Here is a 54,460-nt window from a genome sequence, read left to right on the forward strand (position 1 = left end):
GCTCGACGAGCTGGACCTCGTCGTCGTCCGCGAGAACATCGAGGGCGAGTACTCCGAGGTCGGTGGCAGGCTCTATCGCGGCCGGCCCGAGGAGATGGCCGTCCAGGAGTCCGTGTTCACCCGCGCCGGCGTCACCCGCATCGCCCGCTACGCCGCCGAGCTGTCCCGGCGCCGCTCCGGCCGGCTGGTCTCGGCCACGAAGTCCAACGGCATCATCCACACCATGCCGTTCTGGGACGAGGTCGTGGACGCCACGGTCTCCGAGTACCCCGGCGTGACGGTCGAGAAGGTCCTCATCGACGCACTGGCCGCCCGGATGGTCCTCAAACCGCGCAGCCTCGACGTGATCGTCGCCTCCAACCTCTTCGGCGACATCCTCTCCGACCTCGCCGCCGGGGCCGCCGGCTCGATCGGTGTCGCCCCCAGCGCGAACCTGAACCCGGAGAAGAGCCACCCGTCCATGTTCGAGCCGGTGCACGGCTCCGCCCCCGACATCGCGGGTCAGGGCATCGCCAATCCGGTGGGCACGATGTGGGCGGCAGCCATGATGCTCGACCACCTCGGGGAGGACGGGGCCGCCCGGCACCTGGAGTCGGCCTTCGAACAGGCCCTGGCCGACGGCACCCGCACCGGCGACCTCGGCGGAACGGCGACCACCGAGGAGTTCACACAGGCCGTGCTGGCCCGGTGCGCCGCCGCTTCGTGACGGGGGCGGCGACACGCCTCGGGGGCCCGTGGGCGCCACGGACCCCCGAGGTCGGGGCAGGGACCGGCTAGATCACCAGGCCCAGCGCGAAGGGGCCGATGAGCACGGTGAAGATGGTGATCAGGATGACGCCCACGATGTTGAGCACGATGCCGCCGCGGACCATCTCGGTGATTTTGACCTGGCCGGTGGCGAAGACGATGGCGTTGGGCGGGGTGCCCACCGGCAGCATGAACGCGCACGTGGCGGCCAGGGCCGCCGGGATGAGCAGGGTCATGGGGTCCACCCCGATGCCCACGGCGACCCCGCCCAGGATCGGGATGAACGTGGCGGCCGTGGCGGTGTTGGAGGTGATCTCGGTCAGCAGCAGCACGATCGCGACCACCGCGGCGAGCAGCAGCACGATCGGCAGCGCCCCGAGCCCGGAGACCTGCGCGCCGAACCAGGCGTCCAGTCCGGTGCCGGCCACCGCGGCGGCCAGCGACAGGCCGCCGCCGAAGAGCAGCAGCACGCCCCAGGGCAGGCCCTCCTCGGCGTCGTTCCACTCCAGGGTCATGTTCCCCTGCTTGTCCCCGGGCAGCAGGAAGAGCAGCACGCCGGCGCCGATGGCCACGACCGTGTCGTCGAAGAGCTCCAGCCACGGCAGCTGGGTGCCGAGGTCGCCGATCCCGGTCAGCAGCCCGGGCACGATCCAGAAGAACGCCGCGATGACGAACACCGTGAGGACGATCTTCTCGCCCTGGCTCATCGGGCCCAGGGCCGCGATCTCCTCGTTGATCAGCTCCTTGCCCCCGGGCACCTCGGCCAGGTTGAACCGGAAGATCACGCGGGTCAGGAGCAGCCACGCGAGCCCGATGAAGACGATCACGATGGGCACCCCGAGCATCATCCACTGGGCGAAGCCCACGGTGCGGCCCAGCTCCTCGCTGATGTAGCCGGCCACGATGGCGTTGGGCGGGGAGCCCAGCAGCGTGCCCAGACCGCCGATGGTCGCCGACCAGGCGATCGCCAGGACCAGGGCCACCCCGAACAGGCGGACGTCGCGGTCGTCGATGACGTCGCTGATGGCCTTGCCGCCGCGGATGTCCTCGCCCAGGGCCTCGGCCTCGGCGCGGGTGCCGCCCTTGCGGCTGTTCTCCACCACCAGGGTCAGCACGGACAGCCCGATGGGCAGCATCATCAGCGTGGTCGCGGTGTTGGACACCCACATGGACAGGAACGCGGTGGAGATCATCAGCCCGAGGATGATCTGGCGGGGATGGGTGCCGACCCGCCGCAGGGTCAGCAGGGCGATGCGGCGGTGCAGGTTCCACTTCTGCATGGCGATCGCGATCAGGAAGCCGCCGAGGAACAGGAACACGATCGGGTTCGCGTAGGGGGAGGTGACCTCGGAGACCTCCAGGGCGGTGAGCACCGGGAACAGCACGATCGGCAGCAGCGAGGTGATGGACAGCGGCACCGCCTCGGTCATCCACCAGACCGCCATCAGGGTCGCGACGGCACCCACCACGCGGGCGTCGGCCGAGATGTCCGCACCGCCCAGCAGGAACCAGACGAGCAGGGCCAGGAGCACGCCCAGACCCCGGTACAGCCAGGTCCGGCCGGGGGCGCGGGCGGGCTCGCGGTCCTCCGGCTCGTAGTCGAACTCGCCCTGCTCGGGGACGATCTTTCCGGAGCGCTCACTCATGTGACCCACCTCACCGTTGTCGGGACGTGCCCGAAAGGTAGCAGTCACGTTCCGGGGCGGCAAGGCGCCCCGCGCGGAGTCACTCGGGGCGCGGCGTGTCCCCGCCCCTGCGCGGGAAACGGTTGCGCAGGTACTCCTGCGCCACCGCGGAGAGGTTCTCGACCGGCAGCCCGGCCGGGCAGACCTCCACGCAGTCGCCGAGCATCGAGCACGGCCCGAACTGCTCCTCGGACGCGTCGATCACCTTGGCGGAACGCTCCCGGCGCTCGGCGTCGTCCTTGGCCAGCGGCGGCAGCTCCCGCAGCATCGTGCCCACGAACAGCTGGCCGGAGCCGTTGGGGCAGGACGCGACGCACGCCCCGCAGCTGATGCAGCCGCCGTTGGCCAGGGCCTTCATCGCCACCGGGAACTTGCCGGCCTTCGCCACCAGGCGCAGCGCCTTCTTGTCCACGGAGAGGTCCTGCTTCACCGGGAAGGAGGACGCCCGCAGCGGCTCGATCCGCACGCGGTCCCCGTCCCGGTAGGCCCCGAGGTGCTGCATGCAGCTCGCGGCGTTGCGCTCGGGGCCGTGCGCCACGCCGTCGACCGTCACGCCGCACTTGCCGCAGACCCCCTCGCGACAGCCGTCGTCGAAGACCACCGGGTCCTCGCCGGCGGCCTCCAGCTGCGCGTTGATCCGGTCGAGCAGCTCGAGCACGGTCATGTCCGGGCTCGCGTCCGGGACGTCGTAGGCCGTGAAGCCCCCGGGCTCCTCCGGGGAGGGCTGGCGCCACACGTCCACGGTCAGGCAGAAGGTGCTCACTCGCTCGGGTCCTTGTCGTCTCGAAGAAGGTGGTCCCGCGAGAGGTCGTCTCGCAGCAGGGGGGAGGGCGGCCACGGGGTTCAGCGGACCGCGCGGGTCAGCACGGCCACCGGGATCGTGGTGTTGCCGGCGGCCACGGCGGCGCCGAAGGCGTTCGCGGCGATCCGCAGCCGACGCTGGAACCGCCGGTCACCGCTCACGCCGACGTCGTTGGCGATCTCGGGGATCCCGTGCACCAGATGCGCGGCCAGTGCCGCCATGGACAGGGCGTAGGCGGCGGCCACCGGCGGGCGGGAGAGGCTGGCCACGAGGTTGGCGTGGGCGCTGCCGTGCTCGAAGCCATGGGCCGCGGCGGGCCGGGCGCCCAGGGTCAGGTCGAGGACGTGGAAGACCGTGAACAGCCCGAGCACGCCGCCCGTGCTGCGCATCGAGCGCTTCGCCACCGCCCACGGGGAACGACGGCGACCCCGCGGGCGCCGGCCGGTGCGCGGCAGCAGCGTGCCGTTCGCCGCCCAGGACCGCGCGGCCAGCACTGCGGCGCCGCCCGCGTGGACGACGAGGCCGGCGGTCAGGACGCCGCGGGCCGCCCAGAGCACCGTGCCGCGCGGCAGCACGGGGGCGCCGGCGGTGCGGAGGAACTCGGCGTAGGCGTTGAACTTCTCCTCGCCCTGGTAGATCTTCAGGTTCCCCAGCATGTGCACCAGCACGTAGCCCGAGAACAGGGCGCCGGAGGCGGCCATCGCGAGCTTGAGGTCGGCGTTCGAGAGGGCGGGCAGCAGCCCGTCCGGCGCGGAACGGGCGGTGCCTGCGGTGCGGGGGGAGTCTTTCACGGCATTCATCCTAGGGGCGGTGCGGGCCGAGACGTCACAAGTCTCAACGTCCTTGCGGAGGGGGTCACGGGCTGTCACACGGCGCTGAGGGGTCCTCTCCCGGCTCCGCGCCGGCCCCGGGGGACGCTTGTCCACCGGTGTGAGCGGCTCGTGCCGACAGGCAACGACCTCTCGGGTGGGGCAGCGCCGGCAACGACCCCTCGCGGCGGGGGCCTACCGCCGTGCGGCCAGGACGCCGGCGATGCGCTCGAGCGCCTCCTCGTTCTGCAACGAGGACCGGTCGCCCAGCGGGGCGCCCTCCCACAGCTGCGCGAGCAGGCGCCGGGTGATCTTCCCGGACCGGGTCTTCGGCAGGTCCGGGACCGCGACGACCGCCTTCGGCTTGGCGATCGGGCCGATCTCGTGCGCCACGTGCTCGCGCAGCGCCGCGGTCAGCTCGTCCGCCGGGACCCGCGCGGCCTCGGGCGCCAGCACCACGTAGGCGAGCACCGCGTGCCCGGTCAGCTCGTCGCGCACCGGGGCGGCTCCTGCCTCGACCACCCACGGGTGGGTGACGAGCGCCGACTCGATCTCGATGGTGGACAGCCGGTGCCCGGAGACGTTGATGACGTCGTCGATCCGCCCGAGGATGTAGATGTCCCCCTCCTCGTCGTAGCGGGCGCCGTCCCCGGCCAGGAACCAGCCCTGCTCCGCGTAGGCCTCCCAGTAGGAGGACAGGTAGCGCTGCGGATCGCCCCACACGGTGCGGGCCATCGAGGGGCCCGTCCGGTCCACCACCACGAAGCCCTGCACCCCGGGCGGGACCGTCTCCCCGGCCTCGTCGACCACGCGGGTCGAGATCCCCGGGACCGCACGGGTCGCGCAGCCGGGCTTGAGCACGGTGCGCGGCGCCCCGGCGTCGAACGTCCCCGGGGGCGCGAACTGCGGGTCGTGCGGGCGGGGGGACATCACGGTGGCGCCGGTCTCGGACTGCCACCACGTGTCCACGAACGGCACCTCGTCGCGGCCCAGCTGCGCGCGCAGCCAGCGCCAGGCCTCGGGGTTGATCGACTCGCCCACGGAGCCGAGCAGCCGGATCGAGTTGAGGTTGTAGAGCGGCGGGACGCCCTTCGGGAACGCCCCCATGAGGGAGCGGACCAGCGTGGGCGCCGTGTAGTACGTGGTGACTCCGTAGCGCTCGACGACCTCGAAGTGCCGGCCCCAGTGGGGGGTGTTCGGGGTGCCCTCGTAGATCACCTCGGACACGCCGTTGACCAGGGGCCCGTAGATCTCGTAGGTGTGCGCGGTGACCCACGCGAGGTCGGCGGTGCACCAGTGCACGGTCGAGTCCACCTTGGCGGGGTCGTTGACGGTGGCCAGCTCGTCCGGGCGCAGCCGCCCCTCGTCGTCGGGCACGTCCGGGAGCAGGTCGAAGAGCAGGGCGTGCGTGTAGGCGGCCTGGACGAGGTAGCCGCCCATGGTGTGCACCAGGCCCTTGGGCCGCCCGGTGGTCCCCGACGTGTAGATGATGAACAGCGGCGCCTCGGCGTCGAAGGCCTCCGGCACGTGCACGTCGGACTGCTCGGCGACCAGCTCGTGCCACCACACGTCCCGTCCGCGCGTCCACGGGACGGCGTCCTCCTCCTTGGAGTGCGTGCCCCGGGTGCCGCGCGGCAGGTCCGCGCGGCCCGGCCGGGACGTGCGGCGCACGACGACGACGTGCTCGATCGCGTTGTCGCCGCCGCAGGCCTCGTCGGCGACGGCCTTCACGGGCACCACGGCCCCGCGCCGGTGCTGCCCGTCCGTGGTCACCAGGACCTTGGCGCCGGTGTCCTCGACGCGGAAGCGCAGCGCCTCGGCGGAGAACCCGCCGAAGACCAGGGAGTGCACCGCGCCGATCCGGGCGCAGGCCAGGGTGATGATGACGGTTTCCGGGATGACGGGGAGGTAGAGCACCACGCGGTCGCCCTGCTCCACGCCCAGCGCGAGCAGGGCGTTGGCGGCGCGGGAGACCTCCCGCTGCAGGTCGGCGTAGGTGTAGACCAGCCGGTCCCCGGGCTCACCCTCGAAGTGCAGGGCCACGTGGGCGCCGCGGCCGGCCTCGACGTGGCGGTCCACGCAGTTGTGGGCCACGTTGAGCTTCCCGCCCTCGAACCACGCGATCTCCGGGACCGACCAGGTGGGCCGGCCCTGCTCGTCCGTCCCGATCCGCTCGGGACGCACGAACCGGTGCGCGGTGCTCCACGGTTCGGCCCAGTCCAGCCGGGACGCCTGGTCCTCCCAGAACGCGATCCGGGCCTCGTCGGAGACGAGCGCGGGATTGGGGGTGGGGGAGGAGGGGTTGCTCCAGCTCTGGCTCACGGTGCTGCGGTCCTTTCCCGTCTGCACAGGCCCTGTCTGCCCAGGCGCTGTCTGTACGGGCCCGGTCTGCTCGGTTCCGGCCTGCGCGGGGACTGACCGGACAGCTCCCGTGGGCGCAGGCCCCGTCCGGGCAGTCCGTGCTCGCCCGGACGGGTCCACTGTGCCAGGCGCACGTGTCAGGCCCATTTCTTGACGGCCCACTTCTCGAACACGCCCAGCAGCGCGTCCGAGGCCTTGCCGAGGACCGCCAGCAGGACGATCGCCAGCAGCAGGCGGTCGGTGCGGCCGTTGTTCTGCGAGTCGGTGAGCAGCCAGCCCAGGCCCATGGACGCCCCCAGCAGCTCGGCGGCCACCAGGAACAGCCATGCCTGGGCCAGGGCCAGGCGCAGCCCCGAGATGACCGACGGCATGACGGCCGGCAGCTGCACCGTGGTGAGCAGGCGCATCCCGTGGAGGCCGAAGGCCCGCGCCGCCTCGATGAGGTTGCGGTCCACGTGCTGCAGGGCGGCGGAGACGGTGGTGTAGACGGGGAAGAACGCGCCGATGGCCACCAGCGTGACCTTGGAGTCCTCGCCGAGTCCGATCCACAGCAGCAGCAGCGGCACCCATGCCAGGGACGGCACGGCGCGGAACGCCCCGATCGTGGGCCCCACCAGCGTGGAACCCCAGCGGGAGAGGCCGATGAAAGACCCGGCCACGAGTCCCAGCCCGGCGCCGGCCAGGAAGCCGATCAGCACGCGCTGGGTCGAGATGCCCACGTGCGTCCAGAGGTCCCCGCCGGACAGCAGGCCGATCCCGGCCTCGAGCACCGCGAGCGGGGCCGGCAGCTGCACGGCACTGAAGACCCCGGCGGTGGACAGCACGTGCCACAGCACCAGCAGCGCCGCGGGCAGCAGCAGGCCCAACCCGGTGCGCAGCAGCGGCCGCCGCCGGGGGGCCGCCGCGGCGGGGGCGGGTGCGCCGTCGACGCGCTCCGCCTCCTCGGCGGGGGGAAGCGGCTGCGTCACTGCCGGCCCCCGACCAGCTCGGCCGCGCGGGAGGCGTCGGCGTTCTCGGCGTAGGAGCTCTCCACGATGCTCCCGAGCGCCTCGTCGATCTGCTCCTGGCCGGCCACGTCGTCGGACTCGACGAAGATCGGGCCGACCTTCTCGAGGACCGCCAGCTGCTCGTCGCCGGGCACGTGATCGATGTCCAGGTTGGTGCGCTCGAGCACCTTCTCGGCCACGGACAGCTCGATCCCGGCGGCCTCGGCCAGCAGCTGCGCGGTCTCCTCGGTGTTCTCCTGCGCCCACTCCCGGGCGTAGGCGTAGACGTCCACCACGGTCTGAGCGGCCTCGGGCTGCTCCTCGAGGAAGTTCTCGTGGGCGTTGAGGAAGCCGTAGGTGTTGAAGTCGACGTTGCGGTAGAACAGCTCCGCGCCGTTCCCCTCCGCGGCGGCCATGATCGGGTCGAGCCCGGACCAGGCGTCCACCTGGCCGTTCTCCAGGGCGGCGCGGCCGTCGGCGTGCTGCAGGTTCTGGATCGTCACGTCCCCGGCGTCCACCCCGGCCTCGTCGAGGGCCTGGAGCAGGAAGAAGTACGGGTCGGTGCCCTTGGTCGCGGCCACGGTCCGGCCCGCGAGGTCCGCGACCTCCTCGACCCCGCTCCCGGCGGTGGTGACCAGGGCGGACCACTCCGGCTGCGAGTAGAGGTCGATCACCTGGATCGGGGTGCCGTTGCTGCGGGCCAGCAGCGCCGCGGAGCCCGCGGTCGAGCCGATGTCCACCGCCTCCGCCCGCAGGGCCTCGTTGGCCTTGTTCGACCCGGCGGACTGCACCCACTCCACCTCGATGCCCTCCTCGGCGAAGGCGGTCTCGAGCCATCCCTTCTCCTTGATCACCACGGAGAGCGGGTTGTAGGTGGCCCAGTCCACCCGGACGGTGCCGCCCCCGGTGGCCTCCGCCGGCGCCTCGCCGGAGCCCTCACCGGCCATGCACCCGGTCAGGGAGAGGGCCAGGACGGCGGCGAGCGCGGGGATCGTGCGGACGGAACGCTGGGACAGGGGCATGGCGGAGCCTTTCGCAGGTGCGGGCGGTGCGGGCGGTGCGAGCGGTGCGGGCGGCGCGGACTGGCGCCGCGACCGGATCTGGCGAGCGGGGCGGGAGGGTCCGCGTCAGCGGGTCGCTGGGTGGTGGGCGTCGACGCCGAGGTGGCTGAGGAGCTGCACGCGCAGCTCGGCCAGGACGTCGGAGGCCCGGTCCCGGGGGCGTTCCCCCGGCACCGCGAGGACCGTGCTGATCGAGGCGGGAGCGGTGGGCCCGGTCCGGCCCAGGACCACGATCCGGTCCGCGAGCTGCAGCGCCTCGTCGACGTCGTGGGTGACGAGCAGGACGGTGGTGGGCTGGGCCGCGTGGATCGTGAGCAGGAGGTCCTGCATCTGCAGCCGGGTCAGGGCGTCGAGTGCGCCGAAGGGCTCGTCGAGCAGCAGGACCCCGGGGTTGCGGGCCAGGGCGCGGGCCAGGGACGCGCGCTGGGCCATGCCGCCGGAGATCGCGCGGGGGCGGTGGCGGGCGTGCGCGGTGAGCCCGACCAGGCGCAGCAGGTCGTCGATCACGGCGTCCCCCTCGTCCCGGGGCAGCCCGCGGGGCAGGCCCAGACGGACGTTCTCGCGCACGGAGCGCCACGGCAGCAGACGCGGCTCCTGGAAGGCGACCGCGCAGCGCGGGTCGATCCCGGACACCGGGGTGCCGTCGATGAGCACCCGGCCCGTCGAGGCGGTGTCGAGGCCCGCGGCGGCCCGCAGGAGCGTGGACTTGCCGCACCCCGAGGGCCCCAGGATCGCCAGGACCTCGCCGGGCCGGGCCGTGACGTCGACGTCCTGCAGGACGTGGTGCGTCTCGTGGTCGGCCGGGAAGGCCTTGCCGACGTGCTCGAACGCCACCGAGAAGGCGCGCTTCGGGGTGCCCGGCGCGGCGGACGGCGCAGAGCCCAGCAGAGAAGTGCTCATGGTCAACTCCATCGGTCCTGGCATTAGCACCTCGCACGGAGGATCAGACGGATCCGTGCCGGTTGCTGCGACGTCGACGAGCCAGGTCTCTCAGCCGCTCCGGATGGTTACGCCATCCATTGAACGGCCTCGGCGTGTTCCCTGGCAAATCCGCCGCATCCGGGGTCGCTGCGGCGCAGCGCTGGCACGGGAGCCCTCCGTGCCCCACCATGGACCCATGACGAGCCGCAACGCCCCGGCCCGGGCGGACCTGGTGCGCGACGCCTGCACGGCGTTCGGCGCGGTCCTCGACGGGCTCGGCGACGACGACTCCTGGGCCGCCACGGGATGCACGGGGTGGACGGTCCGGGACCTCACCCACCACTGCGCGATGGACGCGCTGCGGGGGCTGGTCGCCCTGCACACGCCCACGACCGCCCGCCCGGACCGGGACGCCGCGACCTACTGGACCGGCCGGGGCGGCGACCCCGCGGGGGCCGCCGAGGACCGGCGCCGCACCCGCGTGGCCGCGTCCATGGCCCGGGACTGGGACCCGGTGCGCGAGCTCTACCGCGAGTCCGCCCGGGCGCTCGTGCACGCGGCGGAGCACTGCGGCGGCGGAGTGGTCCGCACCCAGGGGCACGTGCTGCGGGTCGAGGACCTGCTGAGCACCCTCGCCGTGGAGGCCACGGTGCACCACCTGGACCTGATCCAGGACCTGGACGGCTCCCCGGGTCCCGCCGTGGACGGGCTCGCCGAGGTGCGCCGGGTGCTCACCGACCTGTGGGAGCGCGAGCCGCTCGAGCACTGGAGCGACGAGCACTTCGCCCGCGTGGGCACCGGCCGGGCGGAGCTGACCGCCCCGGAGCGTGCGGTGCTGGGCGCGCACGCGGACCTCCTGCCGCTGTTCTCCTGAGATTCCCGCCCGCGAGCCGGCACGTGTCGGCGACCGCTCGACCTTGAGCGCGTCCGGTGGCGGACACGTGCAATCTCGCGCGGAGGGGGGAGTTCCGTGCCAGGCTGGTGCCATGGCCCGCAACGACCCCGCCGTCCTCGACCGTCTCATGTCCCGGCCCGGCCGGTGGGCCGTGGTGGGACTGACCGGCAACACCGCCCGCCCGGCGCACTCGGTCGCCCGGCGGATCCGGGACGACCTCGGCATGACCATCGTCCCGGTGAACCCGAAGGGCGAGCCGGTGCACGGCGAGCCCGGCTACCGCACGCTCGCCGAGGTGCCGGGACCGATCGACGTGGTGGACTGCTTCGTGAACTCCCGCCGCGTCGGCGCGGTGGTGGACCAGGCCATCGCCGCGGGCGCCGCGGCGGTGTGGCTGCAGCTGGGCGTCGTCGACGAGGCCGCGGCCGCCCGGGCGGAGCAGGCCGGCCTGGACGTGGTCATGGACACCTGTCCCCTGATCGAGCTCCGGTCCATGCTCCGGCGGGGCTGGACCCTGGACCCGAGCCGGACCCCGCCGCTCGCCCCGCCGGCCTGAGCCGCTCGCCCCTCCGTCCGCTCGGAGGGCACGGTCCCGACGCGGCCGCAGGGGGTTGCACCGGGCCCGGGGCCACCCGCTAAGCTGTCCCCCGACGACGATGACGAGTCCCGACGCGAAGCTCTGGCTGGTCGGGCGGCAACCCTCTCCCGTAGCGGGGTGCCCCAGATGAACATCGGGCCGCGGTGCACGTGCTCCGTGGCAAGTACGGCGCCCACCAGTGCGTCGGACCCGCGAGCAGGTCTCCACGACGCACGGGCGCGGGTCGGCATCGACCCGGGAGGTCCACCCTTGAGCAAGCGCATCGCCCTGAACGCCTTCGACATGACCTGCGTGGGCCACCAGGCCCCCGGCCTGTGGAAGCACCCCCGTTCCCGGGCCGACGAGTACAACACGATCGAGTACTGGACGGACGTCGCCCAGGTCCTGGAGAAGGGGCTCTTCGACGCGCTGTTCCTCGCGGACGTCGTGGGGTACTACGACGTCTACCAGAACTCCGCGGCCCCGGTGATCCGGGACGCCACCCAGATCCCCGTCAACGACCCCTTCATGCAGATCTCCGCGATGGCGGCCGTGACGAAGCACCTCGGCTTCGGCGTGACCAGCGCGATCACCTACGAGCAGCCGTACCCGCTCGCGCGGAAGTTCGCGACCCTCGACCACCTGACGAAGGGCCGGATGGGCTTCAACGTGGTGACCTCCTACTTGAAGTCCGCCGCCGAGAACCACGGGCTGACGGAGCAGATCTCCCACGACGAGCGCTACGAGATCGCCGAGGAGTTCATGGAGGTCTGCTACAAGCTCTGGGAGGGCTCCTGGGAGGACGGCGCGGTCAAGCGCGACCGGGCCGGCGGAATCTTCGCCGATCCGGCGCTCGTCCACCCCATCCAGCACCACGGCAAGTACTTCGACGTCCCCGGCATCGGGCTGACCGAGCCGTCCCCGCAGCGCACGCCCCTGATCTTCCAGGCCGGGGCCTCCTCCCGCGGGCGCGCGTTCGCCGGCCGCCACGCGGAGGCGGTGTTCGTGGGCGGCATCCGCCCGGACCTGACCCGCGTGGTCACCGACAAGCTGCGCGACGAGGCGCAGGCCCAGGGCCGGGACCGGGACGACCTCAAGATCTTCGCCATGCTGCACGTGATCGTCGACGAGACCGACGCGAAGGCCGAGCAGAAGCGCCGCGACTACGAGCGGTACGCGGACGCCGACGGCGCGCTGGGCCTCGTGGGCGGCTGGTCCGGCGTGGACCTCGGCCGGTACGACGAGAACGACGTCCTGGAGTACATCAAGACCGACTCGATCCAGTCCTTCCTGACCCCGTTCACCACGGCCGACCCCCACAAGAAGTGGACGGTCAAGGAGGTCGCGAAGCACATCTCGATGGGCGGCATGGGCGTGCCGATCGTCGGCTCCCCGCAGACCGTGGCCGACGAGCTCGAGCGGTGGATCGACGACGGCGGGCTGGACGGCATCAACCTCGCCTACCACGTGTCCCCGGGCTCCTTCGAGGACTTCGTGGAGTGGGTCGTGCCGGAGCTGCAGAAGCGCGGCCGCTACCGGACCGGGTACGAGGGCACCACGCTGCGCGAGAACCTCTACGGCGCGGGCCGGACCAAGGTGCTCGGCACCCACCCCGCCGCCGCGTACCGGGGCGCCTACGCGGGCAAGCCGTCCGCCGCGGACACGCCCGCCCGCGAGCTGGCCCTCTGACCCCCGCCCCCTGACGGGGCCCCGCCGGTGCCGGAGCCCCCGGGCAGGGGGCGGACGAGGGGCCCCGCACCGGGGCCCCTCGTCCGCTCCCGGGTCAGGACGCCGGTGCGGCGCTCCAGCGCAGCAGGGCCGCCACCTCGGTGCCGTCCGGCAGGGCCCCGTGCGGAAGGAAGACCGGGCGGCCGTCGGTGAGCACGGCAGCCCGCACCAGGGCGGCGTGGGCGGGGACCCGGTCGAGCACCCGAACCCCAAGGCTCTCGGCCTCGGACTGGTTCGCAGCGATCCACGGCTCGGCCTCGAGGGCGAGCAGCTCGGTTCCCGTGTCCGAGGAGGTCTCGTCGATGAGCAGGGTCTCGGCCTGCGCCTGCTGCAGGGCCGCGACGACGGGCCCGATACCGTGCACGGCCGTGTGGTCCGGGCGGTTCTCCTGCTCCGCCAGCCGCTCCAGGAGCTCCTGCTGCCGCCGCGCGATCACCTCGCCCACGCTGCGGTCGACCTGCTCCTCGAGCTCGGCGGTGTCGCTGCCGTCGGCGCGGGTGTTGGCGTTGACCATGCTCACCAGGGGCTGGGTCGACTTGGCGAGCTGCTCCCCGACGAGCACCCTGGCACGGATGTCCCCGGCGATGACCACCAGTTGCGCTCCGCTGTCGGCCACCACCTGATCGATCTGCTCGGCGACCTCCTCGGTGTTGCGCCGCCACACGTCCTCCGTGTGCCGCTGCCACCGGGCGTGCGCCCAGCCGCCGCCGCCGATCTTCTTGAGGTGCTCCGTCTCGCCCTCGATCTGCTGCTCCGACTCCGCCCGTCCCCGGCTGGCGTACTGCAGCCGGATCTCTCCTCCGTCGCGGCTGACCTCGGCCACCACGTAGGGGAAATCCTCAGGTCGGTGGCGGAACAGCGGCGTGAGGTCGGGCACGGTCTCCACGCTGACCCTGCTGGGGCCGGCCAGCGGCCCCGGCAGGACCTCGTCGATCACCACGGCCCCGTCGCGGACGACGACGAACCGGCTCACCGGGTCCGGCAGGCCCTCCGCAGGACGGATCGCCTGCTCGACGGCGTCGAGGTCGGCCTCGCTCGCGCCGAGTCCCTCCAGCTCCCGGCGGACGTTCTCGGGGTGGACGTCGATCGCGTGCAGCGAGTCGACGGTGCCGGTGCTGACGTCCGTGTACACGGTGCACCAGGGACCTTCCTGCTTGAACAGCTCGGCGTAGCGGTGGAATCGACTGGTCATGATGCAAAACCCCCTGGTATCTCGGCGGTGCTTCCTGCAGGCGTGTGCAGAACACGCTATCGGATAGTAAGGGTGCTGGGAACACTGTGCCTGAGACGGCGAGACGGCGAGCCGGGAGCGCGGATCACTAGACTGAGGGCTCCGTTGGTCCCACGACGCAGGAGGTAGCCATGAGCGACGTACCCGGCTCGAGCAGCGAGTACAACGAGGCCGACCGGCTCGAGCAGTCGATCGACGCCCTGCCGCCCGAGATGGACGACCAGGACGTCGAGGCGTCGGCGCACACCCCCGACCGCTCGGAGGCGTCCTCCCTCGAGGCGAACCCCGCCGACATCGAGGAGCAGCATCAGGAGGTCGACCTCGGGGAGCCGGAGGAGGGGTCCACGCTCGAGGAGATGTGAGGCCGACGCACCGGGGCCGCCCCGCCCGTCCCCCGCGGAACGGGAGGGGCGGCCGGTGCCCCGGCACCGAGGACGGGCCTCAGACCGCGGACCAGCCGCCGTCCGAGGGCAGGATCACGCCGTTGACGTTGGAGGCGTCGTCGCTGGCGAGGAAGACGATGACGGCGGCGACCTGCTCCGCCGTGGCCGTGTAGGGGACGTTCCGCAGGAGCCCCGCCATCCGCCCGGGGAGAAGGTCCGAGTCCATGGGTGCCTCGATGCCCGTGTCCGTGGCGCCGGGGGCGACCGCGTTGGTGCGGATGCCGTCCGCCGCGTGCATGAGAGCGGTGCTCTTCGTCAGTCCGGCCACGGCGTGCTGGGAGGCGGTGTAGGCCGCCCCCGCGGCGGAGCCGCGCAGGGACGCCTCGGACGCCACATTGACGATCGCGCCGCGTCCGGAGGCCCGCAGCAGCGGGATCGCCGCGCGGGTCAGCCGCATGACGGAGCCGACGTTGACGGCGAACACCCGGTCCCACGTCGCGTCGTCGACCTCGGCGACGGACTCGAAGCGGTCCATGGTCCCGGCGGTGTTGACCAGCACGTCCAGCCGGCCCTCGGTCGCCGCCAGCACCCGGCTCACCGCGTCCTGCTCCGTGAGGTCCGCGAGCACGGGGAAGAGCGGCAGGCGCGGCTCGTCCGCCACCAGGGCCTCCAGGCGGCGCGCCGACCGGTCGGCCACCACCACGGCGGCCCCCTCGCCGGCCAGCCGCAGCGCGGTGGCGCGGCCGATGCCCGAGCCCGCCCCGGTGACGACGGCGGTCCGGCCGGTGAAGCGGTGGGTGTCCACGGTTCCTCCTGGAGGTGCGTCAGGCGCTCGGGCGGGCGCTCCCGCGGGCCGCGCGGACCGTGGCGCCGCCCTCTTCATTGTGGTGCGGAAGGGGTCCGGAAGAAGTTCTCGAAAAAACTGTGACCTGCTGCATCCGCGGCGGGGCCCGGGGCAGTAGTACGGGTGCAAGGTCGATCCCGCTTCCGCCAGGGAGCCCGTTCAAGGAGCAGTTACCATGCGCAAGACCCTTTCCGCCGCAGCAGTCCTCGGCCTCGGTGCCGGTGCCCTCAGCATGAGCCCGGCGTTCGCCGCCGAGCACGCGGAGCTGTCCGTGCTCCACGGCGTGCCCGACACCGTCGTGGACGTCTACGTCAACGGGGAGCTCACCCTCGACGACTTCCAGCCGGGCACCCTGGCCGGCCCGCTCGAGCTGCCCGCCGGCAGCTACGACCTGGCCATCACGGCCCCCGACGCCGCCGACGCCTCGGCGCCGATCATCGGGCCCGTCACCGCGGACCTGCAGACCGGGATGAGCTACACGGCCGCGGCCCACCTCGATGCCGAGGGCAACCCGACGGCCGCGCTGTTCACCAACGACATGTCCGAGATCGAGGCCGGGAAGTCGCACCTGACCGTGCGGCACGTGGCCGCGGCCCCGGCGGTGGACGTCCTCGCCGGTGACCAGCCGATCATCACCGGTCTCGAGAACCCGAATGAGGAGACCCTGCCGGTCGACGCGGGCACGGTCTCGGCGTCCGTGGCGGCCGCGGGCACCACCGACCCGGTCATCGGTCCGGCCGATCTCCAGCTGGCCGAGGGCACCCACAACATCGTGTACGCGTGGGGCTCCCTGGAGGCCGGGAACCTGGCCCTCGCCGTCCAGACCCTGGAGGGCATGGAGCAGGCCCCCGAGGCCGTGCCGGGCGGCCAGTCCGGGCTCGCGGCCCAGGAGCAGCGCACCATGCTGACCGCGGGCCTCGCGGCCGCCGGTGCGCTCGGACTGATCGGCGCGGCGTACGGCGCCCGCCGAGTCCTCGCGGGGAACCGCCGGTAGTGAGCAGTCCTGACAGGCACGGCCCGGGTGCACCGCGGGCTCCGGCCCACCGTGTACCCGGGCCGACAATTCCCGGCACCCGTCGTCGTCGCTTGGCGGCGGTGGGTGCCGGGGCGGTCGCCTCGGTGTCCCTGCTCGCGGCAGCGGCCGTCACCGCCCTCCCGGAGGGCGGGGGCACGCCGCCCGCGAACTCCCTGGCGGCGGGACCGTACCAGGGCGAGGACGCGGTGCCGGCACTCGCCGGCCTCGACCGTCCGGTCTCCGCGGAGGGCCCGGCGCAGTCCGCCGCGGCGCCCGCGGAGATCCCGGTCGCCCCCGCCACCCCGTCGCCCGCCGAGAGGATCCCCGCCCCCGTGCGGGTGGTCGTGGACGGCTCCCCGATCGACATGCCGGTGGTCCCGGTGGGGGTCGAGGACAACGGGGCCATGACCATCCCGGACAACCACGTGGAGCTGGGCTGGTACCGGTACGGTCCGTCCCCCGGGGCGGACGAGGGTGCCGCGGTCGTCGCCGGCCATGTCGACACCCTCACCGAGGTCACGCCGATGGCGCGGCTGAAGGACGTGCCGGTCGGGGCGGAGGTCCGGGTGGAGCGCGCGGACGGCAGCGTGCAGCGCTACCGCACCGAGTCCGTCCAGCACGTGCACAAGAAGTCCCTCGCGGAGGCGGACCTGTTCCGCCGGACCGGCGAGCCGGTGCTCCACCTCGTGACGTGCGGCGGGGAGTGGCTCGAGGAGATCGGGGACTACGAGGACAACGTGGTGCTGCGGGCCGTCCCGGTGCCCTGAGCGGCGGAGGGAGGCGAGGCGCATGACCCGGTGGCCGGTGTCCACTAGGCTGGGCACGACGCGGACGCCCGGGCTCCGCCCGGTCGCCCTCCACCACGACCTCCGGCCCACGAGGAGCCCTTCCACGATGCCGACGCCGCCCCCGGAATGGGGACCCGAGCTCGACACCGCGTTCGCCGCGGGGGACGAGCAGGCGCTGAGTGCCGCGTACCGGCACTGCGCCGGGGTCGTCCGGGGTCTCGCCGTCCGCGCGCTGCGCGACGACGCGGCGGCGGACGACGTGGTGCAGGAGGTCTTCATCCGGGCGTGGAAGTACCGGTCCGGCTACCGGCCCGAGCACTCCTCGGTCCCCGCGTGGCTGATCGGCATCACGCGCAACTGCATCGCTGACGCCGCCCGGACCGCCGGCCGGGAGGCGGAGCGTCGGCAGGCGGACGCCGTGCGCACCGACCGGGAGCCGCGGCACGAGGAGGCGGACCTGCTGGTGGACCGGCTCGTGGTGCGGGCGGAGGTCGAGCGGCTCGGCCCGCCCCGGTCGACGATCCTGGCGCTGGCCTTCTACGAGGAGCTCACGCACCAGCAGATCGCGCAGCAGCTGGAGCTGCCGCTCGGCACGGTCAAGAGCCACCTGAGGCGCGGCCTCACGAACCTACGAACACGATTGGGAGACGGTCATGGCACACCTGAGTGAGGAGTCGCTGACGCTCCTGGCTCTGGGTGAGGCCGCGGACCCCCGGAGCCAGGAGCACCTCGCCGCCTGCCCCGAGTGCGCGGCGGAGCTCTCGTCCCTGCAGCGCGTCGTGCGCGCCGGGCGGGCCGAGGCGCCCGCCCTGACCACACCCGGCCCCGGGGTCTGGGCCGCGATCCACGCCGAGCTGGGCCTCTCCGACGCGGTCGCGGCCGACCCGCTCGCCGGCGCCCGCCAGGATGCCCGCCCCGATGCCCCGGGCAGCGGTGCGGAGGGCACCACGGGCGACACCACGGGCCCCGGGGAGGACGTGACGGCCGACGACGGCGCAGACCGCCGTGGGGCGAGCGTCGTCGACCTCGACGCCCGCCGGAGCAGGCCCCGGCGGGCGGTGCCGTACCCGCTGGCCGCCGCCGCGGCCGCCGCGGCGCTGCTCGTGGGAGGTGTCTCGGTCTGGGGCGCGCAGCGGCTGGGCCTGGAACCGGACCCCACGGTGCTGGCCACCGCCGAGCTGGAGCCCCTCGCCGGCTACACCGCCCGGGGCTCGGCCGAGGTGGACGAGCGCCCGGACGGGAGCCGTCGACTCGTGGTGCGGACCGACCCCGCCGACGTGGACGGGTTCAAGGAGGTCTGGCTGCTCGCCCCCGACGCGCAGCGGATGGTCAGCCTCGGGGTGATGGCCGGGGACGAGGGCGTGTTCGTGCTGCCCGAGAACCTCGACGTCGGAGAGTTCCCGGTCGTGGACGTCTCGAACGAGCCCATCGACGGCGACCCCACGCACTCGGGGGACTCGATCGTGCGCGGCGTCCTCGAGGCCTGAGCGCGGGCCGGGCGCCTCAGAGCAGGGCCGAGGTCAGCCGCGCCACGTTGTCGGCGTACTTGTGCCACAGCGGCCGCCGTTTCCACGCGTCGAAGTCCAGCAGCGTGCTCGCCTCGTGGAACTCGGCGACCACCTCGTCCATCCGCCGCCGGAAGTCCCGGTCCACGATGTAGACGGAGACCTCGAGGTCCAGGGCGAAGGAGCGCTCGTCCATGTTGGAGGACCCGATGACGGAGACGTACTCGTCCACGAGCACGAACTTCGCGTGCAGGACGGTCGGGGACCGGTACCGGTAGATCTTCACCCCGGCCTCGACGAGCTCCTGGTAGTAGGAGTTCTGGGCGTGGTAGGCGAGGAAGTGGTCCGAGGTCTCGCCGACGAACAGCTGCACGTCCACCCCGGAGCGCGCCTCGGTGGTCAGCGCGTGCATCAGCGACTCGTCCGGGACGAAGTACGGGCTCGAGATGATGATCCGCTCGTTGGCGTTGTAGATCAGGTGGTTGAACAGGCGGAGGTTGTTCTCCGTGTCGAACCCCGGGCCCGAGGGGAGCACCTGGGCGAACACGGGCCCCTCGATGTCCGGCAGCTCGCGGGTGGCCTCGTCCAGCAGGAGGTCACCGGTCTCGGAGTACCAGTCGCTGGTGAACAGTGCGTTGAGCTCGGCGACCACCGGTCCCGTGCACTGGATCATCAGGTCCTTCCACTCGAGGCCCTTCCGGCGGTTCCGGCGCTTGTTGTAGGAGCGGTGGATGATGTTCTGCGAGCCGGTGAAGGCGCAGGTCCCGTCGACCACGAGGATCTTGCGGTGGTTGCGCAGGTCGGGCCGCTGCCACTCGCCCTTCCACGGGCGCACGGGGAGCATCCGCCGCCACGGGAAGCCGACCCGGTCGAAGATCCGGACCATCTCGGCGTAGCCGGGGTAGCCGACCGAGCCGAGGTGGTCGATGAGCACCCTGACCCGCACGCCCCGCTCGTGGGCGCGCACCAGGGCGTCCAGCAGCACGCGGGACGTGTCGTCGATGGCCACGATGTAGAACTCGAAGTGCACGTAGTCCTCGGCCCGGTCCACCGCTGCCGCCATGATCCGCAGGGACTCGTGGTTGTCCGTGAGGATCTCGAAGGAGTTCCCGCCGACCATGGGGAGCGCCCCCAGCGTGTAGTTGAGCGCGGCCGTGGACTCGATCCACTCCGGCAGCTCCTCGTGGGCGTTGCCGAGGATGTGCGAGTCGGGGGTGTTCTCGCGGATGACGTCGTTCATCTTCGCCTGCATGGCCATCCGCTTCCGGGGCAGCTTGGCGGAGCCGATGACGAGGAACAGGACGATGCCGACGATGGGCACCAGGGCGATGGCCAGCAACCAGGCGAGTGCGACCGAGGGGCGGCGGTTGTGCGGGATCCAGCCCAGCGCCACCAGCCGGACGATCCAGTCCACCACCACGAGGGCCACGAGGATCCACTCGGGCGCACCGTCGAGCGGCAGCAGGTCGTAGGGGAAGAGGGGCGTGTCCACGGGCCCAGCCTATCGGCGCGCTGGAGCGCGGCCGGCTACCCGGGGCGCGGCAGGAAGTAGTCGGTCTCCGGGCCCGGGGCCTCCCGGTGCGCGAAGCCCGCGGCGAGGAGCACCTGCGCTGCCGGGGCGTTGTCCCCGGGCACGCTGGCGCGCACCGCCGTCACGGATGGATCGGTGAACGCGACGCCGAGCAGCGCGGCCACGCCCTCCTGCCCGTAGCCGCGGTTCCGGCGGTCCGCGGCGAGGGAGCCCACGATCTCGAGCTCGGCGTCGATCGGGGGCCCCACGAAGCCGGCCGTGCCGACGATCTCCCCGGTCGACTTCTCCACGATGGCCATGCGCGCGTACACGGACTCCGTGAAGAAGTAGCCCCCCGCCATCAGGGACTCGCGGGCGAAGTCCATGTCCTCGGCGGTCGGGAAGCCGCGGGCGAAGTGGCCCGCGTGCTCGCCGGCCGCCACGGCGTCGAGCTCCTCCACGGTGAAGGGGCGGAGCAGGAGTCGATGCGTCTCCAGGACGGGTGCGGGGCGCTGGGCCTCGAGGTCCTCGGTCATGCTGGTGCTGCTTTCTGCGTGTGCGGGTGCCGGCGGTGGAGGGAAGGATCCGGGGGCGGGCGGCGGGGATCCGCCCCCGGAGGGTCAGCCGAAGTACTTCGGCAGCGTGCCCTCGTGCGCGGCGCGGAGCTCGTCCAGGCTGATCCCGAACTCGCTCTGCACGTCCAGCGCCCGGTTCTCGGTGTCCACCACGCCGATCCGCGTGTGCGGATAGGCGCGCATGGTGCACATGTCCTTGAACCGGACCTCCTCACTGCGCGGCACGGCCACCACGGCCCGTCCCTGCGTCTCGGAGAAGAGCATGGTGAACAGATCCACGCCGTCGCGCTCGCAGACCTCGCCGAGCCCGATGCGCGCACCGGTGTCGAAGCGCAGCGCCATCTCGGCGAGGGTCGCCGCGAGGCCGCCCTCGGCGACGTCGTGCGCGGCGTCGATCATGCCGTCGCGGGACATGTTGATCAGCAGCTCGCCGAGCAGCTTCTCCTGGGCGAGGTCCACGGCCGGGGGGAGCCCGCCGAGGTGCCCGCGCAGGTTCGCCCACTCGGAGCCGTCCAGCTCGTCCCGGGTGGTCCCGAGCAGGTAGATCGCCTGGCCGTCCTCGCGCCAGCCCGAGGGGGTGCGGCGGCGGACGTCGTCGAGCACGCCCAGCATCGCCACCACGGGCGTCGGGTGGATGGCCACGCCGCCGGTCTGGTTGTAGAGGGACACGTTGCCGCCCGTCACGGGCACCCCCAGCTGCTGGCAGCCGTCGGCGAGCCCGCGCACGGCCTCGGCGAACTGCCACATGGTCTCCGGGTCCTCGGGGGAGCCGAAGTTCAGGCAGTCGGAGACGGCCGCGGGGCGGGCGCCGGAGGTCGCCACGTTGCGGTAGGCCTCGGCCAGGGCCAGCTGCGCGCCGGCGTAGGGGTCCAGGTACGCGTAGCGGCCGTTGCAGTCGGTGGACAGGGCCACGCCGAGTCCGGTCCGCTCGTCCACGCGCACCACCCCGGCGTCGTCGGGCATGGCCATGGCGGTGTTGCCCTGCACGTAGCGGTCGTACTGGTCGGTGACCCAGTCCTTGGCGCACAGGTTCGGGGAGGCCATGAGCTCGAGGACGGCGTTCTTGAGCTCCGCCCCGGAGGGTCGCCCGGCATCGGCGGGCGAGCCGGAGAAGTGGTCCGCCTGCAGCCGGTCCTGGTCCGCGGGGCGCGTGTAGGGCCGGTCGTAGACGGGGCCCTCGTGCGCGACCGTGCGGGGGTCGACGTCGACGATGACCTCGTCGTCCCACTCGATCACGAGCCGGCCGGTGCCGGTGACCTCGCCGATCCAGGAGTGCTCGACGTCCCACTTGTCCATCACGGCCTCGAAGGCGGCGACCTTCTCGGGGGTCACGACCGCCATCATGCGCTCCTGGGACTCCGACATGAGGATCTCGCCCGGGGTCAGGGTCGGGTCGCGCAGGAGCACCTGGGTGAGGTCCACGTGCATGCCGCCCTCGCCGTTGGAGGCCAGCTCCGAGGTGGCGCACGAGATGCCCGCGGCCCCCAGGTCCTGGATGCCCTCCACGAGGGAGCCCTTGAACAGCTCGAGGCAGCACTCGATGAGCACCTTCTCCGCGAACGGGTCGCCCACCTGGACTGCCGGCCGCTTGGACGGCTTGGCGTCGTCGAAGGACTCCGAGGCCAGCACCGAGGCGCCGCCGATGCCGTCGCCGCCGGTGCGGGCGCCGAACAGCACCACCTTGTTGCCCACGCCGGAGGCGTTGGCGAGGCGGATGTCCTCGTGGCGCATCACGCCCACGGCGAGCGCGTTGACGAGCGGGTTGCCCTGGTAGCAGGAGTCGAAGACGACCTCTCCGCCCACGTTGGGCAGCCCCAGGGAGTTGCCGTAGCCGCCCACGCCCGCCACCACGCCGTGCACCACGCGCGCGGTGTCCGGGTGGTCGATCGCCCCGAAGCGCAGCGGGTCCATGACGGCCACGGGCCGGGCCCCCATCGAGATGATGTCGCGCACGATCCCGCCGACGCCCGTGGCGGCGCCCTGGTAGGGCTCCACGTAGGACGGGTGGTTGTGGGACTCGATCTTGAAGGTCACGGCCCAGCCGTCCCCGAGGTCGGTGACGCCGGCGTTCTCGCCGATGCCGACCAGCAGGTCCTTCTTCATCTCCTCGGTGACCTTCTCGCCGAACTGGCGCAGGTGGACCTTGGAGGACTTGTAGGAGCAGTGCTCGGACCACATGACCGAGTACATGGCCAGCTCCGCGGCGGTGGGCCGGCGGCCGAGGATCCTCTTGATCTCCTCGAACTCGTTGTCCTTGAGGCCCAGCTCGGCCCAGGGCAGCTCGGTGTCGGGGGTGCCCGCCGCGTGCTCGACGGTGTCCAGGTTGAAGTGCTTGTCGCTCATGGAGTGCTCGGTGTCCTTACTTGACCAGTGCCTTGAGGGCGGAGACGAACAGGCCCAGCCCGTCCGTGCCGTCGCGCATGCCGACCTCGCCGGAGGCCGAGGAGTCCGCGCCGAAGCCCGGCTCGACCGCGTGCTCCGGGTGCGGCATGAGGCCCACCACGTTGCCGCCGGCGTTGCAGATCCCGGCGATGTCCCGGCGGGAGCCGTTGGGGTTGCCCCCGACGTAGCGGAACACCACGCGGTCCTCGGCCTCGAGGGCGTCGAGGGTCCTCTCGTCCGCCACGTACTGGCCGTCCTGGTTCTTGAGCGGGACCACGATCTCCTGGCCCGGCCCGAACTCGGTGGTCCACACGGTGGTGTGGTTCTCCACGCGCAGGCGCTGGTCCCGGCACAGGAACTTCAGGCGCTCGTTCTTGATCATCGAGCCCGGCAGCAGGTGGGACTCGGTGAGCATCTGGAAGCCGTTGCAGATCCCGAGGACCGGCAGCGGGGAGGACCCGGAGGTGCCCGCGGCGTTCGCGCCCTCGATGATCCGCTCCATGATGGGGGCGAACCGGGCGATGGCCCCGGCGCGCAGGTAGTCGCCGTAGGAGAAGCCGCCGGGCAGGATCACGGCGTCGACGTCCTGCAGGTCCTCGTCGGCGTACCAGAGGGGCACCGGGGTGCCGCCGGCGACCACGACGGCCCGCGCCGCGTCGCGGTCGTCGAGGGTGCCGGGGAAGGTCACGACGCCGACGCGCGCGCCGGCGAGCTCGGTGTCCGGCGCGGGACCGGAGAGGTCCGCGATCAGGGGGGTCTCGAGACCGGGCATGCTCAGTTCTCCTCTGCCTCGTCGAGCACGGCCACGCGCACGACGTCCTCGATGACGGGGTTGGAGAGCAGCTTCTCGGCGGCCTCGCGGGCCTGGGCCAGCGCGTCCTCGGTGGCCTCGCCGTCGACGGTCAGTTCGAAACGCTTGCCCTGCCGGACACCGGCGAAGCCGTCCAGGCCGATGCGGGGCAGTTCGTTGGCGATCGCCTTGCCCTGCGGGTCAAGGATCTCGGGCTTGGGCATGACGTCGACAACAATGCGGGCCATCGGGGAACTCCTGAGGGTCGAGCAGCGGGCCGGGATCCGGCGAACGTCAGCCATTCTATCGTTTCGGGCACACCGGTCGCGCCGGGCCCGGTCCGCCCGCCGGATGTGGTAGGGGTCACCGGCCGGCCTCCCGGATTTTTCCAAGGCCGGTCCGGTAGACCGTGGTGCCATGAGCACCGCACCGGGTTCCGCAGCGGCCGGCGCCGACGACGCCCGGCTGGTCCCGATCTACCGCCGGGTCCTGACGCTGCTGGGGATCGGCACCGTCCTCGGTGCGCTGACCGAGCTGGCGATGCTGCGGCACTGGCAGGGGCCCGCCCAGCTGGTGCCGTGGGCGGTGCTGGCCGTGCTGCTGCTCGGCGCCGTGGCGTGGCTGGTGCAGCGCACCACCGGGACGGCCCGCACCGTGCGGGTCGCCGCGGTCGTCTCCGTGCTCGGCAGCGCCTACGGCGTCTACGAGCACGTCCTGGCGAACCTGCGCGCGGGTCCGCTGGACCCGCGGTACGCCGGGGTCTGGGACTCGATGTCGGCTGCGGCCCAGCTGTGGGCGGCGAGCAGCGGAGGTGTCGGGCCCTCTCCCGTGCTCGTGCCCGGGACGATGGGCCTGGCCGGGGTGCTGCTGTGGCTCGCCGTCCTCCGCTGGCGGGGCGGGGGCGAATGAGCCGGGCCCACCGTCCGCCACCCCGGACCCGCCGCTCCCCGGAGTCACCGGTCCTGCCCGAGGACGGTGGGCTCATGCCGCCGTCCCGGGGCGAACCGGTGGGTTCGGCGGGACCTGGGCAGGGCCACGGCGGAAGCGGGGTGCGAGCGGCGCGGGAGCGTGATGGGGGCGGGGCGAGGCGCGACAACCCTGCCCCGAGCACCTAAAGTGAACAGTGTGCTGATCATCGGGTGTGCCCGATGAGCGGTGCGTGCACCGTCCGGAAACCCCAGACCACGGAAGGACCACGCCATGAGCCAGCCAGAACAGCAGCAGGAGGTCCCCGGCGTCCAGGCCGAGATGACCCCCGTCCCGGACTGCGGTGAGCAGAGCTACCGCGGCTCCGGCAAGCTCGAGGGCAAGGCCGCGATCGTCACCGGCGGGGACAGCGGCATCGGCCGTGCCGCCGCGATCGCCTACGCCCGGGAGGGCGCCGACGTCCTGATCGCCTACCTCGAGGAGGACGACGACGCCCAGGACACCGCCCGCTGGATCGAGGAGGCCGGGCGCAGGGCCGTGCTGGTCCGCGGCGACCTCTCGGACCCGGCCCACTGCCGGGCCGTCGTGGAGAAGGCCGTCCAGGAGTTCGGCCGGATCGACGTGCTCGTCTCCAACGCCGCCTACCAGATGAGCCACGACAGTCTCGACGAGATCAGCGACGAGGAGTGGGACTACACGTTCCGGCTCAACGTCGGTGCCATGTTCCACCTCACCAAGGCCGCGGTGCCGCACATGGTCCCGGGGTCCTCGATCATCGGCAGCTCCTCGGTGCAGTCCGACCAGCCGTCCCCGCAGCTGGCACCCTACGCGGCCACGAAGGCCGCGATCGCCAACTTCTCCGCCGGGCTCGCCCAGATGCTGGGCGAGAAGGGCATCCGGGTCAACAGCGTGGCGCCCGGCCCGATCTGGACCCCGCTGATCCCGGCCACCATGCCCGCGGAGAAGGTCGGGTCCTTCGGCGACGACGTCCCGCTGGGCCGCGCGGGCCAGCCTGCCGAGCTCGCGCCCGTCTACGTGCTGCTGGCCTCGGACGACGGCAGCTACATCTCCGGGTCGCGGGTCGCCGTGACCGGGGGCAAGCCGATCCTGTGAGGCCGGCGCCCGGGGCGGCGGGCCGCCCCGGGCGCCCCGGAGGCGCGCGGACCCTACACGCGGTCGGTGAGACCCTCGGCGCCGGAGTGCTGCGCGCAGTGGGCGCAGCAGTAGACGGCCTCACCGGCCTCCACCCCGTGGCCCAGGATGCGGCAGCCGCAGTGGGCGCACGCGGGCGCCATGGCGTGCGCGGCGCACTCGAAGCTGTCGAAGGTGCTCGTGCGATCCCCCTGGGTGATCGTGAAGGCCTTGTCGTAGTCGTTTCCGCAGGTGTCGCAGACGGCCATGGTCGTTCCCCTCTGCTCGGTGCGTGCCCGGTCAGTACTTGTCGAACGAGATGAGCTCCACGAGCTCGCCCACGCGGTCCTCGGGCATGCTCCGGGCGATGTCGGCCTGGCTCACCATCCCGACGAGGTCGTGCCCGTCGATCACGGGCAGGCGGCGCACCTGGTGGTCGGTCATCGTCCGGATGGCCTCGTCGACGCTGTCGTCCGCGCCGACGGTGACGGGTTTGCCCTCGGCGAGCTGGCCCGCCTTGACCTGCCGGGGGTCGGTGCCGATCGCCAGGCAGCGCACGACGATGTCACGGTCGGTGAGCACGCCCATCAACCGGTCGTGCTCCCCGCAGATCGGCAGGGCGCCCACGTCGAGGTCCTTCATCTTCCGGGCTGCGTCCTCGAGCGTCTCGTTCTCGCCGACGCACTGCGCGCCCGGCGTCATGATCTCTCGTACCGTGGTCATGTCGGTCCTCCTGTCCGTCGGACGTGGTCCGTCAGTTCACTGATCGTTCCGGTCCCTCCAGGGTAGGAGCCGCGCCGCCCGTTGTCTGCCCCCGTGCCCGCATCCGTCCTCCACGACGTGCGCCCGGCGGACAGGAGTCCTCCGCGGTCGCGATCCAGCACAGCCGGAGGAGCCTCTCCGCTGCCGCCCGGGGCGGCCCCGCGGCCGGGGGCGCGGCGCGGTGCCGGACCCGGGCGAGGACGGCCGGTGGCGACGGGCCCCGGTGGGGCTGGAACAATGGGCCCATGACCCAGCACCGTGCGACGACCACCCCCGGGCTCAGCGGCCGGGAGGCCGAGCGACTGGCGGACGCCCTCGAGGCCCGGGACGTGACGGTCTTCGTGGACGGCACCTCCCTGCGCCTGCCGGAGGGGGCGCGCGACGCCGTCGTCGACCTCCTGTCCCGGTTGACCCGGGGGGAGGCCGTCACGGTGACGTCCGCCGCGGTGTCGCCCGCCGCGGTGTCGCCCGCCGCCGGAGCGCGCGCCGCGGAGCCGCCGGCGGTTCCCGAGGATCTCCTCACCACCTCGCAGGCGGCTGCGCTCGCCGGGATCTCGGCCACCTATCTGCGCAATCTCACCACCGAGGGCGTCATCCCCGTGCAGTACCGGGGCAGCCACCGCCGGGTCCGGCGCGCGGACGTGCAGGCCTGGCTCGCGGGCCACGGCGAGGCCGGGGCCGCCTCCAGCTCCCCGGAGGACCTGCTGACCACCTCGCAGGCGGCTGCGCTCGCCGGGATCTCGGCCACCTATCTGCGCAACCTCACCACCGAGGGCGTCATCCCCGTGCAGTACCGGGGCAACCACCGCCGGGTCCGGCGCGCGGACGTGCAGGCCTGGCTGGCGGGGCGGCGGCGGCCCGGCGACGACGGCGCCCCCGGGCCGGACTGATCCCGGCTCAGCCGAAGCGGGCCACGACCCAGCCGTCGACCACGTCGACCGCCGCCGCCGAGAGGTCCTTCGCGGGATCCGGCGGCGCCGCGCGGCCGGCGGCGAGGGCCAGGCGGGACCCCACGAACCGCCCGTCGGGGGCGAAGACCCAGAAGTGGTTGGGGCACTCGAACGTCTCGGCGTGCCCGGCGGCCTCCCGGCACACGGTGGCCTGCTGGTGCGTGCAGGTGTTGCGCAGCACGTGCAGGGCACCTGCGGCATCGCGGGTGACGAGGACCTGTCCCGTGCCGGTGGACGCGGTCACGAAGTCGAGCGGGCCGGGCACGGCGGAGACCGCCACGATCCGCTCCCAGCCGCCGTCGGACTGCCCGGGGGTGCTCACGCCGCCGCCCCGTCGGTGGCGCGGGCCGGGTCGAGGACCTCGAGCGCCGCGCCGAGCCGGCGGCGCAGCGGCTGCGCACGGCGGGCGAAGTCCCGCTGCCGGCGCACGTACTCGGCCTTGCCCTCCGGAGTCTCGATCCGCACGGGCTCGTAGCCCCAGCCGGTGAGGTCGTAGGGGGCGGCCTGCATGTCCGTCTCCCGCACGTCCCACGCCAGCTCGAAGCAGTCCATCAGCAGCTCGGACGGGATCGCCGGGACGAGCTTGTACGCCCACTTGTAGAGGTCCATGGTGGCGTGCAGGCAGCCCGGCTGCTCCATCCGGCGCTGGGACTCCCGGGTGGGCTGCAGCTCGTTGAGCGGCACGGCCTGCGGCTGGAAGAACCGGAACGCGTCGAAGTGGGTGCACCGGATCCTGGCGGACTCCACCACGGCGTCGGTGCCCGCCGCCCCGAGCCGCAGCTCGAGCTGCTCGTGGCGGAGGTCGTTGTCTCCCGAGCGGTAGGCCATCGCCCACTCGTGGAGGCCGAAGCAGCCGAAGAAGCCCGGGTTGCCCGCGTGCGCGCCCAGCACCGCCCGGGCGAAGTCGATCGCGGGCGCCCGCCGGTCCCGGAAGGCGCCGTCGTCGACCACCACGGCCCCGTCGCGGACGGTGAGGCCGAGGGCCGCGAGCTCGGACCCGGTGAGCGGGCGGTAGAACTTCTCCCGGGCGCGCTCGGCGGCGTCCAGCAGCACGGTGCCCGCCCCGGGGTGCCAGCGCTTCAGCTGCGCCGGCTTGAGCGTGTAGTAGGTGAACAGGAAGTCCTCGACCGGGTGCTTGTGCCCGCGGTGGCGGCGGGCCACGAAGGGGTCCGCGTAGCGCGCCGCGCGCTGCTCGTGGTCGTGCGCCCGCGGCGCCCACTCGTCGCGGGACAGGACGACGACGGGGCGGGTCATCGGACCCGCCCCGTCGTCGCCGGACCGGTGGAGCGCTGCACGGTGGTCAGCGGCCGGTTCCCGCGTAGACCGTGGCCTCCTCGTCGGAGTCCAGGCCGAAGGCGTTGTGCACCACGCGCACGGCCTCGTCGAGCCGGTCGGCGGCCGTGACCACCGAGATCCGCACCTCGGAGGTGGAGATCATGTCGATGTTGATGTTCGCGCCGGCGAGCGCCTCGAAGAACGTGAACGTCACGCCGGGGTTCGACTTCATGCCGGCCCCCACGAGGGAGAGCTTGCCGACCTCGTCGTCGTACTCGAGGCCCGCGTAGCCGATCTTCTCCTCGGCGGCGCGCAGCAGGCTCATGGCCAGGTCCCCCTGCGACTCGTCCACCGTGAAGGAGAGGTCCGTCAGGGGGTTGTCGCCGGTGGAGATGTTCTGGACGATCATGTCCACGTTGACCTTCGCCTCGGCGAGCAGCCGGAAGATCCGGGCGGCGATGCCGGGCCGGTCGGGGACCCCGACGACGGTGACCTTCGCCTGCGTGCGGTCGTGGGCGATGCCGGCGATGAGCGGCTGTTCCAACGGGATCTCCTTCGGGGAGGTGGCGGCGTCTTCGGGGCCCGGGATGACCCAGGTGCCCTCGTTGTGGCTGAAGGACGAGCGGACGTGCAGCTTCACGCCGAAGCGGCGGGCGTACTCGACGCAGCGCAGGTGCAGGATCTTCGCGCCGTTGGCGGCGAGCTCCAGCATCTCCTCGCTGCTGACCACGTCGAGCTTGCGCGCCTTGGGCGCGATGCGCGGGTCGGCGGTGAACACGCCGTCGACGTCGGAGTAGATCTCGCAGACGTCGGCGTCCAGGGCGGCGGCCAAGGCCACGGCGGTGGTGTCCGAGCCGCCGCGGCCCAGGGTGGTGATGTCCTTGGTGGAGCGGTGCACGCCCTGGAACCCGGCGATGATCGCGATGTTGCCCTGGTCCAGGGACTCGCGCACGCGCTGCGGGTTCACCTCCACGAGCAGCGCCGCGCCGTGCGCGCCGTCCGTGACCATCCCGGCCTGCGACCCGGTGAAGGACTGGGCGGGCGCGCCCATCCCGGACACTGCCATGGCCAGCAGCGCCATGGAGATCCGCTCGCCGGCGGTGAGCAGCATGTCGAGCTCGCGGGCCGGGGGCTTGCGGGTGACCTCGTGGGCGAGGTCCAGGAGCTCGTCCGTGGTGTCGCCCATCGCGGAGACGACGACGACGACGTCGTGGCCCCGGTTGCGCGTCTCGACGATCCGCCGTGCAACGCGGCGGATGCCGTCGGCGTCCGCGACGGAGGATCCACCGAACTTCTGCACGATCAGGCTCATGGGTTCAACTCCTGTGGTCGAGGGTGGCCGGCGGTCGACGCCGGGCCGTGCGCCCGCTCCCCGCGGCAGGGCACCAGGACATCCTACGCGAGAGCGTCAGGCGACGACCGTGCGGCCCTCGAAGGCCCGGCCGAGGGTCACCTCGTCGGCGTACTCGAGGTCGCCGCCCACGGGCAGCCCGGAGGCCAGGCGGGTCACGCGGATCCCGAGGGTCTTGAGCATCCGGGAGAGGTAGGTGGCGGTGGCCTCGCCCTCCAGGTTCGGGTCGGTGGCGAGCACGACCTCCTGCACGGTGTCGCCGGAGAGCCGGGTCATGAGCTCCCGGATGCGCAGCTGGTCGGGCCCGATGCCCTGGATGGGGCTGATGGCCCCGCCCAGGACGTGGTACCGGCCGCGGAAGCTACGGGTGCGCTCGATGGCCATGACGTCCTTCGACTCCTCGACCACGCAGATGACGCTGGCGTCCCGGCGGGCGTCGCGGCAGATGGCGCACTCGTCCAGCTCGGACACGTTGCCGCAGATCCGGCAGAACTTCACCTTGTCCTTGACCGCCGTCATGGCGTCGGCCAGGCGCCGGACGTCCTCCTTGTCGGCGTCGAGGAGGTGGAACGCGATCCGCTGCGCGGACTTCGGTCCGACGCCGGGCAATCGGCCCAGCTCGTCGATCAGATCCTGAACAGCGCCTTCGTACACGTTTCCCTCGATTTCCGGGCCGGTGCGCGGCCCTCCTGCTCGTCCTCGGTCACGGCGTCACCGGGGTGCCGGTGCGTGCTGCGCCCCGGCTCACTCCCCGGTGTGGAGGTCCCGCTCCTCGATCAGCATGCCCCCGAGGATCCGCTCGATCGCGGCGCGGCCGTAGAGGGTGGAGTCCTCGAGCGCCTCGTCGTCCGAGCTGGGCACGAAGGAGTCGTCCCATTCTACGCCCGTGTCCTGCGGCGCGGCGGCGGAAGGAGGTGCCTTCCGCCCCGCGGCGATGGCCGCGGCGTGGCGCTCCCGGAAGCTCAGCCGTGCGTTCGGGTCGGCGCCGGCCGGAGCCGCCGCCGGGGCCTGGTGCGCGGGGCCCGCCGCGGCGCCGGGTCCCTCCGGGCCTGCCGCGGTCGTCGTGGCGCTGCCCGCCGGCCCGCTCCCGGAGCCGCGTCCGGCCGCCGGCGCAGGAGCCCGCCGGGCGGTGGCCGCAGGCCGCCACTGCTCCGGGGGCGCCGCGTCCGGATCGTCGAAGCCGTCGGGGTAGGGGGGCTCGTCCGGATACGGGGGCTCCTCGGGCGGCGGGACGTCGTCGTCCGGCGGAGGCACGTCGCGGTCCCGTGCTCCCGGGGCCCCGCCGGGGAATGCGCGGGGCGGGCGCCCGGCCGTCCCGTGGCCGGGCCGGGGTCCGCGCTGCGGCGGGGCCTGCGCCTCGGCCGGCCGATCCGGCCGGGGGGCGGGCTCGGCGGGGCGCTCCGCCGTCCGCGCCGGTCCCGGCCGCTGGGTCCCGGGCTGCGCCGCGGCCCGGGACGCGGGCCCGGCCGCGGCAGGGTCCTCGGCCGGGGGCTCGGCCGGGGGCTCGGCCGGGGGCGCGGGGGAGGCCCCGGCCCGGGGAATGGTGGCCACGGACCAGCTGTGCACGGGCTCCTGGGCCCAGGCGGGGTCGGTCCACTCCGGGGGCGCGTCCGTGGCGGGTCTGCCGTGCGCGTCCCACGGGTCCTGTCCGGCGCGATCCCCGTCCCGGGGCGCCGTGTCCGCGGCCGACTCCGGCCCGGACGCCGGCGCGGCCGACTCCGGGGCGGGTGCCGGAGCGTCGCGCGGGGGCGTGCCTGCGGGCCGGGGCGGGGCCGGCCGCGCCTCCTGGCCGCGCGGACCGCCCGGCCGGTCCTGACCCGGGGGGCGGCGGTCCTGGCCTGCCGGGGCCCGGTCCTCGGGGGCGCGCCGCTCGGGGTGGTCCCCGTCGGTCCCGGGCCCCGGCTCGTTCCGGCGCCCGGGCGGACGCGTCGACGGCTCCGGGCCGCGCGGCGTTCCCCCGCCGCCCCGGCCGTGCCCGCCGCCGCCCGGCGGGACGGCCTCGGCGCGGCAGTCGATGCCGAGGATCTGCTGCACCGCCTGCCTCAGGTCGTCCTCGAAGCGCGGGAAGTTCATGAGGTCGCCCTCGGCGTCGAACATGATGCGCAGGACCTTGCCGTCGAAGGACTGCGGGGTGCCTCGCTGGACCGTGAACCACGCGACCCGGCGGATGTCCGCGAGGGCGTTGACGATCTCCGGCCAGGAGGCGCGCAGCAGGTCGATCTCGTTGCCGCCCTGCTCGCCGGCCCGGGGCGCGTCCTGGCGGGGCGCCTGCTCCGCCGCGGACTGCCGCGGCTCGGCGGGCCGGTCCCGCTCGCCGGACGGCTCCGGTCCGCCGTGCCGCTCCTGTCCGCCGTCCGCCGGGGCGGGCGTGCGCTCGGGGGCTGGCGAGGCCGGTCCCGTGCCCTGCGCGGTCCGCTCCCGCGGATCCGTCTCCCGCGGATCCGTCTCCCGCGGGACCGCCCGTTGCGCGTCGGTGCCGGGCGCGGGCGGGGCCGGTCGCTGAGGCGCGGGGGCCGCCGCGGGCTGCGCGGAGGTCCCGCTCTCGGACGGTGCGGCCGCTGCGGGCTGTGCGGCCGTTGCGGCCACGGAGGACTCGGCGGTCCGCGCGGGCGCGGTCTCGTCCTGGGCGGTGGCCGGGGCGGCGCCCCGGCCGATGTTCAGGCGCCGTTCCAGCCGGTCGACGCGGGCCGTGACGCCGCGCGTGGTGTCCTCCGAGGACGGCAGGAGGATGCGCGCGCACAGCAGCTCGAGGTGCAGCTGGGGCGAGGTGGCCCCGGTCATCTCGGTGAGCGCCGTGTTGGTGATGTCGGCGGCGCGGGAGAGCTCCGCCGCCCCGAGCTGGGACGCCTGGTTGCGCAGCCGCGCGATCTGGTCCTGCGGCATGCCGTGCAGGATGTTGCCCGCGGACTCGGGGACCGCGTTGACGATGACGAGGTCCCGGAACCGCTCGAGGAGGTCTTCCACGAAGCGGCGCGGGTCCTGGCCCGTCTGCACCACACGGTCCACCGCGCGGAAGACCGTGGCGCCGTCCCCGGACGCGAAGGCGTCCACGACGTCGTCGAGCAGGGCGCCGTGCGTGTAGCCCAACAGGGCCACGGCGAGGTCGTAGCCGATGCCCTGCTCGTCGGAGCCGGCCATGAGCTGGTCGAGGACGGACAGGGTGTCGCGGACGGAACCGGCTCCGGCGCGGACCACGAGGGACAGCACTCCCGGGGCCACCTGCACCTGCTCCTCGGCGCAGAGCTGCTCGAGGTAGTGCATGAGCGGTTCGGTGGGGACCAGGCGGAAGGGGTAGTGGTGGGTGCGGGACCGGATGGTCGTGAGCACCTTGCTCGGCTCGGTGGTCGCGAAGATGAACTTGATGTGCTCCGGCGGCTCCTCGACGATCTTGAGCAGGGCGTTGAAGCCCTCGCGCGTGACCATGTGCGCCTCGTCGATGATGAAGATCTTGTACCGGTCCCGGACGGGCGCGAACGTGGCCCGCTCGCGCAGGTCGCGCGCGTGGTCCACGCCGCCGTGGCTGGCCGCGTCCATCTCGATCACGTCCAGGGAGCCGGCGCCGTCCCGGGCCAGGTCGCGGCAGCTGTCGCAGCGGCCGCACGGGATGGCCGTGGGGCCCTCCGCGCAGTTGAGGCAGCGGGCCAGGATGCGGGCGGAGGTGGTCTTGCCGCAGCCGCGCGGGCCGGAGAAGAGGTACGCGTGGCTGACCCTGTCCTTGCGCAGCGCCGTCATCAGCGGCTCGGTCACGTGCTCCTGACCGATGACGTCCTCGAAGGTCTCCGGGCGGTAGCGGCGGTACAGGGCGGTAGTCACAGACGACACCTTAGCGACGGAATCCGACAGGCGGGACGGGCGGATCGGCACCGGGGAGGCGGGCCGCCGCGGGGACGAGAAGACCCCTCGCGCACCCGCCAGAGCCCATTTACCCTTGCTACCTTCCGGTCCTGGGGGAGTTCAACAGGATGACGCCACGCGAGGGGCTGTCAGGAAGTCTAGCGGATGCGACCGGGCGGGTCGAAACCCGGGGGCGGAGCCGTGGATTCGGCAATGCCCGGCGGTTCGGCTATGCTGGACCCCGCATGTTCCGGCGCCGTGAGGTCGCCGCGACGTGCGTGCCTGGAGGATTCGCCTAGCGGCCTATGGCGCACGCCTGGAACGCGTGTTGGGTTCACGCCCTCGGGGGTTCAAATCCCCCATCCTCCGCACTCGCAGAAAGAGCCCCGCACCGGGCGGAACGTCCCGGTGCGGGGCTCTTTCTCGTGCTCCCGCCGCCGGCCCGTGCGCCCGGTGACCCTTCAGGAGCGGGCGCGCCGCGCCCGGGACCGGTGGACGGCGGCGACGGCGGCCGCTGCGGCGCCCAGACCCGCGAGCCCCGCGACCCACCCCGTGGTGGCGGAGTCCCCGGCCGCGCCCTGGGCGGGAACCCGGGTCACGGTCCCCAGTGAGATGCGCGTGAGCGTCCCGGGGGTCACCTGCTGCTGCCCGGTGAGGATCTGGGCTCCGAGCGCGGACTCCTGCCGGACCAGCGCCCCGGAGCCGGGGCGGTGGGCCGCAGCGGTGCCGGGTCCGACGAAGGAGGCGTGTTCCAGGGCCGGGAGCGCCACCGCGTCCGCCTCCCCGGCCGGGTCCGGCGATGTGCCGGTGACCGCCTCCGCGCGGGGCTCTCCTGCCCGGCCGTCTCCGGCCCGGCCGTCCTCGGCACCGCCACCTGCGGGCTCCGGTGCCTCGTGCCCGTCGGGGGCGGGGGAGGGCTGCGCGTCGGGCGGCGTGCCGCCGGCCTCCGGCGCAGGAGCGCCGCCGGGCTCGGGCGCGGCGGTGGGGGCCTCTCCGGGGCCGGTCCCCGGCAGGGCTTCGGCCGGCTCGTCGGGGGCCGGGGGAGCGGGCGACGGCACTCCGGCAGGGGAGTCCGCGGCCGGCGCGGGCGGCGGCTCGGTCTCGGCGGCGTGCGCCGCCCCCTGCGCGGGGGCGAGGAGGAGCAGAGCGGCCAGCGCCAGGGGGCGAAGGGGCATGGGCGTGGTCTCTCCGGGGGAAGAAAAACGGAACAGAGCACATCGTAACGTTACGTCGCTCCACCATCGGTGTTCGCTAATGCAATACCCTGCTGATGTGGCGGAACGGGCTGTTCCGCCGCACCCGCGGCTGCCCCCCGGCCGCGCTCCCCCTGTCCTCTCTCCCCCCAAGAGGTCCTCATGAAGCTGCCCTCATTGCCCATGCCCTCGACCGCCCTGCCCGCCGCGGTCCTGGCGGCTGCGCTGCTCGCCGGGACGATGGCCGGCGCGGCCGCCCCGGCCCATGCCTCGACGACCAACACGGTCCACACCGCAGCCGGCATCTCCTCCCAGTACCACGTCTACGACGCCGGCGTGGACCGCTCGAGGGCCGTCGGCGTGGTCTTCTACTTCGACGGCGACGGACAGTACTACGCCCAGCGCCCCACCAGCTCGGTGCTCAGGACCATGGCCGCCCGTGCCGCGGCCAAGAACATGATCCTCGTCGTGCCCGTGGCCCCGGCCAACCGGTCCTGGACCTCCAACAGCGAAGCGGTCGGGGACTGGTTCCGCGCCCTGGCGGCCAAGGTCGTCGCCGAGCAGCGCGTCGACGCGACCCGCATCCACCTGGCCGGGTACTCCGGCGGCGCCGAGTTCATCTCCACCGAGGTGCTCTCCGACCGCGCCGGTTGGATCCGCGGCGGCGGATCGACTCTCATCGGCGGCGGCGGCGTCTACAACGGCAGGCTCGAGAGCACCCCCGACGCCGCGCTCAAGGCCACGGACCCGACCTGGTACGTCGGTTCCCTGGACAGCTACGGTGCCACCCAGCCGTCCACCTGGTCCGCGCTGGAGGCGGCCGGCAAGGGCGTGGCCGCCTACCAGAAGGCCGGCTTCGCGAAGGCGGACCGCGTGGTGATGCCCGGGCTGCACCACACCGCCTACGACCTGGCCGACCTGGTCGGCGACGACGTCGACCGCCTCTACCCGGGCGCAGGCACGGCCCCGAAGCCCGAGACCGTCTCGCCGGCCGGCAACGACGTCGTCAACGGCTACCAGCTCACCGGCGCGATCGGGCGCACCTGGGCGGCGCTGGGCGGCACCGCGTGGGCCACCCCGGTCAGCGCGGAGTACGCCTCCGGGCACGGCTCCGTGTACCAGCGCTTCGCCGGCGCCGACGGCCGGGACAAGGCCCTCTACTGGTCCAGGACGACCGGGACCCGGGTGGTCGACTACGGCGGGTCCATCGGCAGGAAGTTCGCGGCCGGCGGCTACGCGGGCAGCTACGGCCCGCCGCTGACGGACGAGAAGCGAGCCGCCGCCGGCGGCGCCTACCAGCTCTTCGACGCCTCCGGGAAGCGCACCAAGATCCTGTGGTCCGCGCGCACCGGCTCGAACGCGGTCAAGGAGTACGGGGCCATCGGCCGCAAATGGGCGGCACTGGGCCACGAGCGGGGTCTGGGCTATCCCACCACCGACGAGTACAGCACCCCGAGCGGCGTGGCCCAGAACTACACCGGCGGCCGGATCGAGTGGAACGCCACCACCCGGGCCGTCACCGTGACCCGGAGCTGACCCCCGGCACGCCCGGGCGGGCCCCGCAGGTGCTCCCTGCGGGGCCCGCCCCTAGGATGAACGCATGATTTTCAAGGCCGTGGGCGACTCCCGCCCGTACCCGGACCACGGCCTCGTCACACCGACCGACTGGTCCGGCATCGCGCCGCGCCAGGTCCGGCTGGACGAGCTGATCACCACGAAGACCACCTTGGACCTGGCCACCCTGCTGGACGCCGACTCCACCTTCTACGGCGACCTCTTCCCGCACGTGGTGCGCTGGGACGGCCACCTCTACCTGGAGGACGGGCTGCACCGGGCGCTGCGCACCGCACTGCACCACCGCACCGTGCTGCACGCGCGCGTGCTGGAGCTCGCTCCCGCCCCCGGCGCGCGGCCGGGGGCCGGGCGGGGCGCGGTCAGGACGCCGCGCTGAGGGGCGGCCGCTCGGGCGCGAGCGGCACGGGGCGGCCCTGGGCGTCGAACTGCGCGCCCAGACCCTGCTGGATGAAGCGGACGGTGGAGCGGATGTGCTGCTCCCGTGCCGCCCGGTCCTGGTCCGAGTTCTGGCCGCGGTCCGCGGCGGCGGTCAGGGAACCGTGGACCAGGGCGGCGAGCTCCGAGATGTCGCCCGCCGGCAGATAGGCCTGACCGATCGCGTCCCGCAGGATCGCGGCCAGCAGGCCCTGCAGCTCGTCCACGTGCTCGCCCAGCTTCTGGTAGTCCTCCGGGGAGAGGACGGTGCGCATGGTGGGGCCAGGGGGCAGGTGGCGCCGGGTGAGGTCCTCGATCTGGGCCCGGATGTAGACGGCGAGCCGGTCGACCGGATTGGCGACGCCCTCCAGGTCGCGGCGCAGATCGGTCATGAACCGCTCGGTCTCGTCCAGGGCGTAGGCCACGAGGAGCTCGCCCATGTCCGCGAAGTAGTTGTAGACCGCGGTGCGGCCCACGCCGGCGTTCTTGGCCACGTGCGTCATGGTCAGGCCGGTGAGGCCCTGCTGGTACAGCAGCTGGCCGAAGGAGTCGAGGATCGCTCGTTTGGTGTTCTCCCGCTGCGCGGCGTTGGTGGCCGCAGAAATACGAGGCATGATGACACCTTATCTGTGCGTGTCACCAAATTATGCACACTGTGCTGAGCCTTGGTGACGGTGTGTCCGACTATGACACCACCGTTTTCCTCGATTGGCCTGGTTCACGCAGACAGTCTGGGGAAACGTCCAGGGAACACCCAGTATGGGTGCGGCTGGGCACCCCGGACCCGGCCGCGCCGATCGTGCGGCCGGGCCCTCACCAGCTCACCGCTCCGCGGCCGATCCGCCCTGCCAGAGGGAGTCGAACGGGGCGCGCGAGGTGATGCGGCGCCGGATGCCGGCGGAGACGAAGGCCTTCGCGGTGCGGGCCGCCTCGAGGGGCTCGGCTCCCTTCGCCAGTTCCGCGGCCACCGCGGCCGCGAGCGTGCAGCCTGCCCCGGCCACGGGGACCTCACCCACCTTGGGCTCGGATAGCACCTCGAGGGTGGTCCCGTCGTAGAAGACGTCGACGGCCTCGGGGCCGGCGAGACGGACCCCGCCCTTGGCCAGGACCACGGCCCCGGAGATCTCGTGGATCCGCCGGGCGGCCTCGCCGAGGTCCTCGACCGTGTTGATCTCGTCCATGCCGGACAGGGAGAGAGACTCGAAGTGGTTCGGGGTCACGAACGTGGCCAGCGGCAGGATCTTCGCCTTCAGCGCCTCATCCGTGTCCAGGGCCGCGCCGGGCTCCTGGCCCTTGCAGATGAGCACCGGGTCGAGGACGAGGTGGCGCGGTGCCAGCGCGGTGAGCACCTCGGCGGTCGTGGCGATGGTCTCGGGGCTGCCCAGCATGCCGATCTTGACGGCGTCGAGCGCGTGGGCGGCCGTGATCGCCTCCAGCTGCTCGCGCAGGACGTCCTGCGGCACGGGGAACAGGCGGTGGCCCCAGTCCGCGGACGGGTCGAAGGACACGATGCAGGTCAGCGCGAGGGAACCGAAGACCCCGAGCTCCTGGAAGGTCTTGAGGTCCGCCTGCGCGCCGGCGCCGCCGGTGGCCTCGGAGCCGGCGATCGTCAGGGCGACGGACGGCTGGTCGGCGGGGTCCGCGGCGGCGGTCGTGGGTGCGGTGCTGGTGTCGGTCATGGGAGCCATTCTGCGCCCCCGCGCGGTGCCGGGGCCAACCGGCGGGGCTAGACTGTCGGACGGTCTCCGGCCGGCACGCGCTCCCCGCACGGGACACGCGGCGGCGGGAAGAGGGCTCCCGGGTGGCAGGCGGGCGCCCCGCGGCCGTTCCGCACACCGCACAGATCGCACCACGGCGTCCGCCCCGCACGGGCCGGCGCCGCGTCAATACAGATTGGTGACCGACCGTGTCCTCTTCCGCCGGCCCTGCCCCCGCCGGGTTCGCCCGCCGCCCCCGCACGTACTTCGACCTCATCGTGGCCGCGTACTGCGTGGTCCTGGTGCTCTCCAACGTCGCCGCGACCAAGGGAGTCGCGTTCGGCCCCGTCATCACCGACGGAGGCTTCTTCCTCTTCCCCCTCGCCTATGTCCTGGGCGACGTCGTGGCGGAGGTCTACGGCTTCCGGTCCGCGCGCCGGGCCATCGTCACGTCGTTCGCCGCGGGACTGTTCTCCTCGGTCGTGTTCTGGCTCGTCATCGCCCTGCCGCCGGCTGAGTTCTACGAAGGCCAGACGGCCTTCGAGACCGTGCTCGGACCCGTCCCGCTCATCGTGGCGGGCTCCCTGCTGGGCTACCTCGCGGGGCAGCTGCTCAACGCGTTCGTGATGGTCCGGATCAAGGCCCGCACGCGCGAGAGGCATCTGTGGGCCCGGCTCATCGGCTCGACCCTGGTGGGCGAGCTCGTGGACACCGTGATCTTCTGCGCCGTGGCGGCCCCGGTCATCGGCATCACCACCACGGGCGACTTCCTCAACTACGTGGTGGTGGGATACGTCTACAAGGTCCTGGTCGAGGTGCTCGTCATGCCGGTGACCTACGCCGTGATCGGCTGGCTCAAGCGCCGGGAGCCCAGCTACGGCGAGGCCCCCGCCGCGGGGGAGGCCCTCGTGCCCCTGCGCTGACCGTGAGGATGTCTCCTGCCGCCCGATGGTGCCGGGCGCAGGCCCGGCGGGTGCGGGACGCGGGCCCGCGACGGGCGCCCGGACGTCCGCGCGGGCACCGGCGTGGTGAGCGCACTGACCGTGCCCGTGACCAGGGCGGCTCGCGGCCGGCCGCCCACAGCGTCAGCTCCCGGGCCGCGGCGCGGCTCAGAAGCCGAGATAGGCCAGCTGCGCGCCCACCGAGCTCCGGGCGGCGGGCAGCACGTGTGCCGGGACATCGGCGTAGATCCGCGCCGTGATGGCCTCGAGCGTCGCCGCGCGGCCCAGGACCCGCAGCGCCTCCCGGACCTCGGCGAGGCGCTCCATCCGGTGCTCGAGAAGCTCCTCGCACACCGCCTCCACGTCCTCCCGCACGTCCGCGTGGGCCGGCAGCACCAGGGCGTCGCCCAGCACCGCCAGTCGCTGCAGCGAGCGCAGGTAGTCGCCCAGGCTCCCGTCCGGGTGGTCGAGCATCGTGGTCCCCCGCCCCAGGATCGTGTCGCCCGTGAGCACCGAGCCCGCGGCGCACGCCGGGGTGCTTCCGTCCGCGGCAAGGACGTCGTCGGGCAGGTGGAAGCTCACGGAGTCGGAGGTGTGCCCCGGGGTGTGCAGCACCCGGATCCGGCACCCGGCGGCCTCGATCGTCTCGTGGTCCGCCAGCGGGGGCGCGTCCCGGCAGAACTCCGGCAGGAAGGCGCGCACGGGCGCGCCGGTGAGCGCGTGGAAGTCGTCGACAGCCCCGGTGTGGTCGGCGTGGCGGTGCGTGACCAGCGTCAGCACCGTCCGCCCCGCGGCGGCCAGGGCGGCGAGATGGCCGCGGTCGGCCGGGCCCGGGTCCACGACGACGACGTCCTGCTGCCCCGGCGCCCCGACCAGCCACGAATTGGTGCCGTCCAGGGTCATGGGACCCGGATTGGGCGCGGTCAGCCGCCGGGTCAGTGCAGTGGTGCGGGTGCCGGCGTCCTGGGTCATGCGGGCAGACTATCCGAGCCGGGCCGCGGACCGGCAGCCCGGCTCAGCCCTCGGCCAGCAGCGCCTCGAGCCTCGTGAAGGAGCCGCGCCAGGCCGCGGCCGCTCCCGGGTGCACCGCGGCGGGCAGGGGCCCCTGCGTGAGCACCAGTAGGGTGCCGCCGTCCTGGGCGGCCACGAACTCGGTGCGCGTCAGCACGTGGCTGGAGGTGGGCTCGCCGTCCGGCCCGGGCAGCGCCTCACGGCCCTCGAGCAGGGCGTCCGGCTCGACCCGCAGATAGGTGCCGTGCACCGGGGCGGCCTGGGCGGGATCGTCGTCGCGGACCATCCGGAAGCGCTGCCGGCCCCCGGGCCTGACCTCGAGCAGCACCGACTCCCGGGACACGCTCCAGCCCGGCGGGCCGAACCAGGCGGCGAGCCGGTCCGGCTCGGTGAAGGCGGCGAAGACCGCCGCCGGCGGGTGCGCGAGGGCGTGGGAGACGGAGAAGACCTCCGCGGGGTCCAGGTCGGTGACGTCCATGTCCCCCATTGTCCCCCGGCCGCGCTCGGCCCCCGCGGCGGCGGTCGGTACAGTGGCGCACGTGAGCACCGAACCTGCGCGGGAGCCGGGGTCCCCCGAGCCCGGCACGCGGCCGGCCTGGGTCACCGCGCTCAAGGGCGGTGCGCTCCTGCTGCTGCTGGCCGTGGCCGTCTGGTACCTCATCGGCCACGAGCTGCCCACCGTGGAGCAGGTCCGTGCCTTCGTCGAGGGTTTCGGCCCGTGGGGACCCTTCGTCTTCGCGGCGGTGTTCGTCCTCGTGGCGGCCACACCGGTGCCGGTGACGATCATGGCGGTCTCGGGGGGATTCCTCTTCGGCATGGCCCAGGGCAGCGTGGTCGGCGTCGTGGCCACCACGGCCGGCGCCTGGCTGGGCTACTGGCTCGCGCGGTTCCTCGGCCGCGACGCCCTGTACCGGCTCGCGGGCCACCGGGTCGAGGCGGTGGAGCGCAAGCTCGTCGGCAAGGGCTTCCTCACGGTGCTCGTGCTCCGGCCCGTCGTGCCCAACTGGACCCTCAGCTACGGTGCGGGGCTCGTGCGCATCCCGCAGCGCGACTACCTCGGCGCCACCCTGCTGGGCGGGATGCCGGGCCAGGTGAGCTTCGCGGCCGTGGGGGCCTTCACGTCGCGGCCGTCGTGGCCGGCCCTGGCGGCCGTCGCCGCCTCCTGGGCGGTCGTGGTGGTCGTGGGCGCGCTCGCCTGGCGCCGGTCCCGGCGGGGGTCCCAGCACGTGCCCGAGGCCGGCGGTCGCGGGAGCTCCGAGTAGGCGCAGCCGCTCCGCGGTCCCGGCACGACGACGCCCGGCCCTCGGGGGCGAGGACCGGGCGGGCGCCGCTCGGGGTGAACCGTGTCGGGCGGCCGGGTGGCGTGGCCGCGCGGCCACGTCCGGACTAGGCCTTGTCGCGGACCGCGGTGGACCCGTCGGTCGGCTCGTTGCCGAGGATGTGGAGCTTGCCGCTCTTGCGGTCGGCGAGGTACTCCTTCATCTCCTTCTTGATGACGGGCAGGAGGAAGTAGACGCCGAGCAGGTTGACGAAGCCGCAGAGGAACAGGGCCGCGTCGGCGAAGGTGATGACCTCGCTGAAGGTCAGGACGCAGCCGGAGACGGTGAAGAACAGGTAGATGAAGCGGAAGATGTTGTCGCTGGTGCGGCTGCGCCCGAAGAGGTACTCCCAGGCCTTGAGGCCGTAGTAGAACCAGGTGATCAGGGTGGAGAACGCGAACAGGATCACCGCGATCGCCAGGATGATCGGGAACCAGGGGATCACCGTGGCGAAGGCGTCGGAGGTGAGGATGACGCCGTCGGGCGCGCCGCCGCCGGCCTGCACCTGGTCGATGCCGGCCTGCAGGCTGGGAGCGCCGGCGATGACGATGGCCAGGGCCGTCATGGTGCAGATGATCACGGTGTCCACGAAGGGCTCGAACATCGCCACGAAGCCCTCGCTCACGGGGCGGCGCGTCTTGACCGCCGAGTGGGCGATGGGGGCGGAGCCGAGGCCGGCCTCGTTGGAGAACGCGGCACGCTGGAAGCCCACGATCATGACGCCCAGGACGCCGCCGGCCATGCCCTCGGGGGAGAACGCGCCGTTGATGATCGAGCCGAGCGCCGCGGGCACCTGGTTGAGGTTGACGAGGATGACGATCAGGCACGCGGTGACGTAGATGGCGGCCATGGCCGGCACGAGCTTGCTGGTGGTGGCGCCGATGGACTTGATGCCGCCGATGATGACCAGGCCCACGAAGGTCGCGAGGATCAGCCCGAAGATGAGGGCGGCCCCGGCGCTGCCGAGGAAGCCGTCGGGGCCGCCCGTCACGTTGCGGGCCTGCGCGAACGTCTGGTTGGCCTGGAACATGTTGCCGCCGGCTGCGCCGAAGAGGAGGATCGCGACGGCGAAGATGCCGGTGAAGATCTTGGCGACGACGCTGCCGAACCTGCCGTACGCCACGGGCAGGTACCGGAACGGACCGCCGCTGACGGTGCCGTCCTCGTGGACCTCCCGGTACTTCACGCCCAGGGTGCACTCCGCGAACTTGGTGGCCATGCCGAGCAGGCCGGCGAGGATCATCCAGAACGTGGCCCCCGGACCGCCGAGGGCCATCGCGGCGCCCACACCGGCGATGTTGCCCAGTCCCACGGTGCCGGACAGCGCGGAGGTCAGCGCCTGGAAGTGCGGGACCTCACCGGGGTCGTCCTTGGTGGAGAACTTGCCCCGCACCACGTCCCACGACACCTTGAGACCACGGAACTGGATGAATCCGAAGTAGACGGTGAAGATCACGCCGGCCGCGATGAGCCAGGCCACCACGAACGGGAAACTGACGTCCCCGATGGTGATCGGATAGAAGATGATGGTCGAGAAGACCTCGGTGATGGGTGCGAACGCCGCGTTGATGGCCTCGTCGATGGCAGCCAGCCACCCGACGTCCTCGGCCACCGTGGTCATGGGTACCGCTTGCAGAATCTCCATTCGCTAACTACACCCTGTGGACAGCCGCTTGGCAACAGACACGCTTGTCGGCGAAAGAGGGATCTTGCCGTGGCAACGCAGTGTTAACCCGGAGCGGCCCGGCCTCCTCGCAACGACGTCTCGTCGCGAGGGGACCGGGCCGCCGGTGGGGCCGGGGCGGCGTCAGCGGTGGGGCCGGCTCAGCGGCCGGTGCCGGACCCACCGGCCAGGTGCTGCGGGGCGGTCATGGCGCAGACGCGCAGGCCGCGTGCCAGGTCGCTGCCGGCGGTGCGCAGGACACTGCCCGCGGAGGCGCTGCGGGAGGGGGCGGCGGCCCGGCCGATGGCGGTGAAGAGGAGGGCGGGGAGGCCGAGGAGAAAGAGGAGAGCCATGGGAACATCGAGCTTTCTGTGGGCGGTGCGAGGAGGCGGGGCCCGAGGCGCGAAGAGCCGGTGGTCCGCAGGAGAGCGGCGCCTCGGTTGACATCTAAAGTCTATCGGGCGGATAGTGAGCCATCCAGTTGTACTATAGCCTTTGGAGGGGCACAACGTTGCGTCTAGACGATATCGACCAACAAATTATTGCGTCGCTCATGCAGGACAGTCGTCGCAGCTACGCCGCGATCGGGAACCGGGTGGGTCTCTCGGCTCCGGCGGTGAAGCGGCGGGTCGACGTCCTGCAGCAGACGGGCGCCATCAAGCGCTTCACCGCGGAGATCGACGAGTCGGTCCTGGGGTGGAACATCCAGGCCTTCGTGGAGCTGCACTGCGACGGCGGTCTGTCGCCGTCGATGATGCGCACGATGGTCGCCGACATTCCCGAGGTGACCGCCGCGTACACGGTCACCGGCGAGGCGGACGGGATCTTCCTCATCCGTGCGGAGAACACCACCCACCTCGAGGACGTCATGGTCCGGATCAGGGAGTGGAAGGGGGTCAATCACACGCGGAGCTCGGTCATCCTGTCGCATCTCTGAGCGCGGCTCCCCGGGCTCTGGGATACTGGCCGCACAGCACTGTCGTCAGCACCGTCGTCAGCACAGTGGAGGACCGGCCATGGAGAACGCAGCGGAAGCAGTCGTCGTCGTCGGGGTCGACGGATCCCCCCAGTCCGTGGAGGCGCTGCGCTGGGGCGCGCGTCTCGCGCCGGCCTACGGGGCCAGCGTCAAGGCGGTCGGGGCGTGGGAGAACCCGCCCGAGTACGTCAACTTCGTGCACTTCAAGGACGACCACTTCGACGACCTGGCCCGGCAGCGGGTGGACCGGGCGGTCCGGGAGGCGTTCGGCGAGGACGTGCCGGCGGGTCTCAGCACCGTCGTGGAGTTCGGCCACCCGTCCAAGGTGCTGATCCACCACTGCGAGGGAGCCGAGATGCTGGTCGTGGGACGCCGGGGCCACGGCGGCTTCAAGGGGCTGCTGATGGGGTCGACGAGCTCCGCGTGCGTCGCCCACGCCCCGTGCCCGGTGCTCGTGCTCCCCGAGGAGGTGGTCGCCGCCGGGCAGGCGGGGGACTCCGGGCGGGCGGAGGGCTTCGGGCAGGCGCAGGGCGCCGGGCCCGCCGGCTGAGGACCCGTCCGGGCCGGGGTCGCAGGGCCGGGGTCGCGGGGTCGGGGACGCGGGTCGGGGTCGCGGGTCGTCGGCGCCGCCTCGACATGCTCGCGCAACGGTGCGCGGGGCGCGCCTGCTCTGTGATACTGATCACGTCAGTGTGGTCACGCGAGCAAAGGACCTGGCATGAGCAACGGAACCGCAGCAGCGATCGTCGTCGGGGTGGATGGCTCCCCGCAGTCCGTGGAGGCGCTGCGCTGGGCGGCGCGGATGGCGCCGTCCCTCGGCGCGGGCATCAGGGCGGTCGCGGCGTGGGAGTACCCGCCCGAGTACGCCGGGTACGTCCCCCTGGGCAGCGACAACTTCGACGAGATCACCCGCAAGCGGGTGGACGACGCCGTCCGGGAAGCGTTCGGCGACGACGTGCCGGCCGGGCTCAGCACCGCTGTGGAGTTCGGCCATCCGTCGAAGGTGCTGGTGCGCGAGAGCGAGGACGCCACGATGCTCGTCGTCGGGCGCCGGGGCCACGGCGGGTTCCGCGGGCTGCTGCTGGGCTCGGTCAGCTCCGCGTGCGTCTCCCACGCGAAGTGCCCGGTGCTCGTGATCCACGAGCACCCCGGGGCGGACGGGTCGGCTCAGGACCGGCCCGCGTAGTAGCGGCCCAGGACCTCGTCCCGGTACTCGAAGTAGGTTCCGTCGGCCATGGATTCGCGGGCGCCGTCCACCATGCGCACCACGAACCGTTCGTTGTGGATCGACGTGAGCGTCGCGGACAGGCGCTCCTTGGCCTTGAACAGGTGGTGCAGGTACGCCCGGGTGTAGTGGGCGCACGTGTAGCAGTCGCAGTCGTCGTCGATCGGGGAGAGGTCCGTGCGGAAGCGGGCGTTGCTGACCGTGAAGCGGCCGTCCGGGGCGTAGACGGTGCCGGTGCGGGCCACCCGGGTGGGAGAGACGCAGTCGAAGGTGTCGGCGCCGTTCTCGAGGGCGGTGAAGACGTCGTCCGGCTCCGAGATCCCCAGCAGGTGCCGGGGCCGGTCCTCGGGCAGCTCCTCGTTGCACCAGCGCACGATCGTGCCGAGGTTCTCCTTCTCCAGGGCCCCGCCGATCCCGAACCCGTCGAAGTCCATCGCGCCCAGGTCCCGGCACGCCCGGCGGCGCAGGTCCTCGTACTGGGCGCCCTGGATCACCCCGAACAGCGCCTGGTAGGGCCGGTCGGCGCGCTCCTCGGTGAGCCGGGCGTGCTCGGCGAGGCACCGCCGCGCCCACCGGCGGGTCCGCTCGAGGGACGTCTCCTGGTAGCCGCGGGAGTTGTGCAGCGTGGTCAGCTCGTCGAACGCGAACATGATGTCCGCGCCCAGCCGGTGCTGCACCTGCATCGAGATCTCCGGGGTGAAGCGGTGGACGTCCCCGTTGATGTGGGACGTGAACGTGACCCCGTCGTCGTCCACCCGCGCCATGCGCTCCTTGCCGGTCGCGACGTCGTCGTCGCCCGCCGCCGAGGCCGCGACCGTGGACATGTCGATGACCTTCCGGAACCCCGAGCCCAGGGACATGACCTGGAAGCCGCCGGAGTCGGTGAAGGTGGGGCCGGGCCAGTTCATGAACGCGCCGAGCCCGCCCGCGGCGTCGAGGACGTCCGCGCCGGGCTGGAGATAGAGGTGGTAGGCGTTGGCGAGCAGCGCCTGGGCGCCGAGCTCCGCCATGGACTCGGGCAGCACGGCCTTGACGGTGGCGGCGGTGCCGACGGGCACGAAGGCGGGGGTCCGGATCGTCCCGTGCGGGGTGGAGATCGTCCCGGTGCGGCCCAGGAACGGGCCGCCGTTGGCCTCGGCACGCGCGCCGGGGATCGTGGCGGTCTCGGCCAGGCGGTGCTCCACCTCGAAGCCGAAGTCGGAGCGGGCGGCGGGGGAGCGCAGGGTCTCGTCGGGTGCGGGCACCCGTCCATTGTGCGCCACGGCCCGGGTGCGGCTGACCGCGTGCGCGGCCGCCGGACGCCGCGTCACCGCGGGACGGACACCGCGGCGACGCGGGGCGGGCTCCGGTGGCGCCCCTCAGCGGCCCCAGCCGGCGTGGGCCACGGCCTGGCGCACCAGGTCTCCGCGACCTCCCGCGAACTCCCCTTGCACCTCGGGGCTGAGGGCCTCCTCGGGGCTCATCCAGGACAGCTGGAGGGCGTCCTGGCGGGGGCTGCACTCCCCGCGCACGGGCACGATGTAGCTCAGTGCCACGGCGTGCTGGCGGTCGTCGGTCAGCCCGGTCTCGGACGGCGAGGGGAAGAACTCGGCCACGGCGAAGGGCGTGGTGGACACCGGCAGCTGGGGGAACGCCATGGCGCCCAGGTCCTTCTCCAGGTGGCGCAGCAGGGCCGCCCGGATGGTCTCCCGGTACAGCACCCGGCCGGAGACGAACGTGTACATCATCTCGCCCTCGGGGGTCGCCTGCAGCAGCAGCCCGATCTCGGAGAGGTAGCCCAGCGGGTCGAGCCGGACCGGCAGGGCCTGTACGTAGACCATCGGCAGGCGGCGCCGGGCCTCCTGCAGATCGTCCTCGTTGAGCCAACCGGGGTTCGGATCGGGGGTGCGGAGGAAGTTCATACTGCTGTTCTATCCCATGACCCCGGGCGGGGCCACGGTCGCCACCGCCGCGGGCGGCAGGTTCAGCGCTCAGCGGAGCCGGGAGCCCCGGGCCCTGCGCACGGGCGGGCCAGCCGGGCGGCGGCCTCCAGGACCGTCCAGGCCTGCACCTGGGTGGAGAGCTCGACCGGCGCGCCGGGGCGCTGCGACTCGTCCGCGTGCCGCGCCGGGTCCGGGGAGAAGATCGCCACCGTCCCGCCGGTGGCCGTCGGGGCCGTGCTGCCGGGCGCGCTGACGTCCACCGCCGGGTCGAACCCCCGGCGGCCCGCCCACAGGGCGTCGGCGGTGCCCGTCACGAGCGCGGCCGCGGTGCGGCGCTCGGCGGCGGGCAGGGCCGGGTGCAGGGCGGCGTCGGCGAGGTACCGGGCCAGGATCCCGCTGAACAGGCCGCCGTCCCCGCCGCCGTGGGTGCGCAGGGCGGGGCGCCCGTCGAGTTCGCGGCCGTACTCCTGCGCGGCGCCGGCCACCACGTCCGCGGCCGTGCGCAGCAGGTCCGCCCGTTCCTGCTCGCCCCGGCCCGGGGCGTCGGCGAGCTCGAGGAGCACGCCGAGCACGGGCCCGGAGTTGTAGCTGAACAGTCTCTCGTCCCGGCGCGTCACCTCGGTGCCGGATCCGGCGGCGACCAGGTGCAGGCCGTCGTGGAAGACCTTCCGCTCCGGGTCCCAGAGAGCGGCCCGCAGCCAGCCGAGCACCGCGGCGGCCTCCTCCCGGCGGTGCGTGCGCACGAAGGCCAGTGCCGTCGGCGCCGAGGATGCCGTGTTCTTGACGTCGTGGCGGGTGTTCCAGAACACGCCGCCGCCGAGGTCCCCGGTGTGGCCCCGTTCGAGCCGGGCGAGCAGGGCGCTGCCCGCGTCGAGGCACGCCAGGTCCGGCCGCCCGGTGAGGGCGCGGTCCAGTTCGGCGAGCCGGCCCACGGCCAGCAGCAGCCACGCCATGTCGTCGTAGAAGGAGTTGTGGGTCACCCGGCCACCGCTGCGCAGCGTGATGCCCCGCAGCAGGCGGTGCCCCTCCCGGCGGAACTGCCGGGCCCGCGCGGGGTCGTCCAGGTGCCGGAGCCCGGCGTCCACCAGCGCGTCGAGCAGGTGCGCCTGCCACCAGTAGTGCCACGGGGCCTTCGGGGACGTGGGGCGCGGGTGCGCCGGGGCGCCGAGCAGCGTGCCGGGCACCCCCAGCGCCCGCCCGCCGAACAGCTCCCGGACCGAGCGGGCCGCCTTGTCGGCGCGTGCCCCGGCCGTGGCGGCGGCATCGGTGTGCTCGGCGGGTGCGGAAAGGGCGGTGGGCTCGGCCGCCGCGGTGCGGTGCGCGGCGTTCGCGCCGGTCGTCGGGGACATGGGGGCTCCTGTGCTGGCGGGGGAGATGTGCTGCCCCCGAGCCTAGGCGCTCGCCGCCGGAGGTGGCCCGCTGCGGTCCCGTGCGGGGCCCAGGAAGAGCCGCCGGTGCAGGGCCTCGGCCGGTCCGGGCCGGCCGCGCCGCTCCAGCAGGGCCGCGCCGAGCAGTGTGGCCAGCCACACGGCGGAGCCGAGCAGCAGCGCGGCGGTGGGCGTCAGGGCGCGGCCGAGGCCCAGCGCGAACGGCGGCAGCAGCACGGTGAACAGCACCGACTGCGCGAGATAGCCGCTCATCGACCGGCGGCCGAGGGCCTGCAGCGACCACAGCATGGGGTGCTCCCGGGCCCGGAGGACTCCCGCCCCGGTCCGGGGGCCGGGGGCGCGGCGCAGCACCCGGTCGCAGACCAGGGCCACCACGAGGGCGTAGCCGATCCCCTGGGCGGCCCCGGTCATCGCGTCCACGCCGGTGAGCACGGACCCGGCGGCCGGCGTGGGCTCGAGCCGGTCCGTGGTCAGGAGGCCGGTGCCGGTGCCCGTGGCCAGCCCCAGGACGATGCACGCCGCGGCGGTGCCCACCAGCCGGCCGCGGCGGGACCCGGGGTCCTCGAGCACCCGGTACCGGCTCAGGGCCAGCCCGAGCAGCAGCATGGGCAGCAGACCCAGCAGCTGGAGCGGGGCGAAGGACACCACCCCGAACCCCTCGGCGACACCGAGGACCAGCCGCTCCGGGAGGGAGTCCGCCACCAGGCTGGGGAAGGGCGGCGTGCCGGGGGTCCGCACGGCCCAGCTCGCCGCGCCGTAGAGGACCATGAGCACCGAGCCGAGGGCGGCGAGGACCACGAGGGTGCGCGTGCTCTCGGCGATCAGCACGGCGAGGAAGAGCCCGCCGAACGCGTAGGCGGTGATGATGTCCCCGGGGAAGAGCAGGCATGCGTGCAGGGCCCCGATGAGGACCAGCCACCCGTAGCGCCGCAGCAGCAGCCCGCGTGCCAGGGGCAGCGGTGTGCCGCGGGCGGCCTCCCGCGCGGCGATCTGGCCCACACCGTAGCCCACCAGGAACGAGAACAGGGGGAAGCCCCGGCCGTCCACGAGCATCGACATGGCCATGTTGACGACGTCGTCCGCCGTCCAGCCGGCAGTGTCCGCGCCGGTGCCCAGCGTCCGGTCCCGGGGGCCGTCGGTGGGGCCTGCCGCCCAGATCCACACCGTGACGTTGGCGACCGCGATGACCCAGAGCATGAGCCCCCGGGCCACGTCCGGCGCCGGGACGCGGCCCGCCGCCCACGACGGGCGCACAGCGTTCACGCGGCGTCCCCGGTGATGAGCGCGCGGCGGCTCTCGAGCACGAGCGGCTCGCCGGTCACCGGGTGGACGAGGGCGACCCGGCGGGCCAGCAGCTGCAGCGGCCGGCCGGGGTCCTCGGCGCCGGCCGGGCGCACCTCCGGGTACAGGGGGTCGTGGCGCACGGGCACGCCCAGCCCGGCCAGGTGCACCCGGATCTGGTGGGTGCGCCCGGTCTCGGGCCGGACGGTGTAGCGGGCCCACGTCCCCTCCGCGTCCGCGAACGGCGGCCCGGCACCCTCGACCGCGGTGCGGGCGTTGACGGGACCCGGCACCTCCCGCGCCTGCAGGGACGTGCGGTCCTTGACGATGCGGGACTCGACCAGGCGCGGGAGGCGCAGCCCGGGCCGGTGCCGGGCCACGGCCTCGTACTCCTTGGCCACCGCCCGCTCCTGGAAGAGGGTCTGGAAGCGGCCCCGGGTGGCGGGATCCCGGGAAAGCAGCAGGACCCCGGCGGTGCCGCGGTCGAGCCGGTGCAGCGGGGAGAGCCGGTCCTCGCCGCGGGAGCGGCGCAGCTTCACGAGCGCGCTCTGCGCCACGAAGCCCCCGCGCGGCGTGGTGGGCAGCCCGTGCGGCTTGTCGACGGCCAGCAGCCACTCGTCCTCGAACAGCACGGGCAGGTCCCCGGGCAGCTCCGGCTCCTCGGGCAGGGCGCGGTGGTACCAGACCGAGCCGCCGGGACGGAGGGGGGCGTCGTGGGCGAGGGCCCGCCCGGCGTCGTCGACGATCCCGCCGGCCGCGAAGAGCTCCTCGAGCTCCGGCGCGGACGCGGGGAACCTGCCCAGGAGGTAGTCGCGGACGGTCCCGGGGGCTCCGGGCTCCGCGGCCGGCAGCCGCACCCGTACCGGGTCCACCCCGTTCCGCAGCGGCAGGGGGGCGGGGGAGGGCCGGCGTCTTCGCATGGTTCCCGATCGTGCTCCGACCGCGCCCCGTTGTCCACTCGGCGGACCACGTGCTGCCGGGCCGCCGATCCTGCGAGAATGGACGCGCACCGCCACCTGCCCGCCGACCGGAACGAGGCCCATGTCAGCCGAAGAAGTCGTCCTGCTGGACGACGCGCACCGACCCATCGGGACCGCGCCCAAGGCCGAGGTGCACACCACGGACACCCCCCTCCACCTCGCGGTCTCGTGCTACGTCCTCGACGACGACGGGCGGCTGCTGCTGACCCGGCGGGCGCTCGCGAAGAAGACCTGGCCCGGGGTGTGGACCAACAGCTTCTGCGGCCACCCGGGCCCCGGTGAGGGGTTCGTCGAGGCCATCGCGCGCCGGGCCGGCCAGGAGCTGGGCTTCGAGGTGACGGGGATGACGGAGGTGCTCCCCGACTTCCGCTACCGGGCGGTGGACGCCTCCGGGATCGTGGAGAACGAGTTCTGCCCCGTCTACGTGGCGCGGGCCACCGGGCGGCCGCGGCCGCTGCCCGCGGAGGTCGCGGAGGTCGCCTGGATCGCCCCGGAGGAGCTGTTCGCCGCGGCGGAGGCCGCGCCGTTCCTGCTCAGCCCGTGGCTGCTCGAGCAGATCGCGGACGACCGGCTGCGCGGGGCCCTCACCGGACGGACCGCGGCCCGCCCGTAGCGCTCCGCCCGGCTCGGGGCTCCGCCTCCAGCACGCCCACGGCCACCGCGAGGACCTGCCTGGACGCCCGACGTCCTTGAAGACGCTGGGACGTCCTCCCGGTGGACGACCCCGCCAGCAGGGCCCGGGGTGTGCGGGTCGCGGCGTCCAGCAGGACGTGGACGGCCTGGACCCGGGGCCGGTCCCGGGGCCGGGTTGCCCGGGGCCGCAGCTCAGGCCATCCGCCCGGCCAGGCCGGCGGCCACCGTCTCGAGGGCGGCGCGCAGCGCGAGGATCGCCGGGCGGTGCGCGCTCGAGCCGCGGATCGAGGTGAACACCGTCCGCCGGGGCGAGGACGGCAGGTCGACCAGCCGGCACGGCGAGTCCCCGCCCGCCCACATGAGGTCCGGCATGAGCGCCACGGCGTTGCCGGACTCCACGAGCCGGGTCTGCGCCTGCAGGTCCGCCGTCGAGAACCGGACGTCGGGCTCGAAGCCCGCCCGCCGGCACAGCTGCTCACCCCAGTGCCGCGAGGCGGACCCCCGCGGCTCCATGACCCACGGGAACTCGTGGGCGTCCCGCAGGGAGGTGACGGACGCGAGCTCGGGTCCGGGCGGGACGGCCAGGCGGATGGCGTCCGTGATCAGCCGCCGCCGGTCCAGGTCCGGGTGGTGGGCGGCGGCGTGGCTCGGGTACTGCTCCGCCACGACCACGTCGAACTCGCGGGTCCAGGTCTCGTAGAGGGCCTGCTCCGGCTCGGCCTGCACCATCTCCACCCGCACCTCCGGGTGCTCGCGGCGCATGGTGCCCAGCACCTCCGGCAGCAGCGCCAGCGCCGCGGACTGGAACACGGCGACCCGCACGGTGCCGGTGACCGTGCTCAGCGATGCCGCCAGGTCCGCCTCGGTGCGCTCCAGGACGTCCAGCAGCTCGGTGGTGCGCGCCACCAGGATCTCCGCCTGCGGCGTGAGCTGGACCCGCCGGCCGGCCTTGGAGAGCAGGGCCACCCCCGCCTCCTTCTCCAGCGCCGAGAGCTGCTGGGAGACCGCCGAGGGGCTGAAGTTCAAGGCGGTGGCGACCTCCGCGAGGGTGCCCCGCAGCGCGAGTTCCCGCAGCAGCCGCAGCTTGCGCACGTCCAGCACGGCGTCGCCCTCCAAAGGTCAGTTCTGCTGATGAATCATCTGCGGAAAACATCACTTTATCCGAATCGTTTCGGGGCGCATAGTAGACGTACCGCAGTGCTTTCGGCCCAACCCAGGGAGTATCACCCATGACCACGATCCCCGTCCCTCAGGCAGCGCAGTTCCCCGGCCGGCCCGAGATCGGACGCACCCTCCCCCACGCCGCCATCCCGGCGTCGCTGCCCGAGCAGGCCGTGGCCACGGTCCGCCGCTGGCTCACCGAGGCGGAGCAGTTCCCCAAGGACGCCTCGGGCGAGCAGCTGGCAGGGGTGCTCAAGGATCCCAGCGGCCTGGACTTCACCGTCGGTTTCGTCGACGGCGTGATCCGCCCCGAGGACATCAAGGTGGCCGCCCGCAACCTCGCGCGGCTGGCGCCGAAGGTTCCCGGCTTCCTGCCCTGGTACCTGCGCACCGCGGTGCGCACCGGCGGGGCCCTGGCCCCGGCCGCTCCGCAGGTCGTGATCCCGGCCGCGCGCAAGGCGCTGCGCGAGATGGTCGGGCACCTCATCGTGGACGCCAGCGAGGCCAAGCTGGGGAAGTCGATCGCCAAGATCCGCAAGGACGACGTGCGGCTCAACATCAACCTGCTCGGCGAGGCGGTGCTCGGCGAGCGCGAGGCCGACCGCCGGCTGCAGGGCACCCACGAGCTGCTGGCCCGGCCGGACGTGGACTACGTCTCCATCAAGGTCTCCTCGACCGTCGCCCCGCACTCCCCGTGGGCCTTCGACGAGGCCGTCGCCGAAGTCGTCGAGAAGCTGACCCCGCTCTACGAGCGGGCCGCCTCGTTCTCCACCCCGAAGTTCATCAACCTGGACATGGAGGAGTACAAGGACCTGGACATGACCCTCGCGGTCTTCACCCGGCTCCTCGACCAGCCCCGGTTCAAGGACCTCGAGGCCGGCATCGTGCTGCAGACCTACCTGCCCGACGCCCTGCAGGCGATGATCCGCCTGCAGGAGTGGGCCACCGCCCGCCGTGCCGCCGGCGGCGCCTCCGTGAAGGTCCGCGTGGTCAAGGGCGCCAACCTGCCCATGGAGCAGGTCGAGGCCTCCCTGCACGACTGGCCGCTGGCGACCTGGGGGACCAAGCAGGACTCGGACACCCACTACAAGCGCGTGCTCAACTACGCGCTGCAGCCCGAGCACGCCGACGCCGTGCGCATCGGGGTGGCCGGGCACAACCTCTTCGACATCGCCTTCGCCTGGCTGCTCGCCACCGAGCGCGGCGTGACCGGCGCGATCGACTTCGAGATGCTGCTCGGCATGGCCACCGGCCAG

Annotated in this window: 55 protein-coding genes, 1 tRNA gene, 1 other RNA gene and 2 riboswitches (2 of these 59 running past the window's edge); of the genes, 22 read left to right on the forward strand and 35 right to left on the reverse strand. The window is 73.4% G+C overall.

Annotation, left to right across the window (positions count from 1 at the left end):
* Positions 1–706: the 3' portion of a tartrate dehydrogenase gene (locus ABD220_RS15590; RefSeq protein ID WP_344124105.1), read on the forward strand. 362 nt of this gene lie to the left of the window's left edge; the window shows 706 of its 1,068 coding nt (coding positions 363–1,068); its start codon lies beyond the left edge, outside the window; the stop codon is at positions 704–706.
* 67 nt (positions 707–773) lie between these two features.
* On the opposite strand, the gene ABD220_RS15595 is transcribed toward ABD220_RS15590, so the two are convergent.
* The 7 genes from ABD220_RS15595 to ABD220_RS15625 form a co-directional block, all read right to left on the reverse strand.
* On the reverse strand, positions 774–2,393 hold the full coding sequence (locus tag ABD220_RS15595; RefSeq protein ID WP_344124107.1) for an SLC13 family permease: 1,620 nt from the start codon (positions 2,391–2,393) through the stop codon (positions 774–776).
* 79 nt (positions 2,394–2,472) lie between these two features.
* Positions 2,473–3,195 carry a 2Fe-2S iron-sulfur cluster-binding protein gene (locus ABD220_RS15600; protein WP_344124110.1) on the reverse strand — a complete coding sequence of 241 codons (723 nt, stop codon included), beginning with the start codon at positions 3,193–3,195 and terminating at the stop codon, positions 2,473–2,475.
* An 80-nt stretch (positions 3,196–3,275) separates the two neighbouring features.
* Complete coding sequence (locus ABD220_RS15605; protein WP_425552573.1) at positions 3,276–4,034, reverse strand: succinate dehydrogenase/fumarate reductase transmembrane subunit; 759 nt, start codon at positions 4,032–4,034, stop codon at positions 3,276–3,278.
* Between the two features lie 204 nt (positions 4,035–4,238).
* Positions 4,239–6,365 carry an AMP-binding protein gene (locus ABD220_RS15610; RefSeq protein WP_344124114.1) on the reverse strand — a complete coding sequence of 709 codons (2,127 nt, stop codon included), beginning with the start codon at positions 6,363–6,365 and terminating at the stop codon, positions 4,239–4,241.
* Between the two features lie 176 nt (positions 6,366–6,541).
* Complete coding sequence (locus ABD220_RS15615) at positions 6,542–7,372, reverse strand: ABC transporter permease (protein WP_344124116.1); 831 nt, start codon at positions 7,370–7,372, stop codon at positions 6,542–6,544.
* A complete protein-coding gene (locus tag ABD220_RS15620) occupies positions 7,369–8,412 on the reverse strand; it encodes an aliphatic sulfonate ABC transporter substrate-binding protein (protein ID WP_344124118.1) in 1,044 nt (347 codons plus the stop codon). The genes ABD220_RS15615 and ABD220_RS15620 overlap by 4 nt, the downstream gene beginning before the upstream one ends.
* Positions 8,413–8,517: 105 nt before the next feature.
* On the reverse strand, positions 8,518–9,351 hold the full coding sequence (locus ABD220_RS15625) for an ABC transporter ATP-binding protein (protein ID WP_344124120.1): 834 nt from the start codon (positions 9,349–9,351) through the stop codon (positions 8,518–8,520).
* A gap of 5 nt (positions 9,352–9,356) precedes the next feature.
* A riboswitch (SAM riboswitch) is annotated at positions 9,357–9,461 on the reverse strand.
* Positions 9,462–9,568: 107 nt separating this feature from the next.
* On the opposite strand from ABD220_RS15625, the gene ABD220_RS15630 reads away from it, so the two are divergent.
* From ABD220_RS15630 to ABD220_RS15640, 3 genes are all read left to right on the forward strand, one after another.
* Positions 9,569–10,246, forward strand: coding sequence for a maleylpyruvate isomerase N-terminal domain-containing protein (locus ABD220_RS15630; RefSeq protein ID WP_344124122.1), 678 nt, complete (start codon positions 9,569–9,571; stop codon positions 10,244–10,246).
* Between the two features lie 112 nt (positions 10,247–10,358).
* On the forward strand, positions 10,359–10,823 hold the full coding sequence (locus ABD220_RS15635; protein ID WP_344124124.1) for a CoA-binding protein: 465 nt from the start codon (positions 10,359–10,361) through the stop codon (positions 10,821–10,823).
* Positions 10,824–10,922: 99 nt separating this feature from the next.
* A riboswitch (SAM riboswitch) is annotated at positions 10,923–11,037 on the forward strand.
* Positions 11,038–11,114: 77 nt separating this feature from the next.
* Positions 11,115–12,533 (forward strand): LLM class flavin-dependent oxidoreductase, encoded by a 1,419-nt coding sequence (locus ABD220_RS15640; protein ID WP_344124126.1) that lies wholly within the window; start codon positions 11,115–11,117, stop codon positions 12,531–12,533.
* 94 nt (positions 12,534–12,627) lie between these two features.
* Here ABD220_RS15640 and ABD220_RS15645 read toward each other — a convergent pair whose 3' ends face one another.
* Positions 12,628–13,764 carry a baeRF2 domain-containing protein gene (locus ABD220_RS15645; protein ID WP_344124128.1) on the reverse strand — a complete coding sequence of 379 codons (1,137 nt, stop codon included), beginning with the start codon at positions 13,762–13,764 and terminating at the stop codon, positions 12,628–12,630.
* Between the two features lie 170 nt (positions 13,765–13,934).
* On the opposite strand from ABD220_RS15645, the gene ABD220_RS15650 reads away from it, so the two are divergent.
* Positions 13,935–14,165, forward strand: coding sequence for a hypothetical protein (locus tag ABD220_RS15650; RefSeq protein WP_344124130.1), 231 nt, complete (start codon positions 13,935–13,937; stop codon positions 14,163–14,165).
* Positions 14,166–14,244: 79 nt separating this feature from the next.
* On the opposite strand, the gene ABD220_RS15655 is transcribed toward ABD220_RS15650, so the two are convergent.
* Positions 14,245–14,991: an SDR family NAD(P)-dependent oxidoreductase gene (locus ABD220_RS15655; RefSeq protein ID WP_344124132.1), complete on the reverse strand. Its 747-nt coding sequence runs from the start codon at positions 14,989–14,991 to the stop codon at positions 14,245–14,247.
* A gap of 214 nt (positions 14,992–15,205) precedes the next feature.
* Here ABD220_RS15655 and ABD220_RS15660 point away from each other — a divergent pair, with 214 nt between their 5' ends.
* The 4 genes from ABD220_RS15660 (at position 15,206) to ABD220_RS15675 (ending at position 18,320) form a co-directional block, all read left to right on the forward strand.
* Entirely contained in the window at positions 15,206–16,024 is an 819-nt protein-coding gene (locus tag ABD220_RS15660) for a DUF4397 domain-containing protein (protein WP_344124134.1), read from the forward strand.
* A gap of 125 nt (positions 16,025–16,149) precedes the next feature.
* Complete coding sequence (locus tag ABD220_RS15665) at positions 16,150–16,812, forward strand: class F sortase (RefSeq protein WP_344124136.1); 663 nt, start codon at positions 16,150–16,152, stop codon at positions 16,810–16,812.
* A gap of 127 nt (positions 16,813–16,939) precedes the next feature.
* On the forward strand, positions 16,940–17,503 hold the full coding sequence (locus ABD220_RS15670) for an RNA polymerase sigma factor (protein ID WP_344124138.1): 564 nt from the start codon (positions 16,940–16,942) through the stop codon (positions 17,501–17,503).
* On the forward strand, positions 17,487–18,320 hold the full coding sequence (locus tag ABD220_RS15675) for an anti-sigma factor (protein WP_344124140.1): 834 nt from the start codon (positions 17,487–17,489) through the stop codon (positions 18,318–18,320). The genes ABD220_RS15670 and ABD220_RS15675 overlap by 17 nt, the downstream gene beginning before the upstream one ends.
* A gap of 16 nt (positions 18,321–18,336) precedes the next feature.
* Here ABD220_RS15675 and cls read toward each other — a convergent pair whose 3' ends face one another.
* From cls to purS, 5 genes are all read right to left on the reverse strand, one after another.
* Positions 18,337–19,830 carry a cardiolipin synthase gene (gene cls, locus ABD220_RS15680; RefSeq protein WP_344124142.1) on the reverse strand — a complete coding sequence of 498 codons (1,494 nt, stop codon included), beginning with the start codon at positions 19,828–19,830 and terminating at the stop codon, positions 18,337–18,339.
* A gap of 35 nt (positions 19,831–19,865) precedes the next feature.
* Positions 19,866–20,384 carry a GNAT family N-acetyltransferase gene (locus ABD220_RS15685; RefSeq protein ID WP_344124144.1) on the reverse strand — a complete coding sequence of 173 codons (519 nt, stop codon included), beginning with the start codon at positions 20,382–20,384 and terminating at the stop codon, positions 19,866–19,868.
* An 84-nt stretch (positions 20,385–20,468) separates the two neighbouring features.
* A complete protein-coding gene (gene purL, locus ABD220_RS15690) occupies positions 20,469–22,766 on the reverse strand; it encodes a phosphoribosylformylglycinamidine synthase subunit PurL (protein ID WP_344124146.1) in 2,298 nt (765 codons plus the stop codon).
* A 16-nt stretch (positions 22,767–22,782) separates the two neighbouring features.
* Complete coding sequence (gene purQ / locus ABD220_RS15695) at positions 22,783–23,577, reverse strand: phosphoribosylformylglycinamidine synthase subunit PurQ (RefSeq protein WP_344124147.1); 795 nt, start codon at positions 23,575–23,577, stop codon at positions 22,783–22,785.
* A 2-nt stretch (positions 23,578–23,579) separates the two neighbouring features.
* Positions 23,580–23,843, reverse strand: coding sequence for a phosphoribosylformylglycinamidine synthase subunit PurS (purS, locus tag ABD220_RS15700; RefSeq protein ID WP_344124149.1), 264 nt, complete (start codon positions 23,841–23,843; stop codon positions 23,580–23,582).
* A gap of 169 nt (positions 23,844–24,012) precedes the next feature.
* Here purS and ABD220_RS15705 point away from each other — a divergent pair, with 169 nt between their 5' ends.
* Positions 24,013–24,504, forward strand: coding sequence for a hypothetical protein (locus ABD220_RS15705; protein WP_344124151.1), 492 nt, complete (start codon positions 24,013–24,015; stop codon positions 24,502–24,504).
* Positions 24,505–24,795: 291 nt separating this feature from the next.
* On the forward strand, positions 24,796–25,635 hold the full coding sequence (locus tag ABD220_RS15710; protein ID WP_344124153.1) for an SDR family oxidoreductase: 840 nt from the start codon (positions 24,796–24,798) through the stop codon (positions 25,633–25,635).
* A gap of 53 nt (positions 25,636–25,688) precedes the next feature.
* Here ABD220_RS15710 and ABD220_RS15715 read toward each other — a convergent pair whose 3' ends face one another.
* Both ABD220_RS15715 and ABD220_RS15720 read right to left on the reverse strand, forming a co-directional pair.
* Complete coding sequence (locus tag ABD220_RS15715; protein ID WP_344124155.1) at positions 25,689–25,922, reverse strand: hypothetical protein; 234 nt, start codon at positions 25,920–25,922, stop codon at positions 25,689–25,691.
* A 31-nt stretch (positions 25,923–25,953) separates the two neighbouring features.
* The gene (locus ABD220_RS15720; RefSeq protein ID WP_344124157.1) at positions 25,954–26,376 is read right to left on the reverse strand and encodes a CBS domain-containing protein; all 423 of its coding nucleotides are present in this window, start codon (positions 26,374–26,376) and stop codon (positions 25,954–25,956) included.
* A gap of 284 nt (positions 26,377–26,660) precedes the next feature.
* On the opposite strand from ABD220_RS15720, the gene ABD220_RS15725 reads away from it, so the two are divergent.
* Positions 26,661–27,305: a helix-turn-helix domain-containing protein gene (locus tag ABD220_RS15725; protein ID WP_344124159.1), complete on the forward strand. Its 645-nt coding sequence runs from the start codon at positions 26,661–26,663 to the stop codon at positions 27,303–27,305.
* Between the two features lie 7 nt (positions 27,306–27,312).
* Here ABD220_RS15725 and ABD220_RS15730 read toward each other — a convergent pair whose 3' ends face one another.
* The 6 genes from ABD220_RS15730 to ffs form a co-directional block, all read right to left on the reverse strand.
* Positions 27,313–27,687, reverse strand: coding sequence for a Rieske 2Fe-2S domain-containing protein (locus ABD220_RS15730; RefSeq protein WP_344124161.1), 375 nt, complete (start codon positions 27,685–27,687; stop codon positions 27,313–27,315).
* Positions 27,684–28,619, reverse strand: coding sequence for a 3-methyladenine DNA glycosylase (locus ABD220_RS15735; RefSeq protein WP_344124163.1), 936 nt, complete (start codon positions 28,617–28,619; stop codon positions 27,684–27,686). Before ABD220_RS15735 ends, ABD220_RS15730 begins: the two co-directional genes overlap by 4 nt.
* Positions 28,620–28,665: 46 nt before the next feature.
* Positions 28,666–29,952, reverse strand: a complete 1,287-nt coding sequence (locus tag ABD220_RS15740; protein ID WP_344124164.1) for an aspartate kinase — start codon at positions 29,950–29,952, stop codon at positions 28,666–28,668.
* A gap of 96 nt (positions 29,953–30,048) precedes the next feature.
* A complete protein-coding gene (gene recR, locus ABD220_RS15745; protein ID WP_344124166.1) occupies positions 30,049–30,645 on the reverse strand; it encodes a recombination mediator RecR in 597 nt (198 codons plus the stop codon).
* Positions 30,646–30,735: 90 nt separating this feature from the next.
* On the reverse strand, positions 30,736–33,804 hold the full coding sequence (locus ABD220_RS15750) for a DNA polymerase III subunit gamma and tau (RefSeq protein WP_344124169.1): 3,069 nt from the start codon (positions 33,802–33,804) through the stop codon (positions 30,736–30,738).
* A gap of 75 nt (positions 33,805–33,879) precedes the next feature.
* Positions 33,880–33,976, reverse strand: an RNA gene (gene ffs, locus ABD220_RS15755) — signal recognition particle sRNA small type.
* A gap of 133 nt (positions 33,977–34,109) precedes the next feature.
* Here ffs and ABD220_RS15760 point away from each other — a divergent pair.
* Positions 34,110–34,194, forward strand: a tRNA-Ser gene (locus ABD220_RS15760).
* 92 nt (positions 34,195–34,286) lie between these two features.
* On the opposite strand, the gene ABD220_RS15765 is transcribed toward ABD220_RS15760, so the two are convergent.
* On the reverse strand, positions 34,287–35,000 hold the full coding sequence (locus ABD220_RS15765) for a hypothetical protein (protein ID WP_344124171.1): 714 nt from the start codon (positions 34,998–35,000) through the stop codon (positions 34,287–34,289).
* A 180-nt stretch (positions 35,001–35,180) separates the two neighbouring features.
* Between ABD220_RS15765 and ABD220_RS15770 the strand changes: the two genes are divergently transcribed.
* Positions 35,181–36,554: a hypothetical protein gene (locus ABD220_RS15770; protein WP_344124173.1), complete on the forward strand. Its 1,374-nt coding sequence runs from the start codon at positions 35,181–35,183 to the stop codon at positions 36,552–36,554.
* Positions 36,555–36,618: 64 nt separating this feature from the next.
* Positions 36,619–36,969 carry a type II toxin-antitoxin system VapB family antitoxin gene (locus ABD220_RS15775; protein WP_344124175.1) on the forward strand — a complete coding sequence of 117 codons (351 nt, stop codon included), beginning with the start codon at positions 36,619–36,621 and terminating at the stop codon, positions 36,967–36,969.
* Here the strand turns inward: ABD220_RS15775 and ABD220_RS15780 are convergent.
* Together ABD220_RS15780 and ABD220_RS15785 are read right to left on the reverse strand one after the other, a co-directional pair.
* The gene (locus ABD220_RS15780; protein WP_344124177.1) at positions 36,953–37,621 is read right to left on the reverse strand and encodes a TetR/AcrR family transcriptional regulator; all 669 of its coding nucleotides are present in this window, start codon (positions 37,619–37,621) and stop codon (positions 36,953–36,955) included. The two genes, ABD220_RS15775 and ABD220_RS15780, sit on opposite strands and share 17 nt — an antisense overlap.
* A 207-nt stretch (positions 37,622–37,828) precedes the next feature.
* Positions 37,829–38,686 (reverse strand): hydroxymethylpyrimidine/phosphomethylpyrimidine kinase, encoded by an 858-nt coding sequence (locus ABD220_RS15785; RefSeq protein WP_344124179.1) that lies wholly within the window; start codon positions 38,684–38,686, stop codon positions 37,829–37,831.
* A gap of 227 nt (positions 38,687–38,913) precedes the next feature.
* On the opposite strand from ABD220_RS15785, the gene ABD220_RS15790 reads away from it, so the two are divergent.
* Positions 38,914–39,627, forward strand: coding sequence for a queuosine precursor transporter (locus ABD220_RS15790; protein WP_344124181.1), 714 nt, complete (start codon positions 38,914–38,916; stop codon positions 39,625–39,627).
* A gap of 186 nt (positions 39,628–39,813) precedes the next feature.
* Here ABD220_RS15790 and ABD220_RS15795 read toward each other — a convergent pair whose 3' ends face one another.
* Together ABD220_RS15795 and ABD220_RS15800 are read right to left on the reverse strand one after the other, a co-directional pair.
* Positions 39,814–40,617, reverse strand: coding sequence for an MBL fold metallo-hydrolase (locus ABD220_RS15795; RefSeq protein WP_344124183.1), 804 nt, complete (start codon positions 40,615–40,617; stop codon positions 39,814–39,816).
* 43 nt (positions 40,618–40,660) lie between these two features.
* A complete protein-coding gene (locus ABD220_RS15800; RefSeq protein ID WP_344124185.1) occupies positions 40,661–41,134 on the reverse strand; it encodes an SRPBCC family protein in 474 nt (157 codons plus the stop codon).
* Between the two features lie 61 nt (positions 41,135–41,195).
* On the opposite strand from ABD220_RS15800, the gene ABD220_RS15805 reads away from it, so the two are divergent.
* Positions 41,196–41,918, forward strand: a complete 723-nt coding sequence (locus ABD220_RS15805) for a TVP38/TMEM64 family protein (RefSeq protein WP_344124187.1) — start codon at positions 41,196–41,198, stop codon at positions 41,916–41,918.
* A gap of 124 nt (positions 41,919–42,042) precedes the next feature.
* Here the strand turns inward: ABD220_RS15805 and ABD220_RS15810 are convergent, their stop codons facing one another.
* Positions 42,043–43,620, reverse strand: coding sequence for an alanine/glycine:cation symporter family protein (locus ABD220_RS15810; RefSeq protein ID WP_344124189.1), 1,578 nt, complete (start codon positions 43,618–43,620; stop codon positions 42,043–42,045).
* Between the two features lie 179 nt (positions 43,621–43,799).
* Complete coding sequence (locus tag ABD220_RS15815; RefSeq protein WP_344124190.1) at positions 43,800–43,991, reverse strand: hypothetical protein; 192 nt, start codon at positions 43,989–43,991, stop codon at positions 43,800–43,802.
* A 158-nt stretch (positions 43,992–44,149) separates the two neighbouring features.
* Between ABD220_RS15815 and ABD220_RS15820 the strand changes: the two genes are divergently transcribed.
* From ABD220_RS15820 to ABD220_RS15830, 3 genes are all read left to right on the forward strand, one after another.
* On the forward strand, positions 44,150–44,575 hold the full coding sequence (locus ABD220_RS15820; protein ID WP_344124192.1) for an Lrp/AsnC family transcriptional regulator: 426 nt from the start codon (positions 44,150–44,152) through the stop codon (positions 44,573–44,575).
* A gap of 79 nt (positions 44,576–44,654) precedes the next feature.
* Complete coding sequence (locus ABD220_RS15825; RefSeq protein ID WP_344124194.1) at positions 44,655–45,164, forward strand: universal stress protein; 510 nt, start codon at positions 44,655–44,657, stop codon at positions 45,162–45,164.
* 168 nt (positions 45,165–45,332) lie between these two features.
* Complete coding sequence (locus ABD220_RS15830) at positions 45,333–45,800, forward strand: universal stress protein (RefSeq protein WP_344124196.1); 468 nt, start codon at positions 45,333–45,335, stop codon at positions 45,798–45,800.
* On the opposite strand, the gene tgt is transcribed toward ABD220_RS15830, so the two are convergent.
* From tgt to ABD220_RS15855, 5 genes are all read right to left on the reverse strand, one after another.
* Positions 45,782–47,083 (reverse strand): tRNA guanosine(34) transglycosylase Tgt, encoded by a 1,302-nt coding sequence (gene tgt, locus ABD220_RS15835; protein ID WP_344124198.1) that lies wholly within the window; start codon positions 47,081–47,083, stop codon positions 45,782–45,784. The two genes, ABD220_RS15830 and tgt, sit on opposite strands and share 19 nt — an antisense overlap.
* A gap of 114 nt (positions 47,084–47,197) precedes the next feature.
* The gene (locus ABD220_RS15840; protein ID WP_344124200.1) at positions 47,198–47,740 is read right to left on the reverse strand and encodes an NUDIX hydrolase family protein; all 543 of its coding nucleotides are present in this window, start codon (positions 47,738–47,740) and stop codon (positions 47,198–47,200) included.
* A 62-nt stretch (positions 47,741–47,802) separates the two neighbouring features.
* Complete coding sequence (locus ABD220_RS15845) at positions 47,803–49,110, reverse strand: glycoside hydrolase family 76 protein (RefSeq protein ID WP_344124202.1); 1,308 nt, start codon at positions 49,108–49,110, stop codon at positions 47,803–47,805.
* Positions 49,111–49,152: 42 nt separating this feature from the next.
* Positions 49,153–50,412, reverse strand: a complete 1,260-nt coding sequence (locus ABD220_RS15850; protein ID WP_344124204.1) for a DUF418 domain-containing protein — start codon at positions 50,410–50,412, stop codon at positions 49,153–49,155.
* A complete protein-coding gene (locus ABD220_RS15855; protein ID WP_344124206.1) occupies positions 50,409–51,350 on the reverse strand; it encodes a pseudouridine synthase in 942 nt (313 codons plus the stop codon). Before ABD220_RS15855 ends, ABD220_RS15850 begins: the two co-directional genes overlap by 4 nt.
* A gap of 121 nt (positions 51,351–51,471) precedes the next feature.
* On the opposite strand from ABD220_RS15855, the gene idi reads away from it, so the two are divergent.
* Complete coding sequence (idi, locus tag ABD220_RS15860; protein WP_344124209.1) at positions 51,472–52,023, forward strand: isopentenyl-diphosphate Delta-isomerase; 552 nt, start codon at positions 51,472–51,474, stop codon at positions 52,021–52,023.
* Positions 52,024–52,235: 212 nt separating this feature from the next.
* Here idi and ABD220_RS15865 read toward each other — a convergent pair whose 3' ends face one another.
* A complete protein-coding gene (locus tag ABD220_RS15865; protein ID WP_344124791.1) occupies positions 52,236–53,144 on the reverse strand; it encodes a LysR substrate-binding domain-containing protein in 909 nt (302 codons plus the stop codon).
* 128 nt (positions 53,145–53,272) lie between these two features.
* On the opposite strand from ABD220_RS15865, the gene ABD220_RS15870 reads away from it, so the two are divergent.
* Positions 53,273–54,460 carry the start of a bifunctional proline dehydrogenase/L-glutamate gamma-semialdehyde dehydrogenase gene (locus ABD220_RS15870; protein WP_344124211.1) on the forward strand. 2,319 nt of this gene lie beyond the right edge of the window, so the window shows 1,188 of its 3,507 coding nt (coding positions 1–1,188); its start codon is at positions 53,273–53,275; its stop codon lies beyond the right edge, outside the window.

This window comes from Kocuria aegyptia, assembly GCF_039530085.1.
Taxonomy (GTDB): Bacteria; Actinomycetota; Actinomycetes; order Actinomycetales; family Micrococcaceae; genus Kocuria; species Kocuria aegyptia.

Bases quoted from the DNA above. Each gene is read 5' to 3' on its own strand.
- ABD220_RS15645 (WP_344124128.1), bottom strand. From the start codon at position 13,764: ATGACCAGTCGATTCCACCGCTACGCCGAGCTGTTCAAGCAGGAAGGT.
- purL (WP_344124146.1), bottom strand. From the start codon at position 22,766: ATGAGCGACAAGCACTTCAACCTGGACACCGTCGAGCACGCGGCGGGC.
- ABD220_RS15840 (WP_344124200.1), bottom strand. From the start codon at position 47,740: ATGAACTTCCTCCGCACCCCCGATCCGAACCCCGGTTGGCTCAACGAG.
- ABD220_RS15845 (WP_344124202.1), bottom strand. From the start codon at position 49,110: ATGTCCCCGACGACCGGCGCGAACGCCGCGCACCGCACCGCGGCGGCC.
- ABD220_RS15740 (WP_344124164.1), bottom strand. From the start codon at position 29,952: ATGAGCCTGATCGTGCAGAAGTTCGGTGGATCCTCCGTCGCGGACGCC.
- ABD220_RS15620 (WP_344124118.1), bottom strand. From the start codon at position 8,412: ATGCCCCTGTCCCAGCGTTCCGTCCGCACGATCCCCGCGCTCGCCGCC.
- ABD220_RS15785 (WP_344124179.1), bottom strand. From the start codon at position 38,686: ATGACCGACACCAGCACCGCACCCACGACCGCCGCCGCGGACCCCGCC.
- ABD220_RS15635 (WP_344124124.1), top strand. From the start codon at position 10,359: ATGGCCCGCAACGACCCCGCCGTCCTCGACCGTCTCATGTCCCGGCCC.
- ABD220_RS15710 (WP_344124153.1), top strand. From the start codon at position 24,796: ATGAGCCAGCCAGAACAGCAGCAGGAGGTCCCCGGCGTCCAGGCCGAG.
- ABD220_RS15810 (WP_344124189.1), bottom strand. From the start codon at position 43,620: ATGGAGATTCTGCAAGCGGTACCCATGACCACGGTGGCCGAGGACGTC.
- ABD220_RS15685 (WP_344124144.1), bottom strand. From the start codon at position 20,384: ATGACCGAGGACCTCGAGGCCCAGCGCCCCGCACCCGTCCTGGAGACG.
- ABD220_RS15660 (WP_344124134.1), top strand. From the start codon at position 15,206: ATGCGCAAGACCCTTTCCGCCGCAGCAGTCCTCGGCCTCGGTGCCGGT.
- ABD220_RS15670 (WP_344124138.1), top strand. From the start codon at position 16,940: ATGCCGACGCCGCCCCCGGAATGGGGACCCGAGCTCGACACCGCGTTC.
- ABD220_RS15675 (WP_344124140.1), top strand. From the start codon at position 17,487: ATGGCACACCTGAGTGAGGAGTCGCTGACGCTCCTGGCTCTGGGTGAG.
- ABD220_RS15715 (WP_344124155.1), bottom strand. From the start codon at position 25,922: ATGGCCGTCTGCGACACCTGCGGAAACGACTACGACAAGGCCTTCACG.
- ABD220_RS15720 (WP_344124157.1), bottom strand. From the start codon at position 26,376: ATGACCACGGTACGAGAGATCATGACGCCGGGCGCGCAGTGCGTCGGC.
- ABD220_RS15855 (WP_344124206.1), bottom strand. From the start codon at position 51,350: ATGCGAAGACGCCGGCCCTCCCCCGCCCCCCTGCCGCTGCGGAACGGG.
- ABD220_RS15825 (WP_344124194.1), top strand. From the start codon at position 44,655: ATGGAGAACGCAGCGGAAGCAGTCGTCGTCGTCGGGGTCGACGGATCC.
- ABD220_RS15625 (WP_344124120.1), bottom strand. From the start codon at position 9,351: ATGAGCACTTCTCTGCTGGGCTCTGCGCCGTCCGCCGCGCCGGGCACC.
- ABD220_RS15830 (WP_344124196.1), top strand. From the start codon at position 45,333: ATGAGCAACGGAACCGCAGCAGCGATCGTCGTCGGGGTGGATGGCTCC.
- idi (WP_344124209.1), top strand. From the start codon at position 51,472: ATGTCAGCCGAAGAAGTCGTCCTGCTGGACGACGCGCACCGACCCATC.
- ABD220_RS15770 (WP_344124173.1), top strand. From the start codon at position 35,181: ATGAAGCTGCCCTCATTGCCCATGCCCTCGACCGCCCTGCCCGCCGCG.
- purQ (WP_344124147.1), bottom strand. From the start codon at position 23,577: ATGCCCGGTCTCGAGACCCCCCTGATCGCGGACCTCTCCGGTCCCGCG.
- ABD220_RS15795 (WP_344124183.1), bottom strand. From the start codon at position 40,617: ATGACCCAGGACGCCGGCACCCGCACCACTGCACTGACCCGGCGGCTG.
- ABD220_RS15780 (WP_344124177.1), bottom strand. From the start codon at position 37,621: ATGCCTCGTATTTCTGCGGCCACCAACGCCGCGCAGCGGGAGAACACC.
- ABD220_RS15775 (WP_344124175.1), top strand. From the start codon at position 36,619: ATGATTTTCAAGGCCGTGGGCGACTCCCGCCCGTACCCGGACCACGGC.
- ABD220_RS15650 (WP_344124130.1), top strand. From the start codon at position 13,935: ATGAGCGACGTACCCGGCTCGAGCAGCGAGTACAACGAGGCCGACCGG.
- ABD220_RS15735 (WP_344124163.1), bottom strand. From the start codon at position 28,619: ATGACCCGCCCCGTCGTCGTCCTGTCCCGCGACGAGTGGGCGCCGCGG.
- purS (WP_344124149.1), bottom strand. From the start codon at position 23,843: ATGGCCCGCATTGTTGTCGACGTCATGCCCAAGCCCGAGATCCTTGAC.
- ABD220_RS15815 (WP_344124190.1), bottom strand. From the start codon at position 43,991: ATGGCTCTCCTCTTTCTCCTCGGCCTCCCCGCCCTCCTCTTCACCGCC.
- ABD220_RS15725 (WP_344124159.1), top strand. From the start codon at position 26,661: ATGACCCAGCACCGTGCGACGACCACCCCCGGGCTCAGCGGCCGGGAG.
- ABD220_RS15630 (WP_344124122.1), top strand. From the start codon at position 9,569: ATGACGAGCCGCAACGCCCCGGCCCGGGCGGACCTGGTGCGCGACGCC.
- ABD220_RS15605 (WP_425552573.1), bottom strand. From the start codon at position 4,034: ATGAATGCCGTGAAAGACTCCCCCCGCACCGCAGGCACCGCCCGTTCC.
- ABD220_RS15800 (WP_344124185.1), bottom strand. From the start codon at position 41,134: ATGGACGTCACCGACCTGGACCCCGCGGAGGTCTTCTCCGTCTCCCAC.
- ABD220_RS15765 (WP_344124171.1), bottom strand. From the start codon at position 35,000: ATGCCCCTTCGCCCCCTGGCGCTGGCCGCTCTGCTCCTCCTCGCCCCC.
- ABD220_RS15595 (WP_344124107.1), bottom strand. From the start codon at position 2,393: ATGAGTGAGCGCTCCGGAAAGATCGTCCCCGAGCAGGGCGAGTTCGAC.
- ABD220_RS15705 (WP_344124151.1), top strand. From the start codon at position 24,013: ATGAGCACCGCACCGGGTTCCGCAGCGGCCGGCGCCGACGACGCCCGG.